Annotated in this window: 49 protein-coding genes (1 of these 49 only partly in view); 21 read left to right on the top strand and 28 right to left on the bottom strand. The window is 70.1% G+C overall.

Features of this window, described 5'->3' with window-relative positions:
* Positions 1 to 550: the end of a phosphogluconate dehydratase gene (gene edd / locus JMV16_RS20850; protein ID WP_201496238.1), read on the top strand. 1,268 nt of this gene lie to the left of the window's left edge; 550 of the gene's 1,818 nt are visible here — the last part of the coding sequence; its start codon lies off the left edge, out of view; the stop codon is at positions 548 to 550.
* Positions 551 to 564: 14 nt separating this feature from the next.
* Positions 565 to 1,197, top strand: coding sequence for a bifunctional 4-hydroxy-2-oxoglutarate aldolase/2-dehydro-3-deoxy-phosphogluconate aldolase (eda, locus tag JMV16_RS20855; protein ID WP_201496239.1), 633 nt, complete (start codon positions 565 to 567; stop codon positions 1,195 to 1,197).
* On the opposite strand, the gene JMV16_RS20860 is transcribed toward eda, so the two are convergent.
* The 12 genes from JMV16_RS20860 to JMV16_RS20915 all read right to left on the bottom strand — a co-directional run bounded on the left by JMV16_RS20860 (position 1,198) and on the right by JMV16_RS20915 (position 10,808).
* Positions 1,198 to 1,815 carry an FMN-binding negative transcriptional regulator gene (locus JMV16_RS20860; protein ID WP_201496240.1) on the bottom strand — a complete coding sequence of 206 codons (618 nt, stop codon included), beginning with the start codon at positions 1,813 to 1,815 and terminating at the stop codon, positions 1,198 to 1,200.
* A gap of 13 nt (positions 1,816 to 1,828) precedes the next feature.
* A complete protein-coding gene (locus tag JMV16_RS20865) occupies positions 1,829 to 2,263 on the bottom strand; it encodes a VOC family protein (RefSeq protein ID WP_201496241.1) in 435 nt (144 codons plus the stop codon).
* A gap of 42 nt (positions 2,264 to 2,305) precedes the next feature.
* Positions 2,306 to 2,842, bottom strand: a complete 537-nt coding sequence (locus tag JMV16_RS20870; RefSeq protein WP_201496242.1) for a PaaI family thioesterase — start codon at positions 2,840 to 2,842, stop codon at positions 2,306 to 2,308.
* Between the two features lie 21 nt (positions 2,843 to 2,863).
* Positions 2,864 to 3,661, bottom strand: a complete 798-nt coding sequence (locus JMV16_RS20875; RefSeq protein WP_201496243.1) for an SDR family NAD(P)-dependent oxidoreductase — start codon at positions 3,659 to 3,661, stop codon at positions 2,864 to 2,866.
* A gap of 23 nt (positions 3,662 to 3,684) precedes the next feature.
* Positions 3,685 to 4,644 carry an MBL fold metallo-hydrolase gene (locus JMV16_RS20880; RefSeq protein WP_201496244.1) on the bottom strand — a complete coding sequence of 320 codons (960 nt, stop codon included), beginning with the start codon at positions 4,642 to 4,644 and terminating at the stop codon, positions 3,685 to 3,687.
* Between the two features lie 29 nt (positions 4,645 to 4,673).
* Complete coding sequence (locus JMV16_RS20885; RefSeq protein ID WP_201496245.1) at positions 4,674 to 5,879, bottom strand: hypothetical protein; 1,206 nt, start codon at positions 5,877 to 5,879, stop codon at positions 4,674 to 4,676.
* A 17-nt stretch (positions 5,880 to 5,896) separates the two neighbouring features.
* Positions 5,897 to 6,334 (bottom strand): ExbD/TolR family protein, encoded by a 438-nt coding sequence (locus tag JMV16_RS20890; protein ID WP_201496246.1) that lies wholly within the window; start codon positions 6,332 to 6,334, stop codon positions 5,897 to 5,899.
* A gap of 27 nt (positions 6,335 to 6,361) precedes the next feature.
* Positions 6,362 to 6,808, bottom strand: coding sequence for an ExbD/TolR family protein (locus JMV16_RS20895; protein ID WP_201496247.1), 447 nt, complete (start codon positions 6,806 to 6,808; stop codon positions 6,362 to 6,364).
* A 49-nt stretch (positions 6,809 to 6,857) separates the two neighbouring features.
* Positions 6,858 to 7,694 (bottom strand): MotA/TolQ/ExbB proton channel family protein, encoded by an 837-nt coding sequence (locus tag JMV16_RS20900; RefSeq protein WP_236580634.1) that lies wholly within the window; start codon positions 7,692 to 7,694, stop codon positions 6,858 to 6,860.
* Between the two features lie 61 nt (positions 7,695 to 7,755).
* Positions 7,756 to 8,415, bottom strand: coding sequence for an energy transducer TonB (locus tag JMV16_RS20905; protein WP_236580635.1), 660 nt, complete (start codon positions 8,413 to 8,415; stop codon positions 7,756 to 7,758).
* A gap of 216 nt (positions 8,416 to 8,631) precedes the next feature.
* Positions 8,632 to 9,567 (bottom strand): tRNA (adenosine(37)-N6)-dimethylallyltransferase MiaA, encoded by a 936-nt coding sequence (gene miaA, locus JMV16_RS20910; protein ID WP_201496248.1) that lies wholly within the window; start codon positions 9,565 to 9,567, stop codon positions 8,632 to 8,634.
* Complete coding sequence (locus JMV16_RS20915; RefSeq protein WP_201496249.1) at positions 9,564 to 10,808, bottom strand: Bcr/CflA family efflux MFS transporter; 1,245 nt, start codon at positions 10,806 to 10,808, stop codon at positions 9,564 to 9,566. The genes miaA and JMV16_RS20915 overlap by 4 nt, the downstream gene beginning before the upstream one ends.
* A gap of 90 nt (positions 10,809 to 10,898) precedes the next feature.
* On the opposite strand from JMV16_RS20915, the gene JMV16_RS20920 reads away from it, so the two are divergent.
* The gene (locus JMV16_RS20920; RefSeq protein WP_201496250.1) at positions 10,899 to 11,660 is read left to right on the top strand and encodes a ParA family protein; all 762 of its coding nucleotides are present in this window, start codon (positions 10,899 to 10,901) and stop codon (positions 11,658 to 11,660) included.
* Positions 11,661 to 11,734: 74 nt separating this feature from the next.
* On the opposite strand, the gene JMV16_RS20925 is transcribed toward JMV16_RS20920, so the two are convergent.
* On the bottom strand, positions 11,735 to 13,846 hold the full coding sequence (locus tag JMV16_RS20925) for an Ig-like domain-containing protein (protein ID WP_201496251.1): 2,112 nt from the start codon (positions 13,844 to 13,846) through the stop codon (positions 11,735 to 11,737).
* Between the two features lie 130 nt (positions 13,847 to 13,976).
* Positions 13,977 to 14,708 carry a pseudouridine synthase gene (locus tag JMV16_RS24330; RefSeq protein ID WP_236580636.1) on the bottom strand — a complete coding sequence of 244 codons (732 nt, stop codon included), beginning with the start codon at positions 14,706 to 14,708 and terminating at the stop codon, positions 13,977 to 13,979.
* A gap of 530 nt (positions 14,709 to 15,238) precedes the next feature.
* Here JMV16_RS24330 and JMV16_RS20935 point away from each other — a divergent pair.
* Positions 15,239 to 15,934 (top strand): tetratricopeptide repeat protein, encoded by a 696-nt coding sequence (locus tag JMV16_RS20935; RefSeq protein ID WP_201496253.1) that lies wholly within the window; start codon positions 15,239 to 15,241, stop codon positions 15,932 to 15,934.
* Here the strand turns inward: JMV16_RS20935 and JMV16_RS20940 are convergent.
* The 6 genes from JMV16_RS20940 to JMV16_RS20965 form a co-directional block, all read right to left on the bottom strand.
* A complete protein-coding gene (locus tag JMV16_RS20940) occupies positions 15,918 to 16,187 on the bottom strand; it encodes a YbeD family protein (protein WP_201496254.1) in 270 nt (89 codons plus the stop codon). The genes JMV16_RS20935 and JMV16_RS20940 overlap by 17 nt on opposite strands.
* Positions 16,187 to 17,053 (bottom strand): D-amino acid aminotransferase, encoded by an 867-nt coding sequence (locus tag JMV16_RS20945; RefSeq protein ID WP_201496255.1) that lies wholly within the window; start codon positions 17,051 to 17,053, stop codon positions 16,187 to 16,189. The genes JMV16_RS20940 and JMV16_RS20945 overlap by 1 nt, the downstream gene beginning before the upstream one ends.
* 63 nt (positions 17,054 to 17,116) lie before the next feature.
* Entirely contained in the window at positions 17,117 to 18,262 is a 1,146-nt protein-coding gene (locus JMV16_RS20950) for a D-alanyl-D-alanine carboxypeptidase family protein (protein WP_201496256.1), read from the bottom strand.
* Positions 18,263 to 18,334: 72 nt separating this feature from the next.
* Positions 18,335 to 18,661, bottom strand: coding sequence for a (2Fe-2S) ferredoxin domain-containing protein (locus tag JMV16_RS20955; RefSeq protein WP_201496257.1), 327 nt, complete (start codon positions 18,659 to 18,661; stop codon positions 18,335 to 18,337).
* A gap of 25 nt (positions 18,662 to 18,686) precedes the next feature.
* Positions 18,687 to 19,814 carry a VanZ family protein gene (locus JMV16_RS20960; protein WP_201496258.1) on the bottom strand — a complete coding sequence of 376 codons (1,128 nt, stop codon included), beginning with the start codon at positions 19,812 to 19,814 and terminating at the stop codon, positions 18,687 to 18,689.
* Between the two features lie 12 nt (positions 19,815 to 19,826).
* Positions 19,827 to 20,261, bottom strand: a complete 435-nt coding sequence (locus JMV16_RS20965) for a CopD family protein (RefSeq protein ID WP_201496259.1) — start codon at positions 20,259 to 20,261, stop codon at positions 19,827 to 19,829.
* Between the two features lie 221 nt (positions 20,262 to 20,482).
* Between JMV16_RS20965 and hemB the strand changes: the two genes are divergently transcribed.
* Genes hemB through JMV16_RS20980 form a run of 3 tightly spaced genes read left to right on the top strand, consistent with a single transcriptional unit; the run spans position 20,483 to position 24,070 of the window.
* Positions 20,483 to 21,487, top strand: a complete 1,005-nt coding sequence (gene hemB / locus JMV16_RS20970; protein WP_411565057.1) for a porphobilinogen synthase — start codon at positions 20,483 to 20,485, stop codon at positions 21,485 to 21,487.
* Between the two features lie 20 nt (positions 21,488 to 21,507).
* Positions 21,508 to 22,605, top strand: coding sequence for a magnesium transporter CorA family protein (locus JMV16_RS20975; protein WP_201496260.1), 1,098 nt, complete (start codon positions 21,508 to 21,510; stop codon positions 22,603 to 22,605).
* Between the two features lie 31 nt (positions 22,606 to 22,636).
* A complete protein-coding gene (locus JMV16_RS20980; protein ID WP_201496261.1) occupies positions 22,637 to 24,070 on the top strand; it encodes a pyridoxal phosphate-dependent decarboxylase family protein in 1,434 nt (477 codons plus the stop codon).
* A gap of 22 nt (positions 24,071 to 24,092) precedes the next feature.
* Here the strand turns inward: JMV16_RS20980 and JMV16_RS20985 are convergent, their stop codons facing one another.
* The 3 genes from JMV16_RS20985 to tsaE all read right to left on the bottom strand — a co-directional run bounded on the left by JMV16_RS20985 (position 24,093) and on the right by tsaE (position 26,720).
* Positions 24,093 to 24,773 (bottom strand): PEP-CTERM sorting domain-containing protein, encoded by a 681-nt coding sequence (locus JMV16_RS20985; RefSeq protein ID WP_201496262.1) that lies wholly within the window; start codon positions 24,771 to 24,773, stop codon positions 24,093 to 24,095.
* Positions 24,774 to 24,888: 115 nt separating this feature from the next.
* Positions 24,889 to 26,244 (bottom strand): N-acetylmuramoyl-L-alanine amidase, encoded by a 1,356-nt coding sequence (locus JMV16_RS20990; RefSeq protein ID WP_201496263.1) that lies wholly within the window; start codon positions 26,242 to 26,244, stop codon positions 24,889 to 24,891.
* The gene (gene tsaE, locus JMV16_RS20995) at positions 26,241 to 26,720 is read right to left on the bottom strand and encodes a tRNA (adenosine(37)-N6)-threonylcarbamoyltransferase complex ATPase subunit type 1 TsaE (protein ID WP_201496264.1); all 480 of its coding nucleotides are present in this window, start codon (positions 26,718 to 26,720) and stop codon (positions 26,241 to 26,243) included. The genes JMV16_RS20990 and tsaE overlap by 4 nt, the downstream gene beginning before the upstream one ends.
* On the opposite strand from tsaE, the gene queG reads away from it, so the two are divergent.
* A complete protein-coding gene (gene queG, locus JMV16_RS21000; RefSeq protein ID WP_201496265.1) occupies positions 26,706 to 27,788 on the top strand; it encodes a tRNA epoxyqueuosine(34) reductase QueG in 1,083 nt (360 codons plus the stop codon). The two genes, tsaE and queG, sit on opposite strands and share 15 nt — an antisense overlap.
* A 22-nt stretch (positions 27,789 to 27,810) precedes the next feature.
* Here queG and JMV16_RS21005 read toward each other — a convergent pair whose 3' ends face one another.
* Positions 27,811 to 29,064: a D-amino acid dehydrogenase gene (locus tag JMV16_RS21005; RefSeq protein WP_201496266.1), complete on the bottom strand. Its 1,254-nt coding sequence runs from the start codon at positions 29,062 to 29,064 to the stop codon at positions 27,811 to 27,813.
* A gap of 83 nt (positions 29,065 to 29,147) precedes the next feature.
* Between JMV16_RS21005 and JMV16_RS21010 the strand changes: the two genes are divergently transcribed.
* From JMV16_RS21010 to bamC, 5 genes are all read left to right on the top strand, one after another.
* Positions 29,148 to 30,365, top strand: a complete 1,218-nt coding sequence (locus JMV16_RS21010; RefSeq protein WP_201496267.1) for an MFS transporter — start codon at positions 29,148 to 29,150, stop codon at positions 30,363 to 30,365.
* A 23-nt stretch (positions 30,366 to 30,388) separates the two neighbouring features.
* On the top strand, positions 30,389 to 30,523 hold the full coding sequence (locus JMV16_RS24450; protein ID WP_255511431.1) for a hypothetical protein: 135 nt from the start codon (positions 30,389 to 30,391) through the stop codon (positions 30,521 to 30,523).
* Positions 30,514 to 31,074: a class I SAM-dependent methyltransferase gene (locus tag JMV16_RS21015; RefSeq protein ID WP_201496268.1), complete on the top strand. Its 561-nt coding sequence runs from the start codon at positions 30,514 to 30,516 to the stop codon at positions 31,072 to 31,074. The genes JMV16_RS24450 and JMV16_RS21015 overlap by 10 nt, the downstream gene beginning before the upstream one ends.
* A gap of 40 nt (positions 31,075 to 31,114) precedes the next feature.
* Positions 31,115 to 31,999: a 4-hydroxy-tetrahydrodipicolinate synthase gene (gene dapA, locus JMV16_RS21020; protein ID WP_201496269.1), complete on the top strand. Its 885-nt coding sequence runs from the start codon at positions 31,115 to 31,117 to the stop codon at positions 31,997 to 31,999.
* 77 nt (positions 32,000 to 32,076) lie between these two features.
* A complete protein-coding gene (gene bamC, locus JMV16_RS21025; RefSeq protein ID WP_236580637.1) occupies positions 32,077 to 33,243 on the top strand; it encodes an outer membrane protein assembly factor BamC in 1,167 nt (388 codons plus the stop codon).
* Positions 33,244 to 33,337: 94 nt separating this feature from the next.
* Here bamC and JMV16_RS21030 read toward each other — a convergent pair whose 3' ends face one another.
* The 3 genes from JMV16_RS21030 to JMV16_RS21040 form a co-directional block, all read right to left on the bottom strand.
* Positions 33,338 to 33,538 (bottom strand): hypothetical protein, encoded by a 201-nt coding sequence (locus JMV16_RS21030; protein WP_201496271.1) that lies wholly within the window; start codon positions 33,536 to 33,538, stop codon positions 33,338 to 33,340.
* 165 nt (positions 33,539 to 33,703) lie between these two features.
* Positions 33,704 to 34,228 carry a hypothetical protein gene (locus tag JMV16_RS21035; protein ID WP_201496272.1) on the bottom strand — a complete coding sequence of 175 codons (525 nt, stop codon included), beginning with the start codon at positions 34,226 to 34,228 and terminating at the stop codon, positions 33,704 to 33,706.
* Positions 34,225 to 35,358, bottom strand: coding sequence for a cupin domain-containing protein (locus JMV16_RS21040; RefSeq protein WP_201496273.1), 1,134 nt, complete (start codon positions 35,356 to 35,358; stop codon positions 34,225 to 34,227). The genes JMV16_RS21035 and JMV16_RS21040 overlap by 4 nt, the downstream gene beginning before the upstream one ends.
* Before the next feature lie 57 nt (positions 35,359 to 35,415).
* Between JMV16_RS21040 and JMV16_RS21045 the strand changes: the two genes are divergently transcribed.
* Positions 35,416 to 35,925 (top strand): peptidylprolyl isomerase, encoded by a 510-nt coding sequence (locus JMV16_RS21045; protein WP_201496274.1) that lies wholly within the window; start codon positions 35,416 to 35,418, stop codon positions 35,923 to 35,925.
* 4 nt (positions 35,926 to 35,929) lie between these two features.
* Here JMV16_RS21045 and JMV16_RS21050 read toward each other — a convergent pair whose 3' ends face one another.
* The gene (locus tag JMV16_RS21050; protein WP_411565058.1) at positions 35,930 to 37,120 is read right to left on the bottom strand and encodes a methyltransferase; all 1,191 of its coding nucleotides are present in this window, start codon (positions 37,118 to 37,120) and stop codon (positions 35,930 to 35,932) included.
* Positions 37,121 to 37,443: 323 nt separating this feature from the next.
* Here JMV16_RS21050 and JMV16_RS21055 point away from each other — a divergent pair, with 323 nt between their 5' ends.
* The 7 genes from JMV16_RS21055 to JMV16_RS21085 all read left to right on the top strand — a co-directional run.
* A complete protein-coding gene (locus tag JMV16_RS21055) occupies positions 37,444 to 38,586 on the top strand; it encodes a methyl-accepting chemotaxis protein (protein ID WP_201496275.1) in 1,143 nt (380 codons plus the stop codon).
* 14 nt (positions 38,587 to 38,600) lie between these two features.
* Positions 38,601 to 38,969: a response regulator gene (locus JMV16_RS21060; protein ID WP_201496276.1), complete on the top strand. Its 369-nt coding sequence runs from the start codon at positions 38,601 to 38,603 to the stop codon at positions 38,967 to 38,969.
* Positions 38,970 to 39,025: 56 nt separating this feature from the next.
* On the top strand, positions 39,026 to 39,343 hold the full coding sequence (locus JMV16_RS21065; protein WP_201496277.1) for an STAS domain-containing protein: 318 nt from the start codon (positions 39,026 to 39,028) through the stop codon (positions 39,341 to 39,343).
* 55 nt (positions 39,344 to 39,398) lie between these two features.
* Positions 39,399 to 41,555, top strand: a complete 2,157-nt coding sequence (locus tag JMV16_RS21070) for a chemotaxis protein CheA (RefSeq protein WP_201496278.1) — start codon at positions 39,399 to 39,401, stop codon at positions 41,553 to 41,555.
* A gap of 65 nt (positions 41,556 to 41,620) precedes the next feature.
* Positions 41,621 to 44,197, top strand: coding sequence for a methyl-accepting chemotaxis protein (locus JMV16_RS24550; protein ID WP_201496279.1), 2,577 nt, complete (start codon positions 41,621 to 41,623; stop codon positions 44,195 to 44,197).
* A 12-nt stretch (positions 44,198 to 44,209) separates the two neighbouring features.
* The gene (locus JMV16_RS21080) at positions 44,210 to 44,773 is read left to right on the top strand and encodes a chemotaxis protein CheW (RefSeq protein ID WP_411565059.1); all 564 of its coding nucleotides are present in this window, start codon (positions 44,210 to 44,212) and stop codon (positions 44,771 to 44,773) included.
* A gap of 79 nt (positions 44,774 to 44,852) precedes the next feature.
* Positions 44,853 to 45,979, top strand: a 1,127-nt coding sequence (locus JMV16_RS21085) for a methyl-accepting chemotaxis protein (RefSeq protein WP_201496280.1), incomplete at its 3' end; no start/stop codon positions are given.

The raw sequence follows: 45,979 nt of genomic DNA on the forward strand, positions 1-45,979 counted from the left end.
GCGGGGCAATCTGGGCCGCAGCGTCATCAAGACCTCGGCCGTGCCGGAAGATCGCCACATCGTCGAGGCGCCGGCCCGCGTCTTCACGAGCCAGGAGGCGCTGCAAGCGGCCTTCAAGGCCGGCGAACTCGACCGCGATGTCGTCGCCGTCGTGCTCTTCCAGGGCCCGCGCGCCAACGGCATGCCCGAGCTGCACAAGCTGACGCCGCCGCTGGCCGTGCTGCAGGGCCGCGGCTACAAGGTCGCGCTGGTCACCGACGGCCGCATGAGCGGCGCCAGCGGCAAGGTGCCGGCGGCCATCCACGTCAGCCCCGAGGCCCTGGCCGGCGGCCCGCTGGCGCGCGTGCGCGACGGCGACCTGATCCGCCTGGACGCGGTGGCCGGCACGCTGGAGGCGCTGGTGGACCCCGCCGTCTGGGCGTCACGCGTGCCCGCCACACTCACGGCCGAACAGGCCGAGGTCAACGCCCACGACCTCGGCCGTGAACTCTTCGCCGGCATGCGGCGCAACGTCAGCAGCGCCGAAGAAGGCGCGGTGACATGGCTTTGAAGGCAGGAAACGACATGAAGGACCCGCTCGAACTCGTCGCCCACGGCCCGGTGATCCCGGTCATCGTGATCCAGCGCCTGGCCGACGCCGTGCCGCTGGCGCGCGCCCTGGTGGCGGGCGGCGTGTACGTGCTCGAGGTGACGCTGCGCACGCCGGTGGCGCTGGCGGCGATGCGCGAGATCGTCGCCGCCGTGCCCGAGGCCATCGTCGGCGCCGGCACCATCCGTTCGGTGGCCGACGCCCAGGCGGCCAAGGACGCCGGCTGCCGCTTCGGCGTCAGCCCCGGCTACACCAGCGACATCGGCCATGCCTGCCGCAACATGGGCCTGCCGCTGCTGCCGGGCGTGGCCTCGGCCAGCGAGGTGATGGCGGCCAATGCTGACGGCTACAGCTTCCTGAAGTTCTTCCCGGCCACGGCGGCCGGCGGCATACCCATGCTCAAGGGCCTGGCCGGGCCTTTTGCCGATGTCGCCTTCTGCCCCACCGGCGGCATCACGCCCGAGACCGCGCCGCAATTCCTGGCCCTGCCCAACGTCAAGGTCTGCGGCGGTTCGTGGCTGACGCCGCAGGACGCCATCGACGCCGGCGACTGGGACCGCATCACCGCGCTGGCCCGCGCCGCCTCGGCGCTGCGCCCGGCGCGCTGATCAGGGTTTCGGCAGCACCAGGGCGGCCATCGCCTGGGCGCCGGCGTCGCCGGTGGCCATGCCGGCGGCCACGCCGGCACGGTCGGCCGCGCTCTTGTTCTGGCTGAGCTTGAACTTGCCCTCCAGGCGCTCGACCGCGATCTCGATGCCGACGATGGCAGCGAGCATCTGCTGGATGAAATCGGCCGGCGCATCACCCACCGCCCAGGGCGTGGGGCGGCCGGTTTCATGGCGGGCCGTGAGGCCGCTGACCAACTCGTGCAGCCAGGGCGCATCGTCCACCGCGCGCAGGCGGCCATGGGCGTGGACGACGGCGTAGTTCCAGGTCGGCACGACCTTGTGGTGCTCGGCCTTGGACGGGTACCAGGACGGCGAGACATAGGCCTGGGCGCCACGGAAGATGGCCAGCACTGGCTGGCCCGCGGCCGCACGCCACAGCGGGTTGGCACGCGCGACATGGCCGCGCAGCACCTGCGCCGCTTCGTCGTACTGCAGCGGAATGTGGTCGGCCGTGGGTTCGCCGTCCTGCACCGAAACCAGCGCAGCCAGCGGGTGGGCCTGCATCAGCGCCACCAGCGCGGCGCCGTCTTCCTGCCTGAAGTGGGCCGGCTGGTACATGGTGGGCGGCAGCCTACCAGTTGCCGACGTTGGGCATCGATATCCACGGCTCGGCCGGCGCCAGCGCGCCACCGGCCTGCAGCAGTTCGACCGAGATGCCGTCGGGCGAGCGCACAAAAGCCATGCGACCGTCGCGCGGTGGGCGGTTGATGGTGACGCCGGCGGCCATCAGGCGCTGGCAGGCAGCGTGGATGTCGTCCACCGCATAGGCCACATGGCCGAAGTTGCGGCCGCCGGTATAGACCTCGGCGCGGCCGTCGGCGTCGGGCCAGTTGTAGGTGAGCTCGATCTGCGCCTGGCTGTCGCCCGGCGCGGCCAGGAAGATCAGCGTGAAGCGGCCGGCCTCGATGTCGCGGCGCGACTGTACCTCGAGCCCCAGGGCGTCGCGCCAGAAGTGCAGCGAGGCCTCGACATCGGTCACGCGGACCATGGTGTGAAGGTATTTCATGGCCGCCATTGTCGGTCAGGCCGGCAGGTCGGACACGGCCTGTCAGGCCGGCATGTCGAACACCAGGCAGGTGGTCGAGCCATGGGCGTAGAGGCGGCCGTCGGGGCCGACCAGGCGGGCGTCGGCAGTGGCCGTCTGCCCGCCCAGGTGGATCAATCGGCCCTCGGCGCGCACGCGGGCGACCTTGTCGCTGAGGGCGCGGATCATGTTGACCTTCAGCTCCAGCGTCGTATAGCCCTTGCCGGCCGGCAGCGCCGAGTGCACGGCGCAGCCCAGGGCCGAATCGAGCAGGGTGGCAAACCAGCCGCCGTGTACGCTGCCCATGGGGTTGTAGTGCTGCGGCCCGGGTCGGCCCTGGAAGACCGCGTGGCCGGGTTCGATGTGTACGGGCAAGAAGTCCAGCGTCTGGCCTATGGGCACGCGCGGCACCTGGCCGGCGAAGAGGGCCTCGAAGAGCGCCATGCCCGGCTTGCCAGCGAAGTGCTCGCGGCGGGCGACGCCGGTTTCGGGAGCGAGGCGCTCGCGCACGGCTTCTTCCTCGGCCAGCCAGCGCGCCAGGGTCTCGTCCGGGGTTTTCATGGCTTGGCTGCGCCCCGGGGCTCAAGCCGGCGGCACGGTGTAGTTCAAGGCCATGCGCCCGCCATCGACGACGATGATCTCGCCGGTGACGTAGCTGGCGGCATCGCTGAGCAGCCAGGCCACGGCGTCGGCAATCTCCTCGGGCTCGCCCAGTCGGCGCATGGGCGTGCGGCTCATGATGCGCTCGCGTGCCTCGTCGCTGGTGAGCACGGCGCTGCGCGCCAGCTCGGTGGCGATGGTGCCCGGCGCCACCGCATTGACGCGCAGGCCCTGGTCGGCCAGGGCCAGCGCCATCACGCGGGTGAGCTGGTCGATGGCGCCCTTGCTGGCGTTGTAGCTGGCAATGCTGGGTATGGCCAGGCGGCCGTTGACCGAGCTCATGTTGACGATGGCGCCGCGCCGCGGGCCGGCGTTGCCGACCATCGCGCGTGCGACGGCCTGGCCAACCAGGAAGGCGCCCTTGAGGTTGATGGCGATCACCGCATCCCAGTCGGTCTCGGCGATGTCGAGAAAGGCCGCGGCCTTGAAGATGCCGGCGTTGTTGACGAGGCCGTCGACATGGCCGAAGGCGGCCAGCGTGGCCGTCAGTGCCGCGTCGACCTCGGCCTTGCTTGCCACATTGCAGTGGCAGTAGAGGGCTCGCGCGCCGGCGGCCTGCAGCTCGGCGGCCAGGGCCGAGCCGGCGGCGTCGGCCACGTCCCACAGCGCCACCGCGGCGCCGTCGCGCGCCAGGCGCTGCGCACAGGCCGCACCGATGCCCTGGGCCGCGCCGGTGATCACGACGACGCGGCCTTCGAGACCGAAATGAACGCCTGCCATCTTTTCGCCCCTTCAGTCCGGATTCAGCGGCGGTCGAGCCAGATCGCCATGCCCTGGGCATCGAGCTCGATGTCGATGGCCAGCAGCTCGGCAACTTCGGCGCGGCCCAGCGTGCAGCCGTGCGCGGCCAGGCTGTCGGCGAAGATGCCGAGCAGGCCGGCCTTGAGCGCCTCGTGGCGCGCGGTGGCTGTGCCGGCCTGCCGATGGATGGTCCGGCCCAGCGCCACCATCTCGTCGAGCAGCGCCAGAAACTGCGCGCCCAGCCGCGACACGCCGGTGACGCGGCCGAAGTGGGTGAGGTAAAGGCAGTCGGGCTGCGCCGCCATCAGGCGCTCGACCGAAAGCCTCAGTTCATCGGGTTCGAACTGCACCGGCGTCGTCGTCGGCACGATCCAGGGCCCGCGCCCGGTGTCGAACTCGCGGTAGCTGAGGCCGAAGGTGTCGCCGGTGAACCAGCCGCGCGTGACCTCGTCCCACACGCAGTGGTGGTGACGCGCATGGCCGGGGGTGTCGGCAAAGCGCAGGCGGCGGCCGGCCAGGCTTACCTCCATGCCCTCTTCGGTGGCACACACACGCTCGGCCGGCACCGGCACAATGCCACCGTAGGAGCGCGTCATCTCTTCGGCGCCATAGACCGCGGTGGCGCCCATCCACAGCGCCTTGGGGTCGATCAGGTGGCGCGCACCCCGCGCGTGGACCAGCAGCGTGGCCTGGGGGCATTGCTGCATCAGCCAGCCGGCGCCACCGGCGTGGTCGAGGTGGACGTGGGTGGGGATGACGTAGTCCACCGCGGCGGGCGCCAGCCCCAGTGCCGCCAGTGCCGCCATCAAGCGCGGCGCGCCAATCTGCGTGCCGGTGTCGACAAAGGCGGCGCGGCCGTCCTGCACCAGCAGGTAGGCGGCATCGAAGCGGTCGCGGTGGAAGCCGGTGTCGACGGCAAAGACGCCGCCGCCGAGATCGACGACGAAGGGCAGCGGGGCCATGCGGCCGGTTGCGCGCGGCGCGGCAGGGCTCAGCCCGCGCCCAGGATGGTCCACAGTCGCGCGATGTCGGCCGCGCCATCATTGCCCTTGACGCTGCGCAGCGTCTGCAGCGCGGCGGCCTTGGACTTGGCCGATTGCAGCTGGGCCATGCCCAGGCGCAGCTTGGCATCCTCGGGGCGCTTGAGATTGCCCTTGGCGATGCCCTTCTGGATCAGCTCGATGCCCTTGTCGACCTGGCCCAGCGAGACGTGGGCGTAGCCGACCTTGACCAGGCCGTCGCCTTCCTTGAAGCCCTCGGCCTCGCTGGTCTGGGCGGCCAGCGCGGCCTTGGATTCGGCCTCTTGCTTGACGGCCAGCTCGCGCAGGCGCTGGTGGCGGCCGGCCTCGGCGCCCGTGCCCAGGGCGCCGGCCTTGAAGCCCTGGTCGGCGATGCTGCGCGCCTCGGCCGGCAGGCCGGCCTGCAGGCTGAGCTGGGCCATCTCCATGAAGTCCTCGGTCTTGGTGAGCGTGCCACTGGCCAGGCGCAGGCGCAGCAGGTCGAGCGTGAAACGGTCGGCAAAGCCCGGCTTGCGCGCCAGGCGGCCGAGGTAGGCGCTCCAGTAGTCCTTCTTGGGATAGTTGAACAGCAGTTTCTCGAGGCTGCCGGCATAGCCATTGAGGTTGCCGGTGCGCTGCTGGGCATCGGCCAGGCGCAGCAGTTCGCCCTCTTCGGGGCGGCGGCCGGCCTGCTCGGCGGCGGCCACAGCGGCGCCGGCGTCGCGGGCGATGGCGGCAAAGTCACCGCTGGCCGATTGCAGATAGCTCTGCAACTGCTTGACGGTGGGGCTGGTGTTGCCGGCCGCCACTGCCTTGTTCAGCCATTCGATGGCCTTGGCATTGTTCTTCTGCTGGGTGTAGGCCGAGGCCAGCTGCTCGGCCAGCTGGCCCTGCTCGGCGCCGGCCGCCTTGGCGTGTACGGCCTCCAGCGCCTGGATGGCGGTGGCCCAGTCGCCCGCGCGCTGGGCGGCGGCGGCCTTCATGCGGTCTATGGTCAGCTGTTCGGTGGCCGTCTTGCCACCCACGGCGTCGGCGTCGCGCACCTTGGCCAGGGCCTCCTTGGCCTTGCCCGCGCGCAGCAGCTCGCCGGCCTGCTTGAGCGGATTGCCGACCTCGGGCCGCACGCCCTGGGCCTGGGCCAGGCTCAGCGAGGCGCAGGCCGCCAGGGTCAGGACCAGGGTGCGAAGGCTCTTGCTCATGGGACGCGGGGTTCTCTTCAGAGGAATTGCTCGTTGCCGACGATGCCGATCTTGGTCACGCCCAGGCGCTGGGCGGTGGCCATGATCATCGCCACATGCTTGTAGACCACCAGCTTGTTGGGACGAAGGTGTACCTCAGGCTGGTCGGACAGGGCCGCCACGGCGGCCAGGCGAGCCTCGATGGCGGCGCGGTCGCCGGCCTGGATGACCTCGCCGTTCCAGCCAATGGTGCCGTCGAAATCGACGTCGATGCGGATGATCTCCGGCGGCCGCGGCGGCGGCGCCGCATTGTTGGGCACCGGCATGTTCATCTTCACCGCATGCGTCTGGATGGGGATGGTGATGATGAACATGATCAGCAAGACCAGCATCACGTCGATCAGCGGCGTGGTGTTGATATCAACCATCACGTCGGGCTCGTCACCGCCGCCGCCACTGCCTATGTTCATGCCCATGTTTTCAATCCCATTTACGCGGGACTCCTAGTTCAGCCGGGCGGCGGCGCCCGCCGGCGGCTCGGTGATGAAGCCGACCTTGTAGATGCCCGCACGCTGGCAGGCCACGACGATGCGGCCCACCGATTCGTAGCGCACCTCGTTGTCGCCGCGGATGTGGACCTCGGGCTGGGGCTCCTTGACCGACTCGACCTTGAGCCGCGCCACCAGGGCCTCGGCATCGGGCATGCGCTCCATGCCCCAGTAGACCTCGCCGTCGCGGTTGACCGCGATGACGATGTTCTCGGGCTTGGTCTGCGTGGGCAGATTGCGTTCCTTGGGCAGGTCGAGCTTGATCGACTGCGTCACCACCGGGATGGTGATGAGGAAGATGATCAGCAGCACCAGCATCACGTCGACCAGCGGCGTGGTGTTGATGGTGTTGTTGAGCTGTTCCTCGCCGTCTTCGGCGGCGGGGCCTACGTTCATCGCCATGCGGATTCTCCTGCGCTGCCGGCGTGGGGCCGGGACAGCCTGGCGGCTGTCACGAGCGCTTGCCGGCGATGAGCACGTTGAGCAGGTCGCCGGCGAAGGCCTTGGTCTCGTCCATCACGGCCTTGTTGCGGCGGATGAGCCAGTTGTAGCCCATCACCGCGGGCACCGCGACGGCCAGGCCGATGGCGGTCATGATGAGCGACTCGCCCACCGGGCCGGCGACCTTGTCGATGCTGGCCTGGCCGCTGATGCCGATCTTGACCAGGGCGTTGTAGATGCCCCAGACGGTGCCGAACAGGCCCACGAACGGAGCCGTGGAGCCGACGGTGGCAAGGAAGGCCATGCCGTCCTGCAGCCGGCCCTGGATGTTGCCGACGGCGCGGTCGATCGACATGCTGATCCAGGTGTGCTTGTCGATGGTCTCGACCATCGTGCCTTCGTGGTGATCGCTCGAGGTGATGCCGCGCTCGGCGATGAAGCGAAAGGCCGAGCCTTCCTCGAGGGCGCCGACGCCAGCCTTGATCGAGCTGGCCTTCCAGAACGAGTCGGCCGAGCTGCGCGCGCTCTTGAGCATGGCGCGCTGCTCGAACAGCTTGGTGAAGATGATGTACCAGCTGCCCATCGACATGATGACCATGATGATGAGGGTGCCGCGGGCGACGAAGTCGCCCTGCGTCCACAGCGCCTTCAGGCCATAGGGGTTGTCGACGGCTTCTTCGGTGACGGCGGGCGCCACCGCGGCCGGCGGCGCCGCGGGGGCGGGGGCCGAGGCGGCCTGGGCCAGCGCGGCGGTGGGCAGGCTGCAGGCCAGCACCAGGCCGGCCAGCGCCGAGGCGAGCGTCTTGGCCAGCCACGAGCGGGCATTGTTGAACTTGGTCATGGTCATGTGGAACTCCAAAGGAACGGGCCGGCGCGGCCCCGCAGGCCACGCGCGTGGGGAGAGAGAACTAGTCGGTGATCTTCCAGACGTAGGTGACGCGGGCGGTCAGCTTCTCGGGCTTGCCGTCGAGCGTGCCCGGCGTGCCCTTGCAGGCCTTCACCGCCTCGAGGGTGAGGCGGTCGAGCATCTTGTGCTCGCGCGTCGGGCCGGCCGATTTCTCGACCGTGGCCTCGTTGATCACGCCATTGGTGTCCATGGTGTAGACCACGACCACCGTGCCCTGGGCCTCGGCGCGGCGCGCCGCGGCGTTGTAGTCGGGGCGGTCGCACTTCGACGCGAAGTCGATCTTGGGCTCGACGCGCACCGGCGCCCGCGGCGGGGCCGGCGGCGGCGCGATGGTCACTGGCGTCGGCGGCGGCGCGACCTGGGTCGTGGTGATGGTCGGCGCCGGGGTCGGCGGCGGGTTCACGTTGACCTCGGGCGGTGGCACGAAGGACGGCGGCGGCGGCGCGAACTTGGGCGGCGGCGGCAGGTTCTCGGGCGGCGGCGGCGGCGGCGGCTTCACCTCCTCGATGATCTTGGTCTCGAGCGGAGACTTGATCACCTCGACCAGGCGTTGCGCGAGGCCGTTGACCAGCGCCCAGCCGATCAGCAGGTGCAGCACCAGCACGAAGCCGAAACCGACGGCGTGCCTGCCCGGATTGCGTTGTTGTTGGGCGAAATCCACTCATCCCTCCAGGCCGTGCCGCACATGAGATATCGCGCGGTACGCCGTAATGTCCCGAATCCAGCCTCGTGAGCCGGCATGACCGGATGCGGTCAAGGCGCGGCACTATATCGCGAACCTCCGCGCACCCACTCGGGGCATCACCCTAGGTGCGGGGGGTCGCCGGCTGGTGCATGCAAGCTTGCAGGACAGGCCAGCAAGATCGATGCCGCACGGTCATGTCCGGCCGGCGAGATCCATCAACAGGCCGACCGCGTGCGCCGTGGCGCCGTCGGCATCGCAAGCGATCACATGGCGTTCGGGGCTGGCGCGGAGCCAGGTCAACTGGCGCTTGGCAAGCTGGCGGGTGGCGGCCAGGCCGCACGCACGCAAGCCGTCCAGGCGGCCCGAATCCAGCGCCTCCCAGGCTTGGCGGTAGCCGACGCAGCGCATGGCGGGCAGGCCAGGATGCAGGTCGCCACGCGCTCGCAAGGCCTTCACCTCGTCGACCAGGCCGGCAGCCAGCATGGCGTCGAAGCGCTCGGCGATGCGCCCGTGCAGCCAGGCGCGCGACTGCGGCTCCAGCGCCACCAGCGGCCACCCGGCCGCAGCCGGCGGCGGGCGTGCGCCGCCCTGGGCATGCCAGTCGCTGAGTGTGCGGCCGCTGGCGCGCCAGACCTCGAGCGCGCGCTGGATACGCTGGGCATCGGCCGGCGCCAGGCGCGCCGCGGTGGCGGGGTCGACGCGAGCCAGTTCGGCGTGCAGGGCCGGCCAGCCGAGCGCCGCGGCTTCGCGGTCGATGGCGGCGCGCACCTCGGCGTCGGCCGCCGGCATTGCGTCCAGGCCCTCGCGCAAGGCCTTGAAGTACAGCATGGTGCCGCCCACCAGCAGCGGCAGGCGGCCACGCTGCCGGATCTCGACCACCAGCCGCTGCGCATCGGCGGCAAAGCGGGCCGCCGAATAAGCCTCGCGAGGGTCGAGGATGTCGATCAGGTGGTGGGGCACGGCGGCGCGCTCGGCGGCGCTGGGCTTGGCGGTGGCTATGTCCATGCCGCGGTAGACCAGCGCCGAGTCGACGCTGATGATTTCCAGCGGCAAACGTTCGGCCAGGGCCAGCGCCACCGCGGTCTTGCCCGCGGCGGTGGGCCCGGCCAGACAGATTGCGGCGCTCATCCCGACACCGGCCCGGCGCGGTGGACGCGCTGGACCAGGGTCCAGGCCACGACCGCGGTGGCCACGGCCCAGAAGGCCAGGCCATAGGCCAGAGGCCGCGTGCTGCCGTCCAGCGCCACGCCCAGCCAGCGTCCGACGACGAAGGCCACCAGCGCCAGCAGGAAGCCGGCCAGCGCCGAGGCGGTGCCGGCGGCACGCGGAAACGGCGCCACCACGCCAGCCTGGCCGCAGGGCTGGTGCAGGCCATGGCCGAAGAGGTAGAGGCATTGCGGCAGCAGCACCGCCCACACCGCCTGCACGCCGGCGGCGGCCAGCCCCGCCGCGAGCAGGCCGCCGGCCAGCGTGAAGAAGGCGCCGCGCTTCACCGTGGCCGTCATGCCCAGGCGGCCTATCCAGCGCCGGCACACCAAGGTGGACAGCAGGTAGGTGAAGGAGCCCACGGCCATCGCTGCGCCATAGGCGGCAGGCGAGAGGCCCAGCACGTCCATGTAGACGAAGGACGAGGCCGCCAGCACGATGAAGAGGCCGCCATAGGTACAAGCCACGAGCAGGGCCCAGGCCAGGAAGACGCGGTGTACCGCGATCTCGCGCCAGCTTTGCAGCAGCGGCGCCCACGAGGTGGCCCGAGGGTTGAGCCGGCTCGCGGTTTCGGGCAGGCGCAGTGCGACGAAAGCGAGTGTGGCGGCGCCCGCCGCGGCCACCAGTGCGAGCGTGCCGCGCCAGCCCCACAGCGCCGCCGCCGCACCGCCGGCCAGAGGCGACGCCAGGGCGATGGCGCCCAGCCCGGTCAGCGCCAGCGCCATCACCTGGGCGCCTTCCTGCGGCTCGTAGAGGTCGCGCACGATGGCGCGCGCACACACCACGGCCGCCGCCATCGCCGCGCCCTGCAGCACGCGCCAGACGATGAGGGCGGTGATGCTGCCGGCCATGGCCGCGCCCAGGCTGGCCGCGGTGTAGAGCGCCAGCCCCCACAGCAGCACCGGGCGCCGCCCGACGCGGTCGGCCACCGGGCCCCAGGCGAGCTGGGCGAAGCCGAAGGCGAGGATGAGGGCCGACATCGTCAGCTGCGCCGAGGCCATCGAGGCGCCCAGCGCCGCCGTGAGCATGGGCAGGGCCGGCAGGTAGATGTCGGTGGTCACCGGCTGCAGGCCCAGCAGCAACGACAGCGCCAGGGCGGCCAGGCCGGGGGCGACGGTCACCATGGCAACGGGAGCCACGGCGGCCGGTGGAGAAGTCGACATCGGGCGAGATTAGCAGGCGGACGCGGCGAAAGCGCCGCAGGTGCTGCGATGCACAATCCGGGTTTCGCCATCCAGACCAGGGAACCCTGCATGCGCCGCGTCGTGTTCAACCAGAAGGGCGGGGTCGGCAAGTCGACCATCACCTGCAACCTCGCCGCCGTGGCGGCCAGCCAGGGACAGCGCACGCTGGTGGTGGATCTCGATCCCCAGGCGAATTCGACGCGCTACCTGATAGGCGATGCCGACCCCGGCGCCGGTGCTGCCGAGTTCTTCGGCACCACGCTCAGCTTTGCGATGCGCGCGCCCAAGACCGCCGAATACATCGTCGAGACACCCTTCGAGAACCTGCACCTGATGCCCTCCAGCGGCGCGCTCGAAGAGCTGCACGGCAAGCTGGAGAGCCGCTACAAGATCTACAAGCTGCGCGATGCCCTGGCCGAGCTGGCCTCCAGCTACGACGAGATCTGGATCGACACCCCGCCGGCGCTGAACTTCTACACGCGTTCGGCGCTCATCGCCGCCGAACGTTGCCTGATCCCGTTTGATTGCGATGACTTCTCGCGCCACGCGCTCTACGGCCTGCTCGAGAGCGTGAAGGAGATCCAGGCCGACCACAACGCGGGGCTGGAGGTCGAGGGCATCGTCGTCAATCAGTTCCAGCCGCGCGCCAGCCTGCCGCAGCGCGTGGTGGCGGAGCTCATCGCCGAAGGCCTGCCGGTGCTGCAGCCCTACCTCAGCGCCAGCGTCAAGATGAAGGAATCGCACGAGGCGGCGCTGCCCATGGTGCATCTGGACGCGCGCCACAAGCTGTCGCAGGAGTTCCTGGCGCTGTACCAGGGACTGGCGGCCTAGGCCTCGGCGCAGCCGCGGCGCAGGCCGTCATCTGCTGCTGCAGCGGATGACCGCCCCGGGTTCGCGCGGCGGCGCTACTTCGTCGCCGCGCCCCGATCCACGAGACGCAGCACGCGCGCAATGATGGTGACGGGCGGACCGATGGCCGTCGCGATCGTCACCACCTCCAGCACCCACAGCGACGAGCCCTGTCGCGCCAGCGGCGTCCAGGTGCGGATGCGCTGGCGCGCCGGCGCGCCCGAGCGGATTTCGACGGTGTCCACCGGCCCCGGCACGAGGGACCAGGTGGTCGGGTTCGATGTCGGCTCGGTACCGGCGGCAGTCCCGATGTTGAGGCCAGTGCCGTCGTCGAACAGGGCATGCTCCACCAGCTGGCTCGCGTTGCGGAACACTTCCCAATGGCGGGCGAAGCCCGCGATGCTGAACGTCAAGGCCCCGCCGGCATGCACCGGGATGCTCGCGACGACGCCGTTGCCGATGAACCCGCCCCCGGCCGTGATCGGGGCCATGGCGAGCCAGCGCTCGCTGCCGTCGGCATCGACCGCCAGTCGAACGTAGTCGTTGGCGATGAAGGTCTGGCCGGCGATGGTCTGCGCGAGTGAAACGGTGTCCGCGGCCACGCTGACGGTGTAGCTGGCCGTCGGATCGGTCAGCGAGCTGCCGGCGCCACCGCCGCCGAACGCGATCACGTCCTGCGCCAGTTCGGTGCGCGGCAGGTTGTTCGGCGCGCTGGCGAGGAACGTCTTCGCAAAGCCGCCCCAGCGGCTTCCGGTGGCGAACTCGGTCGCGCTGACCGGCAGTCGGTTCGCCAGGTCGAGCTCGCGCATCGTCTGGCCGGGGGTATTGGCGGTGGCCAGCGTCACGGTCGTTCCAGCGCGCGAGCCGTCCAGGTAGGTCTGGGTGGCCACCACCGTGACGTCGTAGGTCGCCGCCGCCAGCGCGTGCCGGCGCAGCACCAGCGCCGTCTGCGACACCTGCAGCTCGTTCTGGAGGCCCGTTACCGGATCCAAGTCTTCGCTGAAGCCGCTGACCAGCAGCGGCTGCGGAAAGGTCAGCGTGATACCGCGGTCGTCGCGCGACCAGGTGCAAACCAGGGTCCCGAAGTCGCCACGCACCTGCGCGTTGCCGTTCGCGAAGAAGCTGACCAGATAGGCCGCATCGGGCCCGATGCCGGTGCCGTAGTAGGCGAGGGTCCGGCCGGCGAGTTCAGTCGCCGCCGGTGGCGCGGTCAGCGGCAAGCTGGCCCGGGCCGACTGCAGCGCGGCGTCGAAGGCCGCCGGGTCGGCTGCCACGGTGGTGGCCAGGAAGCTGGAATAGGTCGTTGCGTCGGACACCAGAGACCAGACGTCGGCCTTGCCGGCGGGCAGGGCCACGCCGCCGTCGACGACGCGCTGGATCAGCGCCGCCATGTCGCGCGCATCGTCCAGCGACACGCGCGCCAGGGCGGCGTCCAGCTGTGCGGCTGTAGTCGGCAGCGTGCCGCCGTTGGCCGGGATCGCAAGGGCCGACATGGCGGTACTGTGGTGGGTGGCGTCCAGACGGGACAGCGTGGCGGCGTCGATCCGGCCGCCACCGGAGGCGGTCACCAGCGCGCCAAATTCGCCGACCAGTGTGCGCAGGCGCGCGACGCCACCGGCGCCGACGGCGTCGATGCGGACGAAGTCGCTGGATGCGGCGCTGCGCACGGTGACAGCGAACGCCCCGTTCGCGCCCGCCGTCGCGGTGAAGCTGCGGCCGGCCACGTCGGCGGTGACAGCGGCGCCAGGCAATGGTGCGTCACTGGCGGTTCCGGCCAGCACCAGTTGCGCTTCGACGCTGACGCTGACCCGCGCCGCAGAGGTGGCGCCGCCGTCATCGGCACGCGCGGTGTAGCTGAAGCTGTCGCTGCCGTAGTAGCCGCTCGCGGGCGTGTAGACGATGCGGCCGTTGCTGACCGAAGCCGTGCCATGAGCGGGCGCGCTCACCGACAACAAGCTCAGTCCGCCGCTGCTGGCGCGGTCGTTGCCAATGACGTCGACTGTCGCAGGCGCGTTCCAGGTGGCGGTCGCCGTGTCGTCGGCGAGCGCCAGCGTCGCGGCCGGAGGTGCTGGCGGAGAGCCGCCCCCACCCCCGCCACAACCTGCCAGAACCGAAATAACGACAGCGCCAAGCACGACTCGGCCGCGCAATCCGATGGTTGCGAACATGTATTCCTCCCCGTTTTCAAAAGTCTACAAGGCGCGCCACCGGGTTGTACTGGCGGGGAACCGCTGCCACGCAGCGGCCGCTGCAGCGCTGGCGGTCGACAACGGGCAGGCGCGCGCCGCGGCGCGTGACTCAGAAGCGCTCGTCGTCGCGCAGATAGCGCCACTGCCCCGGCGGCAGTTGCCCCAGCACGACGCTGCCGATGCGCACGCGCTTGAGTCCGACGACGCGCAGGCCCACCAGTTCGCACATGCGGCGGATCTGGCGCTTGCGGCCTTCGCGCAGCACCACCCGCAGCTGGTCTTCGTTTTGCCAGCTCACCTGGGCCGGGCGCAGCGCCACGCCGTCGAGCTCGAGGCCATGGCGCAGCAGCGCCAGGTCTTCGTCGGGCAGGCGGCCGGGCCGGCTGTATTCGACGCGCACCAGGTATTCCTTCTCCACCCGCGTCTCGTCGCCGATCAGGCGCTTGGCGATGCGGCCATCCTGGGTAAAGACCAGCAGGCCGGTGGAATCGATGTCCAGCCGCCCGGCCGGCGCCAGGTGGCGCAGATGGGCACCGCGGAACTCGAGACCCGAGCGGTCCTCGACCCAGCGGTTGGCCGGCGTGACCAGGGTCAGCGCCGGCTCGTGGCCGTCCTCGGCCTGGCCGCTGACATAGCCGATGGGCTTGTGCAGCAGCACGGTGACGCGGCGGGCCTGCTCGACGCGGGCGCGCTCGTCGATCGCAATCGCGGCATCAGCCGCGACGCGCTGGCCCAGCACCACGGCCTGGCCGTCCACGCTCACCCAGCCGGCCTCGATCCAGTCGTCGGCCTCGCGCCGCGAGGCCAGGCCGCGCTCGGTGATGAGCTTGGAGACGCGCACGCCTTCGGCGGCGGCGGCGGGCTCAGGCCGCTGCGATGGTTCAGGTCGTCGCGCGGGCTGGTCCGGCTGGGGCCGGGGCCCAGCTTGCGGGCGCGGTGCGCGGTCTGGGGCGGGCGCCCGGTCAGGGCGCGCGACCGGCCGGTCGGGGCGAGGGGGGCGATCCTGGCGGTCGGGACGCGGCGGACGTTCCGGGCGCGGGGGCGGCCGCTCGGCGCGTGCGGGCGACCGGTCGGGACGGGGCGGTCTGTCGGCGCGCTCTGGCCTTGCGCTGCGTTCGTTGCGCTCGGCGGGCGGGGCCGCGCCGCGCTCGGCCAGCGGCGGCCGTGGCGGCTTGCGCGGCGCCGTCATCGCGCGAACCGGGGCACGCAGGGGATCGCGCGCCGGGGCGCGGGCTTTGACGCTGAGCTTGGGGCGGTCGGCCATGCGGGCATTGGACCACGGCCACGGCCTCGTCCATCGCCGTGCTCGAGCGCAAACCTCCCGCGTAAGGCAGCATGGCCGGCCACCGACGAAAACCCATGAAGCCGCCCTTGCCTGCCCGAACATGGATCAGCCGCTGCCTCGCCGCCGCCCTTTACGGCTGGACCCTGCTGGCCCAGGCCCTGCCGCCGGCCCAGCAGGCCCGCCTGGACGCCGCCGTGCTGGACTACGAGGCCGGCCGCCACGGCGCCGCCCGCGCCGCCTTCGAGCGCTTGGCGCGCCAGGGCGTGGCGGCGGCCGACTACAACCTCGCCGTGATGCACCTGCGCGGCGAGGTCCCGCGCCCCGACCTGCGCCGTGCCGAGCAGGGCCTCGAGCGGGCCGCCGAGCGCGGCTTCGTGACGGCGCAGTTCATGCTGGGCCAGAGCCTGGAGAACGGCGCCCTGGGCCGGCGCGACCTGGTGCGGGCCCACGACTGGTACGAAAAAGCCGCCACGGCCGGCAGCATCGAGGCCCAGCTCGCGATGGGCACGGCCTGCTACCTGGGCCGCGGCCGCCCGCGCGACGCCGCGCTGGCTGCGCACTGGTACCGCGAGGCGGCCAAGGGCGGCGATGTCGGCGCGCAATACCTGCTGGCCTCGATGTACGAGCAGGGCGAGGGTGTGGCGGCCGACCTGCGCCTCGCGAGCTACTGGTACGCGGCGGCGGCGCGCCAGGGCGATGTGGCCGCGCCCTACAAGCTGCGCGAACTGGAGGCGCGCGGCGCTGCCGCAGCGGCTGCAGACCCGGCTACAGCACCACCTTGACCATCGGATGGGTGCTGAGCGTGCGGTAGAGCTCGTCGAGCTGCGTGCGGCTGGTGGCGGTGACGGTGAGCGTCAGCCCCAGGTATTTGCCGCCCTTGCTGGGGCGGCGTTCTATGCTGGCCGGGTCGAAGCCAGGATCAAAGGTGCGCGCCACGGCCACCATCGCGTCCTCGAAGCCCTCGGCCTGCTGGCCCATCACCTTGATGGGAAAGGGGCTCGGGTATTCGATCAGGCTGGGCCGGTCGGCTTCCATCAGATGGACATCCTGGCCTTGGCCTGCTGGTAGGCCTCGTACAGGCGACCATAGACAGGCCCCGGCTTGCCGCGCAGCGCACCATGGCCAACGGGCTCGCCATCGATCTTGGTCACCGGCAGCACTTCCTTGGTGGCCGAGCTGAGCATCACCTCGTCGGCCGTGCGCACATCGGCCTCTGAGACGGGGCGCAGGTTGTAGGCAATGCCGCAGTCCTCGCACAGCTCGCGCAGCAGCTCGACGCGTATGCCCTCGAGCACATGCTCGCTCTTGGGCGGGCCCAGCAGCGCGCCCTCGTGGACGACCCAGACATTGCTGGACGAGGCCTCGGTGAGCATGCCGTCGCGGAAGAGGATGGTCTCCACGCAGCCGTGGTCGGCCGAGATCTGGCGCGCCAGCACATTGCCCAGCAGGCTGGTGCTCTTGATGTCGCCGCGCTCCCAGCGGAAGTCGCGTGCCGTCACGCAGGCCACGCCCTGGTGGCGCTGCTCGGCCGAGGGCGGCTTCATGGTCGTGGCGAGCATGAAGACCGTCGGCACCAGCCCCTGGGGCATGACGTGGTCGCGCGGCGCCACGCCGCGGCTGATCTGGATGTAGAGCAGCTGGTCCTCGGACGCCTGGGCGTGTACCAGGGTGCGGCAGCGCTCCAGCCACTGCTCGCGCGTGGCCGGGTTGGCGATGCGCAGCTTGGCCAGGCTGCGGCCCATGCGGGCGATGTGCTCGTCAAAGCGGAACAGGCGCCGGCCGTAGACCGGCACCACCTCGTAGATGCCGTCACCGAAGATGAAGCCGCGGTCGAGCACCGGGATGCGCGCCTCGGACAGGGGCAGGAACTCGCCGTTCAGGTAGCACAGGGCGTCATTCATCGGAGGCTTTCTCGGGTGACGGCAAATTGTGGCACTGCCGTCACGCCTGGCGCCTTCACTTCTCTACTTGATCCAGAGCCGGATCGAGTCCCAGGCGCGACCGAAGAGGCCGGCCAGCGGCACCGGCTCCAGCACCACCAGCGGCACCGTGGCCACCGGCGTGCCGGCGGCGGTGGTGATCTTGATGGCGCCCACCTGCTGGGCAGCAATCAGCGGCGCCAGCAGCGGGTCGGTGCGCTCGACCGTGGTCTTCAGCTTGTCGCCCTCGCCCTTGGGCACGGTGACGTAGAGCGCGCCCGGCGCGCCCAGCTTGGCCTCGGGCTGGGCGCCCTTCCACACCGGCACCGTGACCACGGGCTTGCCGGCCTCGAACAGGCGCACCGCATCCCAGGCCTGCCAGCCCCAGTTGAGCAGCTTCAGGCTTTCGGCGGCGCGCGCCTCGCGGCTGGCCGTGCCCATCACCACGCTGATCAGGCGGCGCTTGCCGGCCGGCGTCTCGCGCGCCGAACTCGCCACCAGGCAGTAGCCGGCGGCTTCGGTGTAGCCGGTCTTCATGCCGTCGACCGAGGGGTCGCGCCCGAGCAGCAGGTTGCGGTTGTCCTGCTTGATGTTGTTGAAGCTGTACTGCCGCATCGAGTAGATGGGGTAGAAATCGGGGTGCTCGGTGATGATGTGGGCCGCGACCATGGCGACATCGCGTGCGCTCATGTGGTGGCCCGGCTCGGTGAGGCCGGCGACGTTCTTGAACTGCGTGTTCTTCAGGCCCCAGGCCTTGGCCTGGCGGTTCATGGCCTCGACGAAGGTCTCGACCGAGCCCGCCACGCCCTCGGCCAGCACAATGGCAGCGTCGTTGCCGCTCTGCACGATGAGGCCGCGCAGCAGCTCGCTCACCTTGGGCGTCATCGTGGTGTCGATGAACATCAGCGAGCCCCCGGCGCGGCGCTCGTCCCAGGCGCGACGCGACACCGTGAGCGTCTGCTCCAGCCCCAGCTTCTTGTCACGGATGGCGTTGAACACCAGGTAGGCGGTCATCAGCTTGGTCAACGAGGCCGGCTCGCCGGGCACGTCGGCCTCGCGTTCGGCCAGCACCTGGTTGCTGTTGAGGTCGAGCAGGATGTACTGGCGCGCCGCCACCTCGGGCGGCTGCGGGGTCTGGGCAGAGGCGGCCGCGCAGCAGGCGGCCAGGAAGAAGGCGATCAGCGTTTTCATGGCGGGAATGGGTCAGAGGTGCGCCGGCGTCGGCGCACGGGAACAGGGCTCGCGCCGCAGGGCGCGCGGCGTTCAGCGGCCGATTTCAGGCGCCAGCAGCAGGCGCTCGACGACCTTGCCCTGCTTGAGATGCAACTCGACGATCTCGTCGATGTCGCTGTTGTCGACGAAGGTGTACCAGGTGGCCTCAGGGTAGACCACGGCCACCGGGCCGCCGGCGCAGCGGTCCAGGCAGCCGGCCTTGTTGACACGCACGCCGCCCGGGCCGTTGAGCCCGGCGGCCTTGACGCGCGATTTGCAATGATCGAAGGCGGCCTGGGCGCCGTGGTCGGCACAGCAGGCTTCGCCGCCACTGCGCTGATTGAGGCAGAAGAAGATGTGATGCTGGTAATAACTCATTGACGGATTGTAGGCAGTGATGATTTCAGCGCCCGGCGCGGGGTCGGGCCGCCAACTGGGCCAGCAACCAGACCATCGCCGCATAGGGCCAGAGCCAGCCCACCCACTGGGCCAGGCCGTGGAAGCGCACGAAGCGGCCCTGCTCCCAGGCCTGCAGGCTTTGCGCGAAATAAGGGTTGTCGGGCGCCTGGGCCACCCCGGCGACGAGGCCGGTGAAGACCACCAGGCCGAGGCCGGCAGCCAGCCGCCGGGGCAGCGGCGTGGCGATCAGGGCCAGCAGCAGGCCGGCCGTCAGGCCTGGCACGGTGGCCGGCGAGATCCAGGCCAGCGCATGGCTGGGGCCAAAGTTCAGCAGCGTCGAAACCGACATGCCGGCCACGCCCACGACCGCAGAACCCGCCGCCATGGCCAGCCGCCGCCAACCCGGCGCGGTGGCCGCATAGGCCACCAGGCAGGGCGCGAGCAGGCCCAGCGCCACGATCAGCGCTTCGGAAAGCGGGCGCAGCGGTGTGCCGGCCGGCGGCGGCGCCGCCAGCAGGGCGTGGGCCGCGCCGGCCCAGGGCACGTCGGCCAGCAGTTCGGAGAGCCCTTCGCGCAGGCGCTCGCCCACCTGGCCCAGGCCCAGCGGCACCGGGGTTGGGAAGAGCAGGCCCACCGGCCACAGCGCCAACAGGGTCAGGGCCATCGCCGCCTCGCCCTCGAACCAGCGCTGGCGCAGCCGTGACCAGCGGTCGACATAGCCCAGCGCGTCGGCCGCCAGCGCCAGCATCGCGCCCGCCACCGCCCCGGCCGCGTTGAGCGCCAGGTCTTCGCGCGACGGCACGCGCTGCGGCACGAAGTGCTGCATCAGCTCGCAGAAATAGGACAGCAGCGCCGCGCTGGCAAAAGCCGCCAGAACCGCGCCCAGCCGTCCGGCGCCGCCGCGCCGCGCCGCCACTGCCAGCAGCAGGCCCAGCGGCATATAGCCCAGCAGGTTGGACCAGGTGTCGAAGGCCGGGTGGTAGACCGAGCGCGGCAGCACGGCCAGCGCCAGGAGATCCTGGCCCGGCGGCCAGCGCCAGCCGTCGAAGGGATAGAGGCTGGCATACAGCACCAGCGCCACATAGGCCAGCGCCAGCGGCACCGAGGCGCTGCGGGGGCGGGCGCCGGGCATGGCAGGCCTGGCCTAGAAGGGCTTGACGACGACCAGCACCACCACCGCGGCGAACAGCAGCACCGAGACTTCGTTGAAGACGCGGTACCAGCGGTGGCTGCGCCGGTTGGCCAGTTGCTCGAAGCCGCGCATCAGCGAGCGGCACATGTGGTGGTAGCCGACCACGCCCACCACCAGGGCCAGCTTGGCGTGCATCCAGCCGCTGCCGCGGCCTACGCCCAAGCCCAGCCAGAGCCAGAAGCCCAAGGCCAGCGCCGGCAGCATCAGCAGGCTGGAGAAGCGGTAGAGCTTGCGCGCCATCAACAGCAGGCGCTCGCGTTCGGCGTGGCTGTCGGCCGGCACCATGGCCAGGTTTACGTACAGGCGCGGCAGGTAGAACAGGCCCGCGAACCAGCTCGCCACGAAGACGATGTGCAGGGCCTTGACCCAGAGATAGGTATTCCCCATCGGGCCATTATGGCGGCCACAAAAAAGCGCCCCGGCACAGGCCGGGGCGGGTAAGCCTTATCGCTGTCATCACGCTAAGGCACCTGCTCAGGGAGGAAAAGCAGGGGATGAAAGCCTCGCAGCTATCATCCGGGAACGACTTTATCAGGTTGATTTCGAGTGCGCTACGCAGGTAAGGCCGCATTGCGCGGCATTCCTTTGCGCATAGTCAGGAGATTGTCTTGCATACACCCCCGGGTTTTCCCCGCAGCCGCCCGCGCCGCCTGCGCCGTGACGCCTTCACCCGCGCCATGGTGCGCGAGAACCGCCTCGCCCCCGAGGATCTGATCCTGCCGGTCTTCGTGCTCGACGGCCAGGGCCAGCAGCAGGACGTGGCCAGCATGCCCGGCGTACAGCGGCGCAGCGTCGATGGCCTCTTCGCCGTGGCCGAGGAATGCCTCGCCCTGGGCGTGCCCGTGATGGCGCTGTTCCCAGTGATAGATCCCGCGCTCAAGACGCCCGACGGCCGCGAGGCGCTCAACCCCGAGGGCCTGGTGCCGCGTGCGGTGCGCGAGCTGAAGGCACGCTTCCCGACCCTGGGCCTGCTCACCGACGTCGCGCTCGACCCCTACACCAGCCACGGCCAGGACGGGCTGCTCGACGACAGCGGCTACATCGTCAACGACAGCACGGTGGAGGTGCTGCGCCGCCAGGCCCTGATCCAGGCCCAGGCCGGCGTCGACATCGTCGCCCCCAGCGACATGATGGACGGCCGCATCGCCGCCATCCGTGACGATCTCGAGGCGAACGGCGCCATCCACACCCGCATCATGGCCTACAGCGCCAAGTACGCCAGCGCCTTCTACGGCCCCTTCCGCGATGCCGTGGGCTCGGCCAAGAACCTGGGCAAGGGCGACAAAAAGGTCTACCAGATGGACCCCGGCAACAGCGACGAGGCCTTGCGCGAAGTCGCGCTGGACATCGCCGAGGGTGCCGACATGGTGATGGTCAAGCCCGGCATGCCGTACCTGGACATCGTGCGCCGCGTCAAGGACGAGTTCCGCATGCCCACCTTCGCCTATCAGGTGAGCGGCGAATACGCCATGCTCAAGGCCGCCGCCGCCAATGGCTGGCTCGACCACGACGCGGTGGTGATGGAGGCGCTGCTGGCCTTCAAGCGCGCCGGCGCCGACGGCGTGCTGAGCTATTTCGCACTCGACGCGGCGCACCTGATGAAGCGCGGCTAGGCCGCGGCTGAAACACGCCGATGCGCGTCTTCCACGTCCTTCCTGATCGCTTCACCGAGTTGCCCGGCCTGCCGGCCGAGTTGCCGGCCGGCGGCTTTCTGTGGGTAGGCAGCGCGCGGCGCGAATTCGAGGTCGGCGTGGCCGAGGTGCAGGCGGCTCTGCAGCGCCTGGCCGGTGGCCAGCTGGTCGACCTGCACGCGTCCGACCTGCTGAACAACCAGCTGCCCAGCCACTACGACTACACCTCCTGGTACGACATCATGGTGTTCCGGCGCCTGGCGCCCGGCGCCGGCACCGAAGGCCTCTTCGTCGACGACAACACCGGCACCGCGGCCACGGCCCGCCAGGCGCTGGCGGCCATCGACACACGGCCGGTGGGCTTTGCCGCCTTCGATCAGCTGCTGCTCACCGTCCACCCCGCCGAATGCGCGGTGCTCGACCACTTCGCCGCCCGCCTGGCCGGCCTGGTGGCCGGCAGCGACGGCCGCGGCGCCACCCGCCTGCCCAGCAGCCCGGCCGACCTGATGCTGCGCATGGTCAACCACATGGTCGACAGCTACCTCGACCTGCGGCGCCTGCTCACACGCCAGCTCGGCTATCTGCAGGCCCAGCTGCTCGACCCCAAGAGCCGCTTCGACGACTGGTCGCTGCTGCTCGAATCGCGCAACGCCCTGCACCTGCTGGAAGACACCTGCGAAGACCAGCGCAGCGCAGTGCAGGAATGGATAGACGCGCTCGCCGAATGGCCCGACGCCACCGACCCGCAGGCGCGGCGCGAGCGCGAGCTGCTGCGCGTGCGATCACGCGATGTGCAGGAGCATGTCGAGCGCGTGCTGGGCCATGTGCGGCGGCTCGAGCAGAGCGCCGAAACCGCGGTGCAGATGCATTTCAGCGCCTTGGGCCACCGCACCAACGACATCATGCGCACGCTCACCGTGCTGACCGCCATCTTCCTGCCGCTGAACCTGATCACCGGCTATTTCGGCATGAATTTCGAATCGCTGCCGCTGATCCACAACCCCTATGGCTTCTGGATCGCCAGCGGCGGCATGGTCTTCGTCGGCGTCACCCTGGTCGCCATCTTCCGCAGCAAGCGCTACCTCGGCCGCTCGCGTTGAGCCGGGCCGGGGCGGTGCGGCCCACACCGCCATGACACCCGAAGAATTCCGCCAGCACGGCCATGCCGTGATCGACTGGATCGCCGACTACCGTGCCCGCCTCGAAACCCTGCCGGTCAGGTCGCGCAGCCAGCCGGGCGAGATCCGCGCCGCGCTGCCGGCCGCGCCGCCCGATGCGGCCGAGCCCTTCGAGGCCATCCTGGCCGATCTCGACCGCCTCGTCGTGCCGGGGCTCTCGCAGTGGCAGCACCCGCGCTTCTTCGGCTACTTTCCGTCCAACAGCCTGCTGGCCAGCGTGCTGGGCGACTTCGTCAGCAGCGGCCTGGGCGTCATCGGCCTGGCCTGGCAGAGCAGCCCGGCGCTGACCGAGGTGGAAGAGGTCGTCACCGACTGGCTGCGCCAGATGGTGGGCCTGTCGGCCGCCTGGAGCGGCGTGATCCAGGATACGGCCTCGACCAGCACCCTGGTGGCCCTGCTCTCGGCGCGCGAGCGCAGCACGGCCTACGGCCTGGCGCGCGGTGGCCTGCAGGCCGAGACCGCACCGCTGGTGGTCTACGTCTCGGCGCACAGCCACAGCTCGGTGGAGAAGGCGGCGCTGCTGGCCGGCTTCGGCCGCGACAACGTGCGCGTCGTCGCCCACGACGAGCGCCACGCGATGCGCCCCGAAGCCCTGGCCACGGCCATCGCCGCCGACGTGGCGGCCGGCCGCAAGCCCTGCGCCGTGGTGGCCACCTGCGGCAGCACCGCCACCACGGCCATCGACCCGGTGGCGGCCATCGCCGCCCTGGCGCAGCAACACGGCCTGTGGCTGCATGTCGACGCGGCAATGGCCGGCTCGGCCATGATCCTGCCCGAATGCCGCTGGATGTGGGACGGCATCGAAGGCGCCGACTCGTTGGTGCTCAACCCGCACAAATGGCTGGGCGCCACCTTCGACTGCTCGGTCTACTTCGTGCGCGATGCCGAGCATCTGGTGCGCGTGATGTCCACCCACCCGAGCTACCTGCAGACCGCGGCCGACGGCCAGGTCAGGAACTACCGCGACTGGGGCCTGCCGCTGGGGCGGCGCTTTCGCGCGCTCAAGCTCTGGTTCCTGATCCGCGAGCAGGGCGTGGCAGGCCTGCAGGCGCGCCTGCGCCGCGACATGGGCCATGCGCGCTGGCTCGAAGGCCAAGTCGCCCAGACCCCCGGCTGGCGCCTGCTGGCGCCGCTGACGCTGCAGACCCTGTGCGTGCGCCACGAGCCGCCGGGGCAGGAAGGCGAGGCGCTGGACCGCCACACCCAGGCCTGGGCCGAGCGCATCAACGCCTCGGGCCTGGCCTACCTGACGCCGGCCCAACTGGATGGGCGCTGGATGGTGCGCGTCTCCATCGGCGCCGAAGCCACCGAGCTGCGGCATGTGCAGCAGCTGTGGGCCGCGATGCGGGCGCAGGTGGACGCAATCACTGACCCGCCCAGCACCTGATCGGCCGGGCCTTGGCCCTGCCTCAGCGCGTGCGGCGGGCGCGACGCAGCACGGCCAGGCCCAGGCCGACCAGGGCCAGCGAGCCGGGTTCGGGCACGACTTCGAAGTCCAGATCCTGGATGCGGACCTCGGTCGCGTCGGTGTCGGCATGGACCACGAAGACGGTGCCGACCAGGTTGAGGCCGGGGTGGTCGGAAACACCGCCGTAATTGAGGGCATCCTGGCCGTCGACCTCGAAGCGCAGGAAATCGCCGATGGACGCATCCCAGCGGCCGATATTGAGCGTGGTCAGGCGCACCGCGCGGTCGAAGGTGAAGACCAGGGCCTCGTCCAGGTCGGTGGCGGAAGTGCCGTCGCCGCCGTCCATGTTGTCGGAATCGGTCGTGCCTGTGCCCATGGTGACACCCAGGCCGGTGCTGCCGAAGTAGACGCCGGCGCCCGCGGCGCGGCTGCTGTTGACCGGCGTGAAGATGCCCGTCGACGGGGCCGCGGTTGCGGTGACGGTCAGCGTCACGCCGCCGCGCACGAACTGCAGCGAATCGTGGCCGACGTTGTCGGGGGCTGCCGGGTCGACGCCGGTGCTCTCGAAGTTGACGTGGATGGGCGCCGCCTGGGCCAGGCTGGCAGCGCCGAGCAGCAGGCCCAGGGCGAGGGCGCGCAAGGGAGTGGCCAGCATCTTGGAGGAAAGCGGTCTGAACTGCATGATGTCCCTGTCAATATTGTTTTGAGAGGGCTTCAGTCTAGATTTCAGGCGGCGCGCCGCAAAGGCGGCCAGCCCCCCGCGAGCGCGGGGGACGCCTGCCAACTAATTCCGTTTTTCAGAGCAGGCGTTGGCGCGCCAGCGGCGGATTGCGTGCGAAATAACGCCGGATGCCGGCCGTCATCGCCTCCACCAGACGCTCGCGGTAGGCCGCATCGCGCAGCAGCTTCTCCTCGTCGGGGTTGGAGATGAAGGCGGTCTCGACCAGGATGCTGGGGATGTCGGGCGCCTTCAGTACCGCGAAGCCGGCCTGCTCGACCTGCGGCTTGTGCAGGCGGCCGACGCCGCCTATGCGCGCCAGCACCTCGCCGCCCAGGCGCAGGCTGTCCTTGATCTGGGCCGCTGTGCTCATGTCGATCAGAGTCTGCAACAGCTGGGGGTCTTTCACCGCGCGGCTGTTGACGCCGCCCACGGCGTCGGCGGCGTTCTCCTTGGCCGCAATCCAACGCGCGGCGGCGCTGCTGGCGCCGCGCGTGGACAGCGCGAAGACGCTGGCACCGCGCGCCTCGGGCCGCATGAAGGCATCGGCGTGGATGCTGACGAAGAGATCAGCCTGCACCCGCCGCGCCTTGCGCACACGCTCGTGCAGCGGCACGAAGAAATCGGCGTCGCGCGTCAGCATCGCGCGCATGCCGGGCACGGCATCCAGCCGCTCGCGCAAGGCCAGCGCGATGGCCAGCACCACGTCCTTCTCGCGCAGGCCGCTGGGGCCGATGGCGCCGGGGTCTTCACCGCCATGGCCGGGATCAAGGGCGACGATGACGAGGCGGTCGACGCGCTGGCGCTCGGCCGCGGTGGGCGGGGCCGGAGGCGGCGGTGCGGCGGCGGCGAGGGGCGGCGCGGCTGGGGCTTCGGCCGGCGGCTGCAAGGGCGGCTCGCCCGGCTGCTCGATGCGCGCGATCAGTTCGCCCAGCGCATCGGCGGCGGCGGCAGACTGCGCCGCCGTCTCGCGCTCGCGGATCAGTGCCAGCAACGGGTCGGCCTCCTCGGCCGGAAAGAGATCGAAGACCAGGCGATGGCGGTAGGCACCCACCGGCGCCAGCGTGAACAGCTCGGGCCGCACCGGCTGGCGCAGGTCGAACACCAGGCGCACCACGCGCGGCTGGTACTGACCCACGCGCACGCCGGCGATGAAGGGGTCGTCGGGCCGCACCTTGCCCACCAGCTCGCGCAGCTCGGGGCTGAGCTGCAGGCCGGCGATGTCGACCACCAGGCGGTGCGGTGCCTCGGTGAGCAGGTGGGTGGCTGCCAGGGCCGCGTCGGATTCGATGGTGACGCGGGTGTAGTCCTTGGCCGGCCACACGCGCACCGCCACGATCACCGGGCTGGCGGTAGCGGCCGAGGCGATGCACCAGGCCGGCAGCAGCAGCGCCAGGCGGCCCATCTGGCGCAGGGCCTGGCGGCGGGCGTTCATGCCAGCAGTTCCAGGCCGAGTGCGGTGTGGGCCTCGATGCGCAGGCTGCGGCCCTCGTTGTCCAGCGGCTCGATGAAGAGGCTCAGATCGGCCAGCGGCAACGCGCCAGCCGCACGTTCAGGCCATTCGGCGAGCTTGAGCCCGGGCGCGGCAAAGAGATCGCGCATGCCGGCGTCGGCCCATTCGCGCTTGTCAGTCAGGCGGTAGAAATCGAAGTGCGATATCGCCAGCCCGTCCTGCTCGTACAGCTCGACCACGGCATAGGTGGGGCTCTTGATGCGGCCGGCCACGCCCAGCGCCCGCAGCAGCTGGCGCACGAAGGTGGTCTTGCCGGCGCCCAGCGGGCCGTGCAGCTCGATGTAGGCATTGCGCAGCGCCGGGTGCAGCGCCAGGGTGGCGGCATAGGCGGTGCAGGCGGCCTCGTCGGGCCAGCTGCACAGGCGGCTTCCTAGAATCGGCGCATGCCGGGCGGACATCACTTGGACGGACAGCCGCTGGTGCAGCAGCTGCGGGGGTGGGCGCGAGAGCTGGGATTCTCACAGATCGGCATTGCCGGCATCGACCTCGCGACGGCCGAGCCCGGCCTGCAGGCCTGGCTGGCGGCCGGATTCCACGGCGGCATGAGCTACATGGCTGCGCACGGCATGAAGCGCTCCCGCCCGGCCGAGCTGGTGCCGGGCACGGTGAGCGTGATCAGCGCGCGCATGGACTACCTGCCGCGCGGCGCGGCCGAGGGCTGGGTGGCGGCCGAGCAGGCCGCGCTGGCCGACCCCGGCCGCGCCGTGGTCTCGGTCTATGCGCGGGGCCGCGATTACCACAAGGTGCTGCGCCAGCGCCTGCAAACCCTGGCCGAGCGCCTGCAGCAGGCCGTGGGGCCGCGCGGCCACCGCGTCTTCACCGACAGCGCCCCGGTGCTCGAGGTCGAACTGGCCACGCGCGCCGGCCTGGGCTGGCGCGGCAAGCACACGCTGGCGCTGGCGCGCGACGCCGGCTCGATGTTCTTCCTGGGCGAACTCTTCGTCGACCTGCCCCTGCCCGCCGACCCACCGGCCAGCGCCCACTGCGGCCGCTGCAGCGCCTGCATGGACATCTGCCCGACGCAGGCCATCGTTGCGCCCTACCGGCTCGATGCGAGGCGCTGCATCAGCTACCTCACCATCGAGCACGAGGGTGCCATCGCCCCCGAGCTGCGCCCGCTGATCGGCAACCGCATCTACGGCTGCGACGACTGCCAGCTCGCCTGCCCCTGGAACCGCTGGGCGCAGCGCAGCCCGCTGGCCGATTTCGACGAACGCGCCGGCCTCGGCCAGGCCACGCTGCTGGCGCTGTGGGCGTGGAGCGAGGCCGATTTCCTGCGCCTCACCGAGGGCAGCGCGATCCGCCGCATCGGCTATGGCCGCTGGCGCCGCAACCTCGCCGTGGCCCTGGGCAATGCCTGGCGCGAGACCGGAGACGCCGCCATCGCGCAGGCGCTGCACGCGGCACAGGCCGGCGCCGACGACGTGGTCGCCGAGCACATCGCCTGGGCGCTGGCGCAGCGCTGAGCCTGGAGCCAGATCAGCCGGCTCAGCCGTAACGCGCCAGCGCCAGCCCACTCACGTCGATGTCGGGCGTGCGCCCCGATACCAGGTCGGCGATGACGCGGCCGGTGCCGGCCGCCATGGTCCAGCCCAGCGTGCCGTGGCCGGTGGCCAGCAGCAGGTGCTTGACCGGCGTGGGCCCGACGATGGGCGTGCCGTCGGGCGTCATCGGGCGCAGGCCGCACCAGAACTCGGCCTTGGCGACATCGCCACCCTGCGGAAAGAGGTCGCTCACCACATGCGCCAGCGTGGCCCGGCGGGCCTCGCGCAGGGCCAGGTTGTAGCCCCCCAGTTCGGCCGTGCCACCGACGCGGATGCGGCTGCCCAGCCGCGTGACAGCGACCTTGTGCGTCTCGTCCATGATGGTGCTCTCGGGCGCGAACTTCGGGTCGGTCACCGGCAGCGTGATCGAATAGCCCTTGACCGGGTAGACCGGGATGCGGATGCCCACCGGCTCCAGCAGCTGCGGGCTGTAGCTGCCCAGCGCCAGCACCACGCGGTCGGCGCGCAGCAGGCCGCCATCGGTGTGGACGCCGGTGATGGCGCCGCCACCCACCTGCAGCCCATCGATGCGCGTGTTCCAGCGGAACTTCACGCCCAGCGCCGCGGCCATCTCGGCCAGGCGGTTGCTGAAGAGAAAGCAGTCGCCAGTCTCGTCGCCGGGCAGGCGCAGCGCGCCGACGAACTTGTGCTGGGTGAGCGCCAGCGCCGGCTCTGCCTTGCAGAAGCCGGCGCGGTCCAGCACCTCAAAGGGCACGCCGTACTGCTTGAGCACGGCCACGTCGCCGCCGATGCCGTCGAGCTGCTTCTGAGTGCGGAACAGCTGCAGCGTGCCCTGGGCGCGGTCGTCGTAGGCGATGGCCGTCTCGTCGCGCAAGGCCTTGAGGCAGTCGCGGCTGTATTCGGCGATGGGCACCATGCGGCTCTTGTTGACGGCATAGGCGCGCGCATTGCAGTTCATCAACATCTGCCAGCCCCAGCGCCACATGGCGGGGTCGAGCAGCGGCCGTATCACCAGCGGCGAATGCTGCATCAGCATCCACTTGATGGCCTTCACCGGCACGCCGGGGCCGGCCCAGGGCGAGCTGTAGCCGGGCGAGACCTCGCCGGCATTGGCAAAGCTGGTTTCCAGCGCCGGCCCGGCCTGACGGTCGACCACCTCGACCTCGTGGCCGGCACGGGCCAGGTAATAGGCCGAAGCCACGCCAATCACGCCACCACCGAGTACCAGAACCTTCATGGAGCCCCCTGCCCTTGCGATGGACAGCCACTGTAGCGGCGGCCCCACCGGCAGGCAGAAGCGTTTTCCAAGAGAATCGCCGCATGAATCCCGCTTCGACCCCCCCTCGGCTGTCAATGTCTCAGGTGCTGCTGTGCGGCGCCGCCATCGTCACGCTGAGCATGGGTGTGCGCCATGGCTTCGGCCTGTGGTTGCAGCCCATCACGATGGAGCGCGGCTGGACGCGCGAGACCTTTGCCTTCGCGCTGGCGGTGCAAAACCTGTCATGGGGCATCGCCGGGCCCTTTGCCGGCATGCTGGCCGACCGTTTCGGCGCCATCCGCGTGCTCGTCGGCTCCGGGCTGCTCTATGCCATCGGCCTGGTGCTGATGGCGCTGGCGCCTACCGGCGTGACCTTCACGCTCAGCGCCGGCATCCTGCTCGGCATCGCCCAGGCCGGCTGCACCTATGCCGTGGTCTATGGCGTCATCACACGCAATGTCTCGGCCGAGAAGCGCTCTTGGGCCATGGGCATCACGGCCGCCGCCGGTTCCTTCGGCCAGTTCCTGATGGTGCCGGTGTCCAGCGGCTTGATCAGCGCCTTCGGCTGGCAGCAGGCTCTGATCATCCTGGGCTTTGCCATGCTGCTGGTGGCGCCGCTGGCCCTGGGCCTGCGCGAAGGCGCCATGGCCGCCACTTCCGGCCCGCAGCAAAGCATTCTGGAAGCCGTGCGCGAGGCCTTCCGCTACCGCAGCTTCCAGCTGCTGATGGCGGGCTATTTCGTCTGCGGCTTCCAGGTCGTCTTCATCGGCGTACACATGCCGAGCTACCTCAAGGACCACGGCCTCTCGCCCCAGGTGGCCACCATGGCGCTGGCGCTGATCGGCCTCTTCAACGTCTTCGGCACCTACATCGCCGGCGCCCTCGGCCAGCGCCTGGCCAAGCGCCACATCCTGGCCGCCATCTACCTGCTGCGCGCCGCCGCCATCGTCATCTTCCTGGCCGTGCCGCTCACGCCCGCCAGCGTCTATGTCTTCTCGTCGGTGATGGGCCTGCTGTGGCTGAGCACGGTGCCGCCCACCAATGCCATCGTGGCGCAGATCTTCGGCATCAAGCATTTCTCGATGCTGGGCGGCTTCGTCTTCCTGTCGCACCAGGTCGGCAGCTTCATGGGCGTGTGGCTGGGCGGCAAGCTCTACGACGCCACCGGCAGCTACGACGTCGTCTGGTGGATCGCGGTGGCGCTGGGCATCTTTGCCGCGCTCATCAACCTGCCGGTGCGCGAGACCGCGATCACGCGGCCGGTGGCGCAGCCGGCGTGAGCCGCGCAGAAGGCCGCCCCGCCATGCCCCGCCCTGCCCTGCTGCGCGCCGCCACCATCTGGGCCGCTGCCCTGGCGGCGCTGGCGGCGGTCTTCATGGCGTATCTGAACCCGCACCTGGTGTTCGACCTCGCCACGCGCGTCTGGGCATGCTTCTAGCGCCGCCCTCGGCCTGGGTGCGGCGCTTTGCCGGCCTCATCGCGCCGGGAGGCACGGTGCTCGACCTCGCCTGCGGCAGCGGCCGCCATCTGCACTGGCTGGCGGCCCAGGGCTGGCGGCTCACCGGCGTCGACCGCGACGCCGCCGCACTCGCCCCGCTGGCGGCGGCCTGCCCGCAGGCCGAGCTGATCACGGCCGACATCGAGGGCGGCCCCTGGCCGCTGGCAGGCCGCCGCTTCGACGCCATCGTCGTCACCAACTACCTCTGGCGCCCGCTCTGGCCGGCGCTGCTGGACGCGCTGGCCGAGGGCGGCGTGCTGATCTACGAGACCTTCGCCGCCGGCCATGCGCAATACGGCCGTCCGTCGCGGCCTGATTTCCTGCTCGAACGCGGTGAACTGTTGCGGCTGTGCGAGGGCCTGCGCGTGGTGGCTTTCGAGGACGGCATCGAAGCCACGGTGCCGCGCTGCGTGCAGCGCATCGTCGTGATGCGGGAGCCCCCCGGCACGCCGACGGCGCGGCTGGCCGTCCTCGACGGCCCCGGCGGCTAAAATCGCGCCCTCGCCCAGGAACCCGGCCAGGACCCGCCCCATGAATCCCATCACCGGCAGCATCGTCGCCCTCGTGACGCCCATGCACGAAGACGGCAGCGTCGACTATCCGGCGCTGCGCCGCCTGATCGACTGGCACATCGCCGAAGGCACCGATTGCATAGGCGTCGTCGGCACCACGGGCGAATCGCCCACGGTGTCGGTGGAAGAACACTGCGAGATCATCCGCGTCGCCGTCGAGCATGCTGCCGGCCGCGTGCCCATCATGGCCGGCGCCGGCGCCAACGCCACGCGCGAGGCCATCGAGCTGACGCGCTATGCCAAGCAGGTGGGCGCCGACTGCTCGCTGCAGGTCGTGCCCTACTACAACAAGCCGTCGCAGGAAGGCATCTACCAGCACTTCAAGGCCATCGCCGAGGCGGTGGATCTGCCGGTGGTGCTCTACAACGTGCCCGGCCGCACGGTGGCCGACATGCTGCCCGAGACCACGCTGCGCCTGGCCCAGGTGCCGGGCATCGTGGCCATCAAGGAGGCCAGCGGCAACATCGAGCGCGCGGCCCAGCTCATCAAGCATGCGCCCAAGGGCTTTGCCATCTATTCCGGCGACGACGGCACCGCCATCGCGCTGATGCTGCTGGGCGGCCACGGCAACGTCAGCGTCACCGCCAATGTGGCGCCGCGCCTGATGCACGAGCTGTGCATGGCGGCGATGGCCGGCGAGGTCAAGCGCGCCACCGCCATCCACCTGCAGCTGCTCGCGCTGCACAGGCAGCTTTTCTGCGAACCCAGCCCCACGCCCACCAAGTGGGCGCTGCAGCAGATGGGGCTGTGCGGCGCCGCCGTGCGCCTGCCGATCACGCCGCTGACGGCGGCCGGCCAGGCCCTGGTGGGCGGCGCGCTGCGCGAAGCCGGCCTGCTGCGCTGATGCCGCGCCACCGCTGCGCCGCCCCCCTTCCATGCCATGACCACGGCCGCCACGCGGCCGTGGCGGAGACCGCGAACGTGAATTCCCATCTTGCTGCCACCCCCATCCGGCTCAGCGCACTCGCGCTGGCGGCAACGCTGGTGGCCTGTTCCTCGGTCGATTCGCTGTTCTCGGGCGACAAGGTCGACTACCGCTCCGCGGCCAAGGCCAAGGCGCTTGAGGTGCCGCCCGACCTCACCCAACTGGCGCAGCAATCGCGCTACCAGGTGCAGGGCGGCGTGATCAGCGCGGCCAATGCCGGCGGCGCGGCGGCGGCGCCGGTGACCACGGCCGCGGCCACCGGCGGCGTGGCGATCACGGCGCAGGGCGAGATCCGCGTCGAGCGCGCCGGCCAGCAGCGTTGGCTGGTGGCGCCGGCCGCCCCCGAGGTGCTGTGGCCCAGGCTCAAGGCCTTCTGGGAGCAGCGCGGCTTCACGCTCGAGGAAGAGAACGCCGCCCTCGGCGTGATGGAGACCGGCTGGAACGAGAACCGCGCCAAGCTGCCCAACGACGTGGTGCGCAGCACCCTGGGGCGGCTGTTCGGCAATGTCTACGACAGCGGCGAGCGCGACCGCTATCGCACCCGCATCGAGCGCACCGCCCAGGGCAGCGAGATCTACCTGTCGCACCGCGGCCTCGAGGAGATCTACACCGACGAGAAGCGCGAGAACACGCGCTGGCGCCCGCGTGCCCCCGACCCCCAACTCGAGGCCGAGATGCTGGCGCGGCTGATGCTGGCGCTGGGCGGCAAGGACGAACCCACGCGAGCGGCCGGCGCCCCGGTGGCGCCCGCCACACCCAGCGCCCAGGCCCAGCAGGTGCTCAAGGCACCCGAGGGCCCGGCGCGCGCCCGCGCCGTCGCCGGCGCCGCAGCGCTGGAGGTGGATGAGCCCTTCGACCGCGCCTGGCGCCGCGTCGGCCTGGCGCTGGACCGCGGCGGCTTCTCGGTCGAGGACCGCGACCGCAATGCCGGCCTCTACTATGTGCGCTACGTCGACCCCAAGGCGGCGGGCAAGGAAGAGCCCGGCTGGTGGGCACGCCTGTTCGGTGACTCCAGCAACCCCCAGGCCGCGGTGCGTTACCGCATTGCCGTCAAGGGCCAGGGCGAGAAGACCGCGGTCACCGTGCTCACCTCGGCCGGCGGCGCCGACAGCGGCGAGAACGGCCGCAACATCGCCGCCGCCCTGGTGACCGAACTGCGCTGACGGCCCACCCGCCCATGCAAAAGGCCGCCCGAGGGCGGCCTTTTTCGTCTTGCCGTGAGCCGCCTTGCGGCGGGCCCTTGGCAATGCGACTGGCTTACTTGGAAGCAGCGGCGGCCGGCGCGGTGGCTTCGGAAGCGGCGGCGGCGGGGGCCGAAGCGGCATCAGCCGGGGCGGGGGCCGGCGCCGGGGCGGGAGCAGCGGCCGGGGCCGGGGCGGGCGCCGGGGCTTCGGTCTTGCCGCAGGCGGCCAGGGCGAGCGTGGCAACCAGGGAAGCCAGGATGAGCGACTTGTTCATGTGTGTATCCTCAATGAGTTATGGGTCAGGAGTGAGCTTTTATTGGGCGCTCTTCGACGATGCTCAGAGACCCATCACAAATAGACGGTGGCGGCCAGTTCAAGATGAATTTCGTGACCAATCCGCTGTCTAGCCCACGATTATAGCCCGCCCCCGGGCAAGCCCCTATAGACCCAGTGTGTTCACGGCAAAGGCGGTCTCGGACCGTTGCAAAACCGCGTCAACCCGCTCGCGCCACAAATGGGCCGCGCGCAGATCGACCAGGGCGCGTCCGCGCCAGTGCGTGGCATCGGCCAGGTGTACGCTGACGGCGCGGTCGTCCAGCAGCAGCGTCGGCAGTTCAGCCGCCATTTCGGCCGGCGCCTGCCAGAAGCTCATCGCATGCGCCCAGTCGCGGCGCCAGGCAACAAAGCGCGGGTGGAAGCGCGGCACGTCGTCGTAGGCCGCCGCCAGCAGCACCAGGCGGCGCTGCGGCAGGCGCAGCCAGTCGGTCAGCGCGCGCAGCAAGTCGGCATCGCTCCAGGGCCAGATCTCGAAGCTGGGGGCTACGCAGCTGATCTGGCGCGCGCCCTGGACGATGGCGGTGTCGAAACCCCAGCGCAGCGCGGCGACGAAATCGGCCTGGCTGGCGATGGCGGGCGCGGGCGCAGGCGTTGGCGCGGCTGCCGGTGCGGAGGCCTCTTCGCTCATGCCTCTACCTGCCGCAGCCAGCCGGCCGCCAACCAGTCGTCGACCAGGGCCAGGGCGCCAGTGCCAAGGCGGCGCCACTCGGCCGGGGCCAGGTGGCGCGCGTCGGCCAGGCGACGCATCAACTGGGCATCGCGGCCTCCGGCGCGGAAGGCCTCGCCGTTGATGAAGACATGGTGCTCGTCGTACATCATGCGCGTGCAGGGGTCCAGGCTCAGCGCGACGCCGGCGCGGCGCGCCACGCCGGAACGGAACCAGACCCGCGGCTTGGGCTCGCTCAACACCTCGCCGAGGGCGCGCTTCAGCCACTGCGGATCGGCCAGATGCTGCTCGACCGCGCGGCGTGCGAAGTCGACCAGGCCTTCGGGGATGGCGCCCGGCGTCGCCGTCGCGGCCTGGCGCGGATCGCGGTAGAGCTTGCCAGGGCCGGCGTCGTCCTCGTCGGCCACGCGCTGCAGCAACTCGCGCGCCAGTTCGTCGGCGGCGGGCGCGCGGAAGCCCACCGAGCAGGTGATGCAGTCGCCGCCCTCGGCGACGCCGTCGTGGCCCCACAGCGGCGGCAGGTAGAGCATGTCGCCCGGCTCCAGCACCCAGTCGAGCGTGGGCTCGAACTGGCGCAGGATCTTCAGCGGCAGGCCGTCGACAAAGGCGGTGTCGCCCGGCGGCGCGACGCGCCAGCGCCGCCGGCCGTGGACCTGGATCAGGAAGACATCGTAGGAATCGACATGCGGCCCGACGCCGCCACCGGGGCTGGCCCAGGAAGCCATGAGGTCGTCCAGCCGCGCGTCAGGCACGAAGCGGAAGCGCTCGCGCATGGCGCTGGCCGCCGGCACATGCAGATCCAGCCCCTGCACCAGCAGCGTCCAGTCGGGCTGCGCCAGCGGCGGCAGCATGCGCCGCTGCAACGGGCCGTGGCGCACCCGCCATTTGCCGCCCTGGCGCTCGACCAGGCGCGACTCGACATCGTCACTGGCGGCCAGCGCGAACAGCGCTGATCGGGGCAGCGGCGGCTTCACGCCGGGCCAGGCCTGGCGCACCAGCAGCGGCTTCTTCTGCCAGTGGCGGCGCATGAAGGCGGCCGGGGTGAGGCCGCCCAACATCGTCAATGGGGCGAGCGGGGCTTGTTCATCCATGGCGCCATTCTCGCCCCCGCGGTTCGGCGCCGGGAGGGGCTGTGACATCATCTGACGATGCGCATCGATACCCCCTGCGTGGTCAGCCTGAGCTGGAAGCTCAGCGACGGCCAGAACCGCCCCATCGACGAACTCGGCGAGGCCGTTGAGTTCTTCTACGGCGGCAATGACCTGCTGGCCAAGGTCGAGGAAGCCCTGGCCGGCCACGAGGCCGGCGACGAACTGCACATCCACCTCGAGCCCGAGCACGCCTTCGGCGACTACGACGCCGCCCTGGTGTGCTTCGAAGACCGCAAGCTCTTCCCCGAGGTGCTGGAGACCGGCATGGCCTTCGAGGGCCTGCCCGCCGGCCACGCCACGCCGGGCATGCCGGCCGACGCCATCTATGTCGTGACCGAGATCTACCCCTCGCATGTGGTGCTGGACGGCAACCACCCGCTGGCCGGGATGTCGCTGCGCCTGGCCCTCACGGTGCGCGACGTGCGCGCCGCCAGCGCCGACGAGATCGAGTCGCGCAGCGTCGGCGATGCGCCGCCGGTGTTGCGCCCGCCCGCGTCACTGCATTAGGTATTCAGGCGGCTCCCAGCCGCCACAAGGTGGTGACCTCGGCCGCACGCGCCGCATGCAGCGCATCGGCAGCATCGAAGGCCTTGCCGTGGCGCGGCCTCGTATCCAGGCGGCCGAGCACGCGCAGCCCGGCGTCGGCGATTGCGGCCGGCAATTCATCGCGGCCACGCAGGCCCAGGTGTTCAGCCAGATCGGACAGGATCAGCCAGCCCTCGCCGCACGGCGCCAGATGAGCCGCCAGGCCGCGCAGAAAACCCAGCAGCATGGCGCTGCCCTCGTCGTACACGGCGCGCTCCAGCGGCGAGCCCGGCCGCGCCGGCAGCCAGGGCGGGTTGCAGACGATGAGCGGCGCGCGCCCGGGCGGATAGAGATCGGCCTGCAGCAGCTGCACGCGCTCGGCCAGTTGCAACCGTGCCAGGTTCTCGGCGGCACAGGCCAGGGCGCGCGGCTCCTGGTCGGTGGCAATCACGCGCGCCAGGCCGCGCCGCGCCAGCACCGCCGCCAGCACGCCGGTGCCGGTGCCGATGTCGAAGGCCAGCGACTCCGATAGCGTGGCTTTCGGCACCGGTGCCTCTGCCACCAGATCGACGTACTCTCCACGCACCGGCGAGAACACGCCGTAGTGCGGATGGATGCGGTTGCCCGGCGGCGGGCCGAGGGCGGCAACGGCCACACCATTGCGCCGCCACTCGTAGGCGCTGATCAGGCCCAGCAGCTCGCGCAGCGAGACCACCGAATCCTCGTCGGCCGCCTCGGGTTCGCCCCAGGCCTGGGCGCAGGCGGCGCGCACATCGGGGGCGCGGCGCAGCGGAATGGCACGCTCGGCATCGAGAGGAATGAGCACCATGGCCAGCACGCGCGCACGCTGCGCTTGCGCCTGGCGGTGGCGATGGAAGGCGGCACCTGGTGCGTCATCGGCCGCCACCTTGGGCGCCGGCCGGCGCGGCGGGCGGTCGGCGCGGCGGGCCAGGGCCTGCACCAGCTGGCGCGCGTTCTGGAAGTCACCGCGCCAGAGCAGGGCCGTGCCCTCGCAGGCCAGGCGGTAGGCACGGTCGGCTGAAAGGGTGTCGTCGGCGATCACCACCCGCGACGGCGGCGGGCCGGGACGCTCGCAACGCCAGCGCGCGCTGCACGCCGCACCGCCCTCCATCCAGGCGATGCACGGCGTTTCGTCGAACTGGAGCGGGCTGGCCATCGGCAGAAGGTTAGCCGATGCCGCCCCAAAGGGAGCCAGCCGCGGAACTGCGGCACGCCCACCGTCCAGATTTCGCTCAAGTTCGGGCACGCGCGGCCGAAGGCAGCTGTCATGGCCCGGACGGCACGCTTGACCCGCGTCAATCAACCGCATCCCGGCCTACAGCCTGGGGGGCAGAAGCCGATAGAGCAGGGGCAAGGTCCGCCCCTCGACGGACCAGAGGAAGCTCTCGTGTTCGCTGCTGATTGCGCTGGGCCGCAGACCGGGCCGCAGGTTCCCGCCGCCGCCCTGCCGGCGGCAGCGCGCGCCTGAGCCACCAAGCCATGTCACGCCTTCCTTCCACTTTCTGGCTGCCCGCTGCATTGGGCCTGTTCGGCGCCACCGCCCTGCTGCTGGCCGCGGGACTGCAAGTGCTGGCCATCGTGGGGGCCCTGGCGCTGGCCGCCGCCGGCCTGGCGCTGGGCCGCCAGCACAGCCGGCAACTGCACGGGCAGCAGCTGGCCATCACCGATTTCCTCGAACTCCAGCATCACTTCGCCGAGCAGGTGTCGCCGATCTGGAGCGGCCACATCGAATCGTCGCGCGAGCAGATGGAGCGCGCGGTGTCGCAGCTCAGCGAGCGCTTCTCGGGCATCGCGCAGAAGCTCGACGCCGCGGTGCAGACCGCGGCACTCGAAACCCAGACGCTGGACGACGCCGAACACGGCATAGGCTCGGTGTTCGAGCGCAGCCGCACCGAGCTGGCCGCGGTGATCGAGGCCCAGCGCTCGGCCATGAACGGCATGACCACCATGCTTGAGAAGGTCAAGGGCCTGGACCGCTTCATCGTCGAACTTCAGGAGATGGCGGCCGAGGTGGCCAAGATCGCGCAGCAGACCAATCTGCTGGCACTGAACGCCGCCATCGAGGCGGCGCGCAGCGGCGAGTTCGGGCGCGGCTTCGCGGTCGTGGCCAAGGAATTCCGCATGCTCTCGACGCAATCGGGCGAGACCGGCAAACGCATGGCGGCCAAGGTGGGCGTCATCAGCCAGGCCATCGTCGAGACACGCAATGCGGTGCTCGAATCGGTGCGCGCCGAGGACGGTTCGGCCGCCGCGGCCGAGGCCGCCATCGGCCGCGTGCTCGACGATTTCCGCGGCATCACCGACGCGCTGCAGAACTCGAGCACCCTGCTCAAGGACGAGAGCGTGGGCATCCAGTCCGAGGTCAACGCGGCACTGGTGCAGTTGCAGTTCCAGGACCGCGTGAACCAGATCCTGACCCAGGTGCGGGACAACATCGGCCTGCTGCCCCGGCCCTTCGAGGAATCGGTGCAGCAGCACGCGTTGAACGGCCAATTGCAGGGCCTGGATGCCGAAGCCTTTCTGGCCGAAATCAAGAAGTCTTATGTGATGACCGACCAGCACATCGTTCACGCGGGCGGCAAGGTCGAAGAAAAGAATGAAACGGAAATCACCTTCTTTTAGGCGAGATGAATGCCATGGGTAAGACGATCATGATCGTTGACGACTCGGCCTCGATGCGCCAGGTAGTAGGCATCGCGCTCAAGGGTGCCGGCTACGCGGTGCTCGAGGGCAAGGACGGACGAGACGCGTTGACCAAACTCACCGGACAGAAGATTCACTTGATCATCAGCGACGTGAACATGCCCAACATGGATGGCATCGCCTTCGTCAAGGCGGTCAAGCAACTGGCGAACTACAAGTTCACGCCCATCATGATGCTGACCACCGAATCCGAAGAGGGCAAGAAGCGCGAAGGCCAGGCCGCCGGCGCACGCGCCTGGGTGGTCAAGCCGTTCCAGCCCGAGCACCTGCTCGGCGCCGTGGCCAAGCTCTGCCTGCCCTGAGCCGGGCCTCACAACGACCGGCGTTCAGCGCCGAACTCCACTCCCAAGAGGACGCCATGCCGAGCAAGTCCGACAAGAAGAACAAGGGCGGTGCGATGCGCATCGAGGGCGAGATGACGATCTTCCGCGCCGCCGAGCTCGCTCAAGCGCTGCAGGCAGGCCCGCCACCCGCGGAGCTGGACCTCAGCGGCGTGACCGAGATCGACTGCGCCGGCCTGCAGCTGCTGCTGCTGGCCAAGAAGAAGGCGCTGGCCGACAAGCGCGCCTTGAGCCTGGTGGGCCACAGCGCCGCCGTGACCGAGGTCTTCGAGCTGCTCAACGTCACGGCCTATTTCGGCGATCCCCTGGTCGTGCCCCCGCGCGCCAGCGCCTGAACGTGGCCGCAGTCTCCCCCGCGCCCCGCGCGACCCGCCAACCAGGACATCCGCCATGGATCTAGACCAGGCACTGCAGACCTTCATCTCGGAAAGCCGCGAACTGCTGGCAGACATGGAGAGCGCGCTGCTCGCGGTGGAGCAGGCCGACGAGAAGGAAGAGCTGGTCAACGCCATCTTCCGCGCCGCCCACACCATCAAGGGCTCGGCCGGGTTGTTCAGCCTGGACCACATCGTCGCCTTCACCCACGTCGTCGAGAGCCTGCTCGACCAGGTGCGGGCCGGCAAGCTGGAGATCGCCGCCGCGCTGGTGGGCCTGCTGCTCTCTTGCCGCGACCACATCTCGGCCCTGGTCGAGGCCGTGGCCGCGGGCCAGACCGAGCCCGACGAGGCGCTCTGCGCCGAAGGTGCACCGCTGATCACCCAGCTGCGCGCGCACCTGGCCGGCGGCGCTGCTGCGGTGGTGGCGGTTGGCGCCGCCGCCGAGGTCGAACCGCCAGTGGCCCGCGTCGGTGCGGCCGGCACGCCGTCGCGCGCCTGGCACATCTCGCTGCGCTTCGGCCCCGATGTGCTGCGCAACGGCATGGACCCGCTGAGCTTCATCCGCTACCTGCAGACCCTGGGCCAGATCCGCGGCATCGTCACCACGGCCGACGCGCTGCCCATCGACGGCAGCATGGACCCCGAGTCCTGCTACCTGGGCTTCGAGATCGCCATCGAGACCGAGGCCAGCAAGGCGACGCTGGAAAACGTGTTCGAGTTCGTCCGCGACGACTGCGAGCTGCACATCCTGCCGCCGCACAGCAAGGTGGCCGACTACGTGGAGTTGCTGCAGAAGCAGGACGAGCCGGCGCGCCTGGGCGAGATGCTGGTGCGCTGCGGCACGCTGACGCAGCAGGAGTTGGACAAGGCGCTGAAGGTGCAGGGCGACACGCCCGAGCGCCCCATCGGCAGCATCCTGGTCGAGCAGCAGGTGGTGCGGCCCGAGGTGGTCGAGGCCGCGCTCGTCAAGCAGAAGCAGGTCAAGGAGATCGGCGCCCAGGAAAGCCGCTCGATCCGCGTCGACGCCGACAAGCTCGACCAGCTCATCAACCTGGTGGGCGAACTCATCATCGCCGGCGCCAACGTCAACCTGATCGCGCGCCGCGCCCAGATCAACGACCTGCAGGAAAGCACCTCCAAGCTGAGCATGCTGGTCGAAGAGGTGCGCGACAGCGCCCTGCAACTGCGCATGGTGAAGATAGGCGCCACCTTCAGCCGCTTCCAGCGCGTGGTGCGGGATGTCTCGCACGACCTGGGCAAGGACATCGCGCTGGTGATCAGCGGCGAGGACACCGAACTCGACAAGACCGTGGTCGAGAAGATCGGCGACCCGCTGATGCACCTGGTGCGCAACTCGATGGACCACGGCATCGAGCCGGCCGAGGTGCGCGCCGCACGCGGCAAGCCGGCCCAGGGCACGCTGAAGCTGGATGCTTTCCACGACTCCGGCAGCATCGTCATCAGGGTGCAGGACGACGGCGGCGGCTTGAACCGCGAACGCATCCTGGCCAAGGCGGTGGAGCGCGGCCTGGTCGAGGCCGGCCACCACCTCAGCGACAGCGAGGTCTATGCGCTGATCTTCGAGCCCGGCTTCAGCACCGCCGAGAAGGTGACCAACCTCTCCGGCCGCGGCGTCGGCCTGGACGTGGTCAAGCGCAACATCACCGCGCTGCGCGGCACGGTGGAGATCGCCAGCGAGCAAGGCGTCGGCACCACCGTCACCGTGCGCCTGCCGCTCACCTTGGCCATCATCGACGGCTTCCTCGTCGGTGTCGGCAAGTCGGTGTTCGCGATCCCGCTGGACATGATCGAGGAATGCGTCGCCTACTCGGCCGAACCCGGCCACGACTACACCAATCTGCGCGGCGAAGTGCTGCCCTTCATCCGCCTGCGCAAGCTGTTCGCGGTGTCCGGCGCACCGACGCGGGGCGAGAACATCGTCGTGCTCAAGCACGCCGAGCAGAAGGCCGGGCTGGTGGTGGACACGCTGCTGGGAGAGTTCCAGACCGTGATCAAGCCGCTAGGCCAGATGTTCAGCCAGGTCAAGTGCATCAGCGGTTCCACCATTCTCGGCAGTGGTGACGTGGCGCTCATCCTGGATGTCCCGGCGCTCGTGCGCCAGGCCGTCCAGAGCGTGCCCGTGAGGCATGCCGAAGCCCTCGCGGCCTGAGCGCGTCCCATCCATTCCCGCCGGCGCAGTAGAGCCGACTCACAGCGACCAAGGAGAAAACCGAAATGTTCGCCAACATGAAGATCGGAACAAGGCTGGCAATAGGCTTTGCTTCCGTGCTGGTATTGCTGATCGTGGTCTCGGTGATCGGGGTGACCCGCATCGCGACCCTCAACGCCGAGGTCGACGGCCTGGTGCAGGACAAGTTCCCCAAGACCGTGCAGGCCAACGACATCATCGACGCCGTCAACACCATCGCACGCCGGCTGCGCAATGCCTACATCTTCAAGGACGCCGAGTCCGCCAAGGAACTGGATGCCATCGCCGATCAGCGCAAGGTCATCAGCGAGAGCATCGACAAGCTCGAGAAGACCATCCTCAGTGATGCCGGCAAGGCGCTTCTGAAGAAGGTCACCGAAGCGCGCGGGGCCTACGTGGCCGACCAGGAGCAGTTCATCGCGCTGCTCAAGGCCGGCAAGCGAGACGATGCCGCGGCCATGCTGTCCGGCGAACTGCGCAAGACCCAGGGCGACTACATGAAGGCCGTGGGCGGGCTGATCGAATTCCAGACCGAACTGGTGGCCAAGGCCGGCAAGGAGGCCGATGCATTGGCCGAGTCGTCCGAACGCGTGCTGATCATCCTGGCCACCGTGGCGGCCGTGCTGACCGCCCTGCTGGGCTGGTACATCACGCGCAGCATCACCGCGCCCACGCGCACCCTGGTGAACTGCGCCGACAAGATGGCCGCGGGTGACTTCGAGTTCAAGATCGAGATCAACAACAAGGACGAGGTCGGCGCGCTGGCGGCATCGATGCGCACCATGCAGGGCGCGGTGCAGGCCATGATCAACGACGCCGCCATGCTGTCCAAGGCGGCAGTCGAGGGCAAGCTCTCTACCCGTGCCGACGCCGCCAAGCACCAGGGCGACTACCGCAAGATCGTCGAAGGCGTGAACAGCACGCTGGACGCCGTGATCGGACCGCTGAACGTGGCCGCCAAGTACGTCTCCGACATCTCGCGCGGCGACATTCCGGCCAAGATCACCGATACCTACAACGGCGACTTCAACACCATCAAGGGCAACCTCAACACCTGCATCGACGCCGTCAACGCGCTGGTCGCCGACGCCAACGTGCTGTCCAAGGCCGCGGTCGAGGGCAAGCTGGCCACGCGCGCCGATGCCAGCAAGCACCAGGGCGATTTCCGCAAGGTCGTGCAGGGCGTCAACGACACGCTCGACGCCGTCATCGGCCCCCTGAACGTGGCCGCCAGGTACGTGGACGAGATCGCCAAGGGCGCCATCCCGCCCGTCATCACCGACACCTACAACGGTGACTTCAACACGCTGAAGAACAACCTCAATGCCTGCATAGAGGCCACCAACCAGCAGGCTGCTGCGGCGCAGGCGATCTCGATCGGCGATCTGACCGCGGTCGTCAAGGTGCGCTGCGAGGCCGACGTGATGGCCAAGAGTCTGGTCAACGTGATCAAGGCCATCAACGCTCTGGTGGCCGACGCCAACACCTTGTCCAAGGCCACGGTGGAGGGGCGCCTGGACGTGCGCGTCGACCCCAGCAAGCAGCAGGGCGACTACCGCAAGGTGCTGGAAGGCCTGAACAGCGTGATGGTGGCCGTCAACACGCCGGTGCAGGAACTGCGCGAAGTGCTCAGCGCCATGCAGGACGGTGACCTCACCGTTGCCATGAGGAAGAACTACGACGGCACCTGGGACGAGTTGAAGGGCGCGGTCAACAACACGCTGAAGAAGCTGGCCCAGGTGGTGACCGACGTCAACGCCGGCGCCCAGGCCCTGGCCAGTGCGTCAGAGGAAGTGAGCGCCACGGCGCAGTCGCTGTCGCAGGCGGCCAGCGAGCAGGCCGCGGGCGTGGAAGAGACCAGCGCCTCGATCGAGCAGATGACCAGTTCCATCGCGCAGAACACCGAGAACGCCAAGGTCACCGAGAGCATGGCTAGCAAGGCGGCCAGCGACGCGGCCGAGGGCGGCGAATCGGTGAATGCCACCGTGGCGGCGATGAAGCAGATCGCCAAGAAGATCAGCATCATCGACGACATCGCCGCGCAGACCAATCTGCTGGCGCTGAACGCGGCCATCGAAGCGGCGCGTGCCGGCGAGCACGGCAAGGGCTTCGCGGTGGTGGCCGCCGAAGTGCGCAAGCTGGCCGAACGCAGCCAGGTCGCGGCGCAGGAGATCGGCGAAGTCGCCGGCAGCAGCGTCGAACTGGCCGAGAAGGCGGGCAAGCTGCTCGAGCAGATGGTGCCGGCCATCCGCAAGACCTCCGACCTGGTGCAGGAGATATCCGCCGCATCCAGCGAGCAATCCTCGGGCGTGGGCCAGATCAACTCGGCGGTGAGCCAGCTCAACCAGACGACACAGCAGAACGCCTCCAGTTCCGAGGAACTGGCAGCCACCTCCGAAGAGATGAGCGGTCAGGCCGAGCAGTTGCAGCAAACCATGTCCTTCTTCAGGCTCGATGGCACGGTGCAGGGCAAGACGCCCGGCTTCACGGTGCGCAAGGCGGTGCAGGGCAAGCCCGGTGCAGTCCGGCCGTCTGTCAAGCCTGCGGGCGTGGCGTTGGCCACGGCAGCCACCATCGACGAGTCCCAGTTCACCAAGTTCTAGAAAGGAACTGCCATGAACCAAATGGTCAAGGCGCCGGGCACTGCCCTGGCAGCGGCCCATGCCGCGCAGGCGGCGGGCGCCGATGAAGAGAAGCAGTACCTGACCTTCACGCTGGGCACCGAGATGTTCTCGCTGGACATCCTGTGCATCAAGGAGATCATCTGGTACGCCGGCCTCACCGAGGTGCCGATGATGCCGGCCTGCATACGCGGCGTCATCAATCTGCGCGGCGCGGTGGTGCCGGTGATGGACCTCTCGGCCCGCTTCGGCCGCGCCTCGACGCCGGTGGGCAAGAGCACCTGCATCGTCATCACCGAAGTCGAGACCGCCGACGGCGCCGAGCGCCAGAACATGGGCATCGTGGTCGACGCGGTGCAGGCCGTGCTCGAGATCCCGTCGGCCGAAATCGAACCGGCGCCGAGCTTCGGCGCCAAGATACGCAGCGACTTCATCGAGGGCATTGCCAAGGTGAACGGGAAATTCGTGATCGTCCTCGACGTGCAGCGGGTGCTGTCGGCCGATGAGATCGGCGCCATGGGCCACGCTGCGGCCCTGGCCGAGCTGGCCCCGGCCTGAGTGTCGGCATCACGCCGAACGCGCAAGGGAATCGTCCACCATCATGGCCCCGGAGCCGGGGCCGCGGAGCTCTAGAGCCATGTTGTCCAACCTGAAGATTGGCGTCCGCCTGACGCTGGGTTTCACCATCGTGCTGGTGTTGATGGCCGTGCTGGCCGTCACCGGCATCAACGGCATGTCGACCGTCCAGGACCGCCTGGACGAGATCGTCACCGACAACGTCTACAAGACCAAGCTCAACTCCGAGATGGCCGAGGCGGTGCATATCGTCACCCGCATCACGCGCACCATCATCCTGCTCGACGAGCCGGGCGCGATGGCCAACGAGAAGAACAAGCTCGACGCCACGCGGGCCAGGTACAACGAGGCGTGGGAGGCGCTGGACAAGACCTCGGCCAGTGAAAAGGGCAAGGCGGTGCGCGCCAAGATCAAGGCCGCCGGTGCCGAGGCGCGAGGGCTCACCGACAAGGTGCTCGACCTGGCCTTCGCCAACAAGAACGACGAGGCCGTCAAGCTGCTGATGGCGCAGGCCGCGCCGGCGGCCCAACGCTGGCAGGATGCCATCGACGAGAACATTGCGCTGCAGGACGCCAACACCAAGGACGACGCGGCATCCGCCAAGGCGGCCTATGACTCGGCCTCGCGCCTGATGATTGGCATCGCGGTGGTGGCCATCGCCTTCGGCTCGCTGCTGGCCTGGGTGCTGACGCGCAGCATCACGCGGCCGGTGAACGAGGCCCTGGCTGCGGTCAGCCGCCTGGCCGATGGTGACCTCACGGTGCGCATCAACGCCACCGCCAAGGACGAGACCGGCCAGATGCTGCAGGCCATGGGCAACATGATCACCAAGCTCAGCCAGGTGGTGACCGACGTGAACAGCGGCGCCCAGGCCCTGGCCAGTGCGTCAGAGGAAGTGAGCGCCACGGCGCAGTCGCTGTCGCAGGCGGCCAGTGAGCAGGCCGCGGGCGTGGAAGAGACCAGCGCCTCGATCGAGCAGATGACCAGTTCCATCGCGCAGAACACCGAGAACGCCAAGGTCACCGAGAGCATGGCTAGCAAGGCGGCCAGCGACGCGGCCGAGGGCGGCGAATCGGTGAATGCCACCGTGGCGGCGATGAAGCAGATCGCCAAGAAGATCAGCATCATCGACGACATCGCCGCGCAGACCAATCTGCTGGCGCTGAACGCGGCCATCGAAGCGGCGCG

Origin of the sequence: Rubrivivax sp. A210, from assembly GCF_904426505.1 — a bacterium.
Lineage (GTDB): Bacteria > Pseudomonadota > Gammaproteobacteria > Burkholderiales > Burkholderiaceae_C > Rubrivivax.

Coding starts and splice junctions, on each gene's coding strand:
- eda (WP_201496239.1), top strand. CDS start 565: ATGAAGGACCCGCTCGAACTCGTCGCCCACGGCCCGGTGATCCCGGTC.
- JMV16_RS20860 (WP_201496240.1), bottom strand. CDS start 1,815: ATGTACCAGCCGGCCCACTTCAGGCAGGAAGACGGCGCCGCGCTGGTG.
- JMV16_RS20865 (WP_201496241.1), bottom strand. CDS start 2,263: ATGAAATACCTTCACACCATGGTCCGCGTGACCGATGTCGAGGCCTCG.
- JMV16_RS20870 (WP_201496242.1), bottom strand. CDS start 2,842: ATGAAAACCCCGGACGAGACCCTGGCGCGCTGGCTGGCCGAGGAAGAA.
- JMV16_RS20875 (WP_201496243.1), bottom strand. CDS start 3,661: ATGGCAGGCGTTCATTTCGGTCTCGAAGGCCGCGTCGTCGTGATCACC.
- JMV16_RS20880 (WP_201496244.1), bottom strand. CDS start 4,644: ATGGCCCCGCTGCCCTTCGTCGTCGATCTCGGCGGCGGCGTCTTTGCC.
- JMV16_RS20885 (WP_201496245.1), bottom strand. CDS start 5,879: ATGAGCAAGAGCCTTCGCACCCTGGTCCTGACCCTGGCGGCCTGCGCC.
- JMV16_RS20890 (WP_201496246.1), bottom strand. CDS start 6,334: ATGGGCATGAACATAGGCAGTGGCGGCGGCGGTGACGAGCCCGACGTG.
- JMV16_RS20895 (WP_201496247.1), bottom strand. CDS start 6,808: ATGGCGATGAACGTAGGCCCCGCCGCCGAAGACGGCGAGGAACAGCTC.
- JMV16_RS20900 (WP_236580634.1), bottom strand. CDS start 7,694: ATGACCATGACCAAGTTCAACAATGCCCGCTCGTGGCTGGCCAAGACG.
- miaA (WP_201496248.1), bottom strand. CDS start 9,567: ATGAGCGCCGCAATCTGTCTGGCCGGGCCCACCGCCGCGGGCAAGACC.
- JMV16_RS20915 (WP_201496249.1), bottom strand. CDS start 10,808: ATGTCGACTTCTCCACCGGCCGCCGTGGCTCCCGTTGCCATGGTGACC.
- JMV16_RS20920 (WP_201496250.1), top strand. CDS start 10,899: ATGCGCCGCGTCGTGTTCAACCAGAAGGGCGGGGTCGGCAAGTCGACC.
- JMV16_RS20925 (WP_201496251.1), bottom strand. CDS start 13,846: ATGTTCGCAACCATCGGATTGCGCGGCCGAGTCGTGCTTGGCGCTGTC.
- JMV16_RS20940 (WP_201496254.1), bottom strand. CDS start 16,187: ATGGAAGCCGACCGGCCCAGCCTGATCGAATACCCGAGCCCCTTTCCC.
- JMV16_RS20945 (WP_201496255.1), bottom strand. CDS start 17,053: ATGAATGACGCCCTGTGCTACCTGAACGGCGAGTTCCTGCCCCTGTCC.
- JMV16_RS20950 (WP_201496256.1), bottom strand. CDS start 18,262: ATGAAAACGCTGATCGCCTTCTTCCTGGCCGCCTGCTGCGCGGCCGCC.
- JMV16_RS20955 (WP_201496257.1), bottom strand. CDS start 18,661: ATGAGTTATTACCAGCATCACATCTTCTTCTGCCTCAATCAGCGCAGT.
- JMV16_RS20960 (WP_201496258.1), bottom strand. CDS start 19,814: ATGCCCGGCGCCCGCCCCCGCAGCGCCTCGGTGCCGCTGGCGCTGGCC.
- JMV16_RS20965 (WP_201496259.1), bottom strand. CDS start 20,261: ATGGGGAATACCTATCTCTGGGTCAAGGCCCTGCACATCGTCTTCGTG.
- JMV16_RS20975 (WP_201496260.1), top strand. CDS start 21,508: ATGCGCGTCTTCCACGTCCTTCCTGATCGCTTCACCGAGTTGCCCGGC.
- JMV16_RS20980 (WP_201496261.1), top strand. CDS start 22,637: ATGACACCCGAAGAATTCCGCCAGCACGGCCATGCCGTGATCGACTGG.
- JMV16_RS20985 (WP_201496262.1), bottom strand. CDS start 24,773: ATGCAGTTCAGACCGCTTTCCTCCAAGATGCTGGCCACTCCCTTGCGC.
- JMV16_RS20990 (WP_201496263.1), bottom strand. CDS start 26,244: ATGAACGCCCGCCGCCAGGCCCTGCGCCAGATGGGCCGCCTGGCGCTG.
- queG (WP_201496265.1), top strand. CDS start 26,706: ATGCCGGGCGGACATCACTTGGACGGACAGCCGCTGGTGCAGCAGCTG.
- tsaE (WP_201496264.1), bottom strand. CDS start 26,720: ATGTCCGCCCGGCATGCGCCGATTCTAGGAAGCCGCCTGTGCAGCTGG.
- JMV16_RS21005 (WP_201496266.1), bottom strand. CDS start 29,064: ATGAAGGTTCTGGTACTCGGTGGTGGCGTGATTGGCGTGGCTTCGGCC.
- JMV16_RS21010 (WP_201496267.1), top strand. CDS start 29,148: ATGAATCCCGCTTCGACCCCCCCTCGGCTGTCAATGTCTCAGGTGCTG.
- JMV16_RS24450 (WP_255511431.1), top strand. CDS start 30,389: ATGCCCCGCCCTGCCCTGCTGCGCGCCGCCACCATCTGGGCCGCTGCC.
- JMV16_RS21015 (WP_201496268.1), top strand. CDS start 30,514: ATGCTTCTAGCGCCGCCCTCGGCCTGGGTGCGGCGCTTTGCCGGCCTC.
- dapA (WP_201496269.1), top strand. CDS start 31,115: ATGAATCCCATCACCGGCAGCATCGTCGCCCTCGTGACGCCCATGCAC.
- JMV16_RS21030 (WP_201496271.1), bottom strand. CDS start 33,538: ATGAACAAGTCGCTCATCCTGGCTTCCCTGGTTGCCACGCTCGCCCTG.
- JMV16_RS21035 (WP_201496272.1), bottom strand. CDS start 34,228: ATGAGCGAAGAGGCCTCCGCACCGGCAGCCGCGCCAACGCCTGCGCCC.
- JMV16_RS21040 (WP_201496273.1), bottom strand. CDS start 35,358: ATGGATGAACAAGCCCCGCTCGCCCCATTGACGATGTTGGGCGGCCTC.
- JMV16_RS21045 (WP_201496274.1), top strand. CDS start 35,416: ATGCGCATCGATACCCCCTGCGTGGTCAGCCTGAGCTGGAAGCTCAGC.
- JMV16_RS21050 (WP_411565058.1), bottom strand. CDS start 37,120: ATGGCCAGCCCGCTCCAGTTCGACGAAACGCCGTGCATCGCCTGGATG.
- JMV16_RS21055 (WP_201496275.1), top strand. CDS start 37,444: ATGTCACGCCTTCCTTCCACTTTCTGGCTGCCCGCTGCATTGGGCCTG.
- JMV16_RS21060 (WP_201496276.1), top strand. CDS start 38,601: ATGGGTAAGACGATCATGATCGTTGACGACTCGGCCTCGATGCGCCAG.
- JMV16_RS21065 (WP_201496277.1), top strand. CDS start 39,026: ATGCCGAGCAAGTCCGACAAGAAGAACAAGGGCGGTGCGATGCGCATC.
- JMV16_RS21070 (WP_201496278.1), top strand. CDS start 39,399: ATGGATCTAGACCAGGCACTGCAGACCTTCATCTCGGAAAGCCGCGAA.
- JMV16_RS24550 (WP_201496279.1), top strand. CDS start 41,621: ATGTTCGCCAACATGAAGATCGGAACAAGGCTGGCAATAGGCTTTGCT.
- JMV16_RS21080 (WP_411565059.1), top strand. CDS start 44,210: ATGAACCAAATGGTCAAGGCGCCGGGCACTGCCCTGGCAGCGGCCCAT.